This window comes from Algibacter lectus, from assembly GCF_900112395.1.
In the GTDB taxonomy this organism is placed as follows: domain Bacteria; phylum Bacteroidota; class Bacteroidia; order Flavobacteriales; family Flavobacteriaceae; genus Algibacter; species Algibacter lectus.
This window is the reverse complement of sequence record NZ_FOLN01000006.1, coordinates 173014-230684: the sequence shown is the minus strand read 5'-3', so window position 1 is coordinate 230684 and position 57671 is coordinate 173014. Positions and strand designations below refer to the sequence as shown.

At 32.9% G+C, this 57671-nt stretch carries 53 protein-coding genes and 2 riboswitches (2 of these 55 only partly in view); of the genes, 39 read left to right on the top strand and 14 right to left on the bottom strand.

The window, feature by feature from the left end; all coding sequences use genetic code 11:
• The 3 genes in view from BM246_RS12370 to BM246_RS12360 are tightly spaced (at most 54 nt apart) and all read left to right on the top strand, a layout consistent with a single transcriptional unit that may run on beyond the window.
• Positions 1-184: the final stretch of a hypothetical protein gene (locus BM246_RS12370; RefSeq protein ID WP_074938245.1), read on the top strand. Its footprint begins 1415 nt before the window's first position; the window shows 184 of its 1599 coding nt (coding positions 1416-1599); its start codon lies off the left edge, out of view; it ends in the stop codon at positions 182-184.
• Between the two features lie 5 nt (positions 185-189).
• Positions 190-1200, top strand: a complete 1011-nt coding sequence (locus tag BM246_RS12365) for a glycosyltransferase family 4 protein (RefSeq protein WP_074938243.1) — start codon at positions 190-192, stop codon at positions 1198-1200.
• A gap of 54 nt (positions 1201-1254) precedes the next feature.
• Positions 1255-2646, top strand: coding sequence for a sugar transferase (locus tag BM246_RS12360; RefSeq protein ID WP_042503211.1), 1392 nt, complete (start codon positions 1255-1257; stop codon positions 2644-2646).
• 88 nt (positions 2647-2734) lie between these two features.
• Here the strand turns inward: BM246_RS12360 and BM246_RS12355 are convergent, their stop codons facing one another.
• On the bottom strand, positions 2735-3907 hold the full coding sequence (locus BM246_RS12355) for a lipoprotein N-acyltransferase Lnb domain-containing protein (protein ID WP_074938241.1): 1173 nt from the start codon (positions 3905-3907) through the stop codon (positions 2735-2737).
• Between the two features lie 12 nt (positions 3908-3919).
• Entirely contained in the window at positions 3920-4990 is a 1071-nt protein-coding gene (locus BM246_RS12350; RefSeq protein ID WP_042497165.1) for a putative type IX sorting system protein PorV2, read from the bottom strand.
• Between the two features lie 177 nt (positions 4991-5167).
• Here BM246_RS12350 and BM246_RS12345 point away from each other — a divergent pair, with 177 nt between their 5' ends.
• Genes BM246_RS12345 through BM246_RS12335 form a run of 3 tightly spaced genes read left to right on the top strand, consistent with a single transcriptional unit; the run spans position 5168 to position 7343 of the window.
• The gene (locus tag BM246_RS12345; protein ID WP_074938239.1) at positions 5168-5920 is read left to right on the top strand and encodes a CDP-alcohol phosphatidyltransferase family protein; all 753 of its coding nucleotides are present in this window, start codon (positions 5168-5170) and stop codon (positions 5918-5920) included.
• Positions 5921-5927: 7 nt separating this feature from the next.
• On the top strand, positions 5928-6737 hold the full coding sequence (locus BM246_RS12340; protein WP_074938237.1) for a TerC family protein: 810 nt from the start codon (positions 5928-5930) through the stop codon (positions 6735-6737).
• A gap of 9 nt (positions 6738-6746) precedes the next feature.
• Positions 6747-7343, top strand: a complete 597-nt coding sequence (locus BM246_RS12335; protein WP_162857662.1) for an LURP-one-related family protein — start codon at positions 6747-6749, stop codon at positions 7341-7343.
• 138 nt (positions 7344-7481) lie between these two features.
• Here the strand turns inward: BM246_RS12335 and lptB are convergent, their stop codons facing one another.
• The 4 genes from lptB to BM246_RS12315 all read right to left on the bottom strand — a co-directional run bounded on the left by lptB (position 7482) and on the right by BM246_RS12315 (position 10432).
• The gene (lptB, locus tag BM246_RS12330; RefSeq protein WP_042503199.1) at positions 7482-8222 is read right to left on the bottom strand and encodes an LPS export ABC transporter ATP-binding protein; all 741 of its coding nucleotides are present in this window, start codon (positions 8220-8222) and stop codon (positions 7482-7484) included.
• Between the two features lie 71 nt (positions 8223-8293).
• The gene (locus BM246_RS12325) at positions 8294-8650 is read right to left on the bottom strand and encodes a carboxymuconolactone decarboxylase family protein (RefSeq protein WP_074938235.1); all 357 of its coding nucleotides are present in this window, start codon (positions 8648-8650) and stop codon (positions 8294-8296) included.
• Positions 8634-9467 carry a twin-arginine translocase subunit TatC gene (tatC, locus tag BM246_RS12320; protein ID WP_042503198.1) on the bottom strand — a complete coding sequence of 278 codons (834 nt, stop codon included), beginning with the start codon at positions 9465-9467 and terminating at the stop codon, positions 8634-8636. The genes BM246_RS12325 and tatC overlap by 17 nt, the downstream gene beginning before the upstream one ends.
• Complete coding sequence (locus BM246_RS12315) at positions 9467-10432, bottom strand: KpsF/GutQ family sugar-phosphate isomerase (protein ID WP_174564433.1); 966 nt, start codon at positions 10430-10432, stop codon at positions 9467-9469. The genes tatC and BM246_RS12315 overlap by 1 nt, the downstream gene beginning before the upstream one ends.
• 206 nt (positions 10433-10638) lie before the next feature.
• On the opposite strand from BM246_RS12315, the gene BM246_RS12310 reads away from it, so the two are divergent.
• A complete protein-coding gene (locus tag BM246_RS12310) occupies positions 10639-12843 on the top strand; it encodes an ATP-dependent DNA helicase RecQ (protein WP_074938233.1) in 2205 nt (734 codons plus the stop codon).
• A gap of 174 nt (positions 12844-13017) precedes the next feature.
• Here the strand turns inward: BM246_RS12310 and BM246_RS12305 are convergent, their stop codons facing one another.
• Both BM246_RS12305 and BM246_RS12300 read right to left on the bottom strand, forming a co-directional pair.
• A complete protein-coding gene (locus BM246_RS12305) occupies positions 13018-13554 on the bottom strand; it encodes a hypothetical protein (RefSeq protein ID WP_074938231.1) in 537 nt (178 codons plus the stop codon).
• A 48-nt stretch (positions 13555-13602) separates the two neighbouring features.
• The gene (locus BM246_RS12300; protein WP_074938229.1) at positions 13603-15447 is read right to left on the bottom strand and encodes a helix-turn-helix domain-containing protein; all 1845 of its coding nucleotides are present in this window, start codon (positions 15445-15447) and stop codon (positions 13603-13605) included.
• Positions 15448-15724: 277 nt separating this feature from the next.
• Positions 15725-15849, top strand: a riboswitch (SAM riboswitch).
• Between the two features lie 130 nt (positions 15850-15979).
• On the opposite strand from BM246_RS12300, the gene BM246_RS12295 reads away from it, so the two are divergent.
• The 4 genes from BM246_RS12295 to BM246_RS12280 all read left to right on the top strand — a co-directional run bounded on the left by BM246_RS12295 (position 15980) and on the right by BM246_RS12280 (position 23471).
• Positions 15980-17254, top strand: coding sequence for an O-acetylhomoserine aminocarboxypropyltransferase/cysteine synthase family protein (locus tag BM246_RS12295; RefSeq protein ID WP_074938433.1), 1275 nt, complete (start codon positions 15980-15982; stop codon positions 17252-17254).
• A 123-nt stretch (positions 17255-17377) separates the two neighbouring features.
• Positions 17378-20776 (top strand): bifunctional aspartate kinase/homoserine dehydrogenase I, encoded by a 3399-nt coding sequence (thrA, locus tag BM246_RS12290; RefSeq protein ID WP_074938227.1) that lies wholly within the window; start codon positions 17378-17380, stop codon positions 20774-20776.
• A gap of 232 nt (positions 20777-21008) precedes the next feature.
• Positions 21009-22181: a trans-sulfuration enzyme family protein gene (locus tag BM246_RS12285; protein WP_074938225.1), complete on the top strand. Its 1173-nt coding sequence runs from the start codon at positions 21009-21011 to the stop codon at positions 22179-22181.
• A gap of 84 nt (positions 22182-22265) precedes the next feature.
• Positions 22266-23471: a polysaccharide lyase family 7 protein gene (locus tag BM246_RS12280; RefSeq protein WP_074938224.1), complete on the top strand. Its 1206-nt coding sequence runs from the start codon at positions 22266-22268 to the stop codon at positions 23469-23471.
• Here BM246_RS12280 and BM246_RS12275 read toward each other — a convergent pair.
• The 3 genes from BM246_RS12275 to BM246_RS12265 are packed head-to-tail and all read right to left on the bottom strand — an operon-like array spanning position 23468 to position 27989.
• Entirely contained in the window at positions 23468-26590 is a 3123-nt protein-coding gene (locus tag BM246_RS12275) for a CHAT domain-containing protein (RefSeq protein ID WP_074938222.1), read from the bottom strand. The two genes, BM246_RS12280 and BM246_RS12275, sit on opposite strands and share 4 nt — an antisense overlap.
• Before the next feature lie 53 nt (positions 26591-26643).
• Positions 26644-27384, bottom strand: coding sequence for a tetratricopeptide repeat protein (locus tag BM246_RS12270; RefSeq protein ID WP_074938220.1), 741 nt, complete (start codon positions 27382-27384; stop codon positions 26644-26646).
• Positions 27385-27386: 2 nt separating this feature from the next.
• Positions 27387-27989: an RNA polymerase sigma factor gene (locus BM246_RS12265; protein ID WP_042503176.1), complete on the bottom strand. Its 603-nt coding sequence runs from the start codon at positions 27987-27989 to the stop codon at positions 27387-27389.
• Positions 27990-28227: 238 nt separating this feature from the next.
• Here BM246_RS12265 and BM246_RS12260 point away from each other — a divergent pair, with 238 nt between their 5' ends.
• The 28 genes from BM246_RS12260 (at position 28228) to BM246_RS12130 (ending at position 53740) form a co-directional block, all read left to right on the top strand.
• Entirely contained in the window at positions 28228-28443 is a 216-nt protein-coding gene (locus BM246_RS12260) for a hypothetical protein (RefSeq protein WP_042503174.1), read from the top strand.
• Positions 28444-28519: 76 nt separating this feature from the next.
• Positions 28520-28669 carry a hypothetical protein gene (locus tag BM246_RS19990; RefSeq protein WP_159140068.1) on the top strand — a complete coding sequence of 50 codons (150 nt, stop codon included), beginning with the start codon at positions 28520-28522 and terminating at the stop codon, positions 28667-28669.
• Positions 28670-28736: 67 nt separating this feature from the next.
• Positions 28737-28955: a hypothetical protein gene (locus tag BM246_RS12255; protein ID WP_042503172.1), complete on the top strand. Its 219-nt coding sequence runs from the start codon at positions 28737-28739 to the stop codon at positions 28953-28955.
• Between the two features lie 116 nt (positions 28956-29071).
• On the top strand, positions 29072-29257 hold the full coding sequence (locus BM246_RS12250; protein WP_042503169.1) for a hypothetical protein: 186 nt from the start codon (positions 29072-29074) through the stop codon (positions 29255-29257).
• Positions 29258-29314: 57 nt separating this feature from the next.
• Positions 29315-30229: an ATP-grasp domain-containing protein gene (locus tag BM246_RS12245; protein ID WP_042503168.1), complete on the top strand. Its 915-nt coding sequence runs from the start codon at positions 29315-29317 to the stop codon at positions 30227-30229.
• Positions 30213-30422, top strand: a complete 210-nt coding sequence (locus tag BM246_RS12240; protein ID WP_042503166.1) for a hypothetical protein — start codon at positions 30213-30215, stop codon at positions 30420-30422. Before BM246_RS12245 ends, BM246_RS12240 begins: the two co-directional genes overlap by 17 nt.
• Positions 30419-31477 (top strand): grasp-with-spasm system SPASM domain peptide maturase, encoded by a 1059-nt coding sequence (gene gwsS, locus BM246_RS12235; RefSeq protein WP_042503164.1) that lies wholly within the window; start codon positions 30419-30421, stop codon positions 31475-31477. Before BM246_RS12240 ends, gwsS begins: the two co-directional genes overlap by 4 nt.
• 447 nt (positions 31478-31924) lie before the next feature.
• The gene (locus BM246_RS12230) at positions 31925-32110 is read left to right on the top strand and encodes a hypothetical protein (protein WP_042497197.1); all 186 of its coding nucleotides are present in this window, start codon (positions 31925-31927) and stop codon (positions 32108-32110) included.
• A gap of 242 nt (positions 32111-32352) precedes the next feature.
• A complete protein-coding gene (locus BM246_RS12225) occupies positions 32353-34548 on the top strand; it encodes a peptidase domain-containing ABC transporter (protein WP_074938431.1) in 2196 nt (731 codons plus the stop codon).
• 1 nt (position 34549) lies between these two features.
• A complete protein-coding gene (locus tag BM246_RS12220) occupies positions 34550-35842 on the top strand; it encodes an HlyD family secretion protein (protein ID WP_042503161.1) in 1293 nt (430 codons plus the stop codon).
• Between the two features lie 140 nt (positions 35843-35982).
• Entirely contained in the window at positions 35983-36402 is a 420-nt protein-coding gene (locus BM246_RS12215; protein ID WP_042503159.1) for an RrF2 family transcriptional regulator, read from the top strand.
• Between the two features lie 173 nt (positions 36403-36575).
• On the top strand, positions 36576-36821 hold the full coding sequence (locus tag BM246_RS12210; protein ID WP_394363849.1) for a DUF2061 domain-containing protein: 246 nt from the start codon (positions 36576-36578) through the stop codon (positions 36819-36821).
• On the top strand, positions 36821-37441 hold the full coding sequence (locus BM246_RS12205; RefSeq protein WP_074938428.1) for a phosphoadenosine phosphosulfate reductase domain-containing protein: 621 nt from the start codon (positions 36821-36823) through the stop codon (positions 37439-37441). Before BM246_RS12210 ends, BM246_RS12205 begins: the two co-directional genes overlap by 1 nt.
• Before the next feature lie 63 nt (positions 37442-37504).
• Positions 37505-38410, top strand: a complete 906-nt coding sequence (cysD, locus tag BM246_RS12200; RefSeq protein WP_042497201.1) for a sulfate adenylyltransferase subunit CysD — start codon at positions 37505-37507, stop codon at positions 38408-38410.
• An 83-nt stretch (positions 38411-38493) separates the two neighbouring features.
• Positions 38494-39741, top strand: a complete 1248-nt coding sequence (locus BM246_RS12195; RefSeq protein WP_074938218.1) for a sulfate adenylyltransferase subunit 1 — start codon at positions 38494-38496, stop codon at positions 39739-39741.
• Between the two features lie 47 nt (positions 39742-39788).
• Positions 39789-41879 (top strand): HEPN domain-containing protein, encoded by a 2091-nt coding sequence (locus BM246_RS12190; protein WP_074938216.1) that lies wholly within the window; start codon positions 39789-39791, stop codon positions 41877-41879.
• Positions 41880-41897: 18 nt separating this feature from the next.
• Positions 41898-42662: a uroporphyrinogen-III C-methyltransferase gene (gene cobA, locus BM246_RS12185; protein ID WP_074938214.1), complete on the top strand. Its 765-nt coding sequence runs from the start codon at positions 41898-41900 to the stop codon at positions 42660-42662.
• 1 nt (position 42663) lies between these two features.
• Positions 42664-43290: a precorrin-2 dehydrogenase/sirohydrochlorin ferrochelatase family protein gene (locus BM246_RS12180; RefSeq protein WP_074938212.1), complete on the top strand. Its 627-nt coding sequence runs from the start codon at positions 42664-42666 to the stop codon at positions 43288-43290.
• A gap of 21 nt (positions 43291-43311) precedes the next feature.
• The gene (locus BM246_RS12175; RefSeq protein WP_074938210.1) at positions 43312-44367 is read left to right on the top strand and encodes an NAD(P)/FAD-dependent oxidoreductase; all 1056 of its coding nucleotides are present in this window, start codon (positions 43312-43314) and stop codon (positions 44365-44367) included.
• Positions 44368-44560: 193 nt separating this feature from the next.
• Entirely contained in the window at positions 44561-45301 is a 741-nt protein-coding gene (epsC, locus tag BM246_RS12170) for a serine O-acetyltransferase EpsC (RefSeq protein WP_042497213.1), read from the top strand.
• Positions 45288-46178 (top strand): cysteine synthase CysM, encoded by an 891-nt coding sequence (gene cysM, locus BM246_RS12165; protein WP_074938208.1) that lies wholly within the window; start codon positions 45288-45290, stop codon positions 46176-46178. Before epsC ends, cysM begins: the two co-directional genes overlap by 14 nt.
• 98 nt (positions 46179-46276) lie before the next feature.
• Positions 46277-46412: riboswitch (SAM riboswitch) on the top strand.
• Positions 46413-46541: 129 nt separating this feature from the next.
• Positions 46542-47543, top strand: coding sequence for a homocysteine S-methyltransferase family protein (locus tag BM246_RS12160; RefSeq protein WP_074938205.1), 1002 nt, complete (start codon positions 46542-46544; stop codon positions 47541-47543).
• An 18-nt stretch (positions 47544-47561) separates the two neighbouring features.
• The gene (locus BM246_RS12155) at positions 47562-47843 is read left to right on the top strand and encodes an antibiotic biosynthesis monooxygenase family protein (protein WP_042497219.1); all 282 of its coding nucleotides are present in this window, start codon (positions 47562-47564) and stop codon (positions 47841-47843) included.
• The gene (metH, locus tag BM246_RS12150; protein ID WP_074938203.1) at positions 47843-50518 is read left to right on the top strand and encodes a methionine synthase; all 2676 of its coding nucleotides are present in this window, start codon (positions 47843-47845) and stop codon (positions 50516-50518) included. The genes BM246_RS12155 and metH overlap by 1 nt, the downstream gene beginning before the upstream one ends.
• Before the next feature lies 1 nt (position 50519).
• Positions 50520-50720, top strand: a complete 201-nt coding sequence (locus BM246_RS12145; protein ID WP_042497221.1) for a hypothetical protein — start codon at positions 50520-50522, stop codon at positions 50718-50720.
• Between the two features lie 140 nt (positions 50721-50860).
• Positions 50861-51817 carry a methylenetetrahydrofolate reductase [NAD(P)H] gene (gene metF, locus BM246_RS12140; protein ID WP_042497224.1) on the top strand — a complete coding sequence of 319 codons (957 nt, stop codon included), beginning with the start codon at positions 50861-50863 and terminating at the stop codon, positions 51815-51817.
• 76 nt (positions 51818-51893) lie between these two features.
• On the top strand, positions 51894-52997 hold the full coding sequence (locus BM246_RS12135) for an acyloxyacyl hydrolase (RefSeq protein ID WP_074938200.1): 1104 nt from the start codon (positions 51894-51896) through the stop codon (positions 52995-52997).
• A complete protein-coding gene (locus tag BM246_RS12130) occupies positions 52994-53740 on the top strand; it encodes a head GIN domain-containing protein (RefSeq protein ID WP_042497226.1) in 747 nt (248 codons plus the stop codon). Before BM246_RS12135 ends, BM246_RS12130 begins: the two co-directional genes overlap by 4 nt.
• On the opposite strand, the gene BM246_RS12125 is transcribed toward BM246_RS12130, so the two are convergent.
• From BM246_RS12125 to gldA, 3 genes are all read right to left on the bottom strand, one after another.
• Complete coding sequence (locus BM246_RS12125; protein WP_074938198.1) at positions 53726-54913, bottom strand: acetate/propionate family kinase; 1188 nt, start codon at positions 54911-54913, stop codon at positions 53726-53728. The two genes, BM246_RS12130 and BM246_RS12125, sit on opposite strands and share 15 nt — an antisense overlap.
• A 3-nt stretch (positions 54914-54916) precedes the next feature.
• The gene (gene pta, locus BM246_RS12120; RefSeq protein ID WP_074938196.1) at positions 54917-57013 is read right to left on the bottom strand and encodes a phosphate acetyltransferase; all 2097 of its coding nucleotides are present in this window, start codon (positions 57011-57013) and stop codon (positions 54917-54919) included.
• A 129-nt stretch (positions 57014-57142) separates the two neighbouring features.
• On the bottom strand, positions 57143-57671 hold the 3' portion of the coding sequence (gldA, locus tag BM246_RS12115; protein ID WP_074938194.1) for a gliding motility-associated ABC transporter ATP-binding subunit GldA. 365 nt of this gene lie beyond the right edge of the window; only the last 529 of its 894 coding nucleotides appear in the window; its start codon lies off the right edge, out of view; its stop codon occupies positions 57143-57145.

Here is a 57671-nt window from a genome sequence, read left to right as displayed (position 1 = left end):
GGGGAATCCTGAGCAGTTTATTACTTGGCATAATAGACAGCAAACTATTAATGAGTTCGAAACAATGCAAGAAGTTGTTACTTATTTAAAAAAGTTTAATGTTGATTACTTTGTGACTAGAAATAAAGGAGTGCCAGGTGAGCTAATTCATACTGAAGGTTCTATTAATTTATATAAACTGTAAGTGGTTTGAAAAAAATCCTCTACATAGGAAACAAGTTATCGAAAAAAGGTAAAACAGAATCTACAATTGATACCTTAGAGACTGGTCTAAAAAGTTTGGGATTTCAGGTTAATTCTGTTTCAAGCTATAAGTCAATAATATTTCGTTTTCTAGATATGCTTTGGACTGTTTTTAAACATAGGAAAACAGTCGATTATGTATTAATCGATACTTATAGTACCTTAAATTTTTATTATGCCTACTTTGTTAGTCAGCTTTGCAGATTTTTTAAACTAAATTATATTCCCATATTGCACGGAGGCGAATTGCCTAAACGATTATTGAAATCACCTAAATTATCGAAAGCAGTATTTAAACATGCATTTAAAAATGTGGCGCCATCATTATACTTAAAATCTCATTTTGAGGCCAATAATTTCAATAATATAGTTTACATCCCGAACTCAATAAAAATAGAAGATTATAAATTTCAAAAGAAAACCTATGAATCAATAAAATTATTGTGGGTACGTTCTTTTTCAGAAATATATAATCCGTGGTTAGCAATTCATATTTTAAAAGCTCTAAAAAATGAAAATATAGACACTGAGTTGTGCATGATTGGTCCTGAGAAAGATGGAAGTTTAGAATCGACTAAATCATTAGCAAAAAGTTTGAATGTAGAAGTTGAGTTTACAGGCTTATTGTCTAAAAATGATTGGCATAAAAAAGCTGATGGTTTTAATGTTTTTATAAACACAACCACCATTGATAATACACCGGTAAGTGTTATCGAAGCTATGGCTTTGGGCTTGCCTGTAGTTTCTACAAACGTAGGAGGAATGCCATTTTTAATAGAGAATAATAAAGACGGAGTGCTTGTGGCATCTAATGATATTGAGGCTTTTGTATCTGCTATAAAAGTATTAATTTCCGACGTTAACAAAACGCAAGAAATGGCAAACCGAGCAAGACAAAAAGTAGAAGGTTATGCTTGGAATAAAGTTAAACAGCAATGGTATAATCTCTTAAGTTAAATAAGGGCAGTCTAGTTAACTTTTATATCTTTACAACTCTCTAACTAGTGCAAAATGTTTAAAAGTAGCATTCATTTTAATATTTCAGAACGTAAAGTTTTATTACGGATTATAGACGTTTTTGCGGTGCTTACCATTTTATACGCGGTTAGTAATTTTTTCGATTTTAATTATTTTATCATCAATAAAGAAAATTGGAAATGGGTATTTGTGCTTGTGTTATACATGTCTATATTCGGAACAATTTTCGAACTCTACGATTTACAAAAGTCTAGCAAGCTAGATAAAACATTCGCTAATATTGTTTTTACGGCATCGACCACCGTGTTATTTTATTTTCTAACACCACTTTTTACACCCGTTTTACCAGATAATAGGTTACAGATTTTATATTTTTATTTTTCTATTGTGTCGGCCTTGTTTGTTTGGAGGTGGTTTTATGTTACTTTTATAACATCGCCTAGGTTTCATAAAAAAGCTTTAATTGTTGGCGAAATCTCAAGTATTCAATCTATAGTTGAAGCTTTTAAAAATTCCGATCCTAATTACAAAATCGTTGGTTTTATTAATTGTGAAACAAAACAAGTTGATAATATAAAATTTACAGGAGCAAGGGAATTTAGTCCAACTGAAATTCATCAGGTTATTAAGGATGAAAATATATCGGAAATTGTAATTGCAAGTTATGATTCAGATTCTATAACCCCTGAGATCTATCGTGATTTAATTACCTTGTTAGAAAGTGGTTTTCCTATAAAGGAATATACACAAGCTTACGAGGAAATGACTCAGCGTGTTCCAGTTCAATTTGTAGGTAAGGATTTTTATAAGTATTTCCCTTTTAGCCGAAGCAATCATAACAAGTTGTATTTGTTTTTTAGAAGAATTTTTGATGTTTCAATTTCAGTAATTGGTTTGGTGGTTAGTTTGGTTTTTCTGCCTTTAATTTTTATTGGGAATTTAATAGGAAACAGAGGTTCACTTTTTTACACACAAGAACGTATTGGGAAAAATGGAGTACCTTTTCAGATTATAAAATACAGAAGTATGGTAGAAGATGCTGAAAAGAATGGTGCAGTTTGGGCTCAAAAAAACGACACCAGAATAACACCGTTTGGTAAATTTCTAAGGCATTCTAGATTAGACGAAATCCCTCAGTTTATCAATATTTTAAAAGGAGACATGAGTTTAATTGGGCCTAGGCCCGAACGACCACGTTTTGTGTCTGAGCTGTCTAGCGTATTGCCGTTTTATGAAACTCGACATATTGTTAAACCCGGACTTACAGGTTGGGCACAAGTGAAAACGAGATATGGGAGTTCGGTAGACGATAGTTTGCTTAAACTTCAATACGATCTTTATTATATCAAGCACCGTAGTTTTTTCTTAGATATAAATATACTAGTAAAAACAATAAGCACTATGATATTCTTTAGAGGGCAATAAGCTGATTTTAACTCGATATTCTGAACAACCTAACATTCCTTAATCAATCTTAGAACGAAGCTTTTAATTCAGCTCAAAACACCGGTCTTTACTTTCTGTTAAAGTGTTGTATTAGGTATAGGTAGCGAATAAATAAGGCTACTAATAGCGGGATTAATCCAATAGCAAATACTTGTACGCCAATACACCAATGTAAGGTGAGTAGGCACAGCATAATCATTAAGAATTTTAAATATTTTGAAAACCAAGCGCTTGGTGTTTTTCTAAAAAGTTGTCCGATTACAAAAATGTTTAAAACAAATGCCCAAAGTAGGTTGTAGTTTTGATGTGTTCCTGTGTGGTCGGTCGCAAACCAAAGTAGTAAAATAACGATACCAATAATACCTGTGATAGAAAATAAATTAACATCTAACCAATTACTTCGTTTTCCTTTTTTATAATCTTTATAAGTGATAAAAATTATAAAACATCCAATAAGGCTAATTATAAATAACGGACTCGTTAAAAATGAAGTCGATAGATATTTTTCCTTCTTATTAAATAGAATATGGTTTTGAGATACTAAAGGTTTGTTTCCATCTCCAATAGTTGCAACTTCAAAAAAGCGATAGATGTTTTCTGGTAAAAACATGTGTTCTTCAGGAGTGGCTTGTCTATCAATTACAGAACCTAAGGCTAAATCTATACCAAAACTTCCCCATGAATTTTTCTTGACATTTTGGTAAATTAATGTTCTAAAAGTAGCATCTTCAAAATCTTTTGGCTTATTAAAAATTATGCTATTGTTTACTGAGGTATTAGTGACTTCTTTTATTTTGGTAGCACAATTATCAAAGAAGAACTCATAGAGATATCTACGGTTTTCTGGTTTGTAGTTATTAATTAGAAAATCGTAAAGTTTTTGCTTTTCAACTTGAGATAAATTTAAAACCTGTGCTTTTATACTTCTGTTAAAATAAATATAGTATTGATAAAATTTATTGAATTCCGATTTGTTTATCAGGTAATCCAATTTTCCCTGAGCAAATTTTAAATAAAAATTAGGTGAGTCAAAATCGTATTGACCATAACCATAAACCACATCTAAGCCGCGAGAAGTATCTTTTATTCTAAAAGCACTATGTCCAAAAGCATCATTTAATTCGTTTCCTGGGCCAACGGTAAGTACGCTTATTTCTGCGTTTTCAGATAGTAAATGGTCTTGTGCTTGTATAGCTTCAAACGAAAATAAAAGTATAAGTAGAAAATATATTTTTTTCATAAATAGTAGAAATTATCTAAAAACGCTTAAGTCAATTTTTAACGAAAACACATTAGAGTAGAGCGCAACACTTTGGTCGCCAATATCGGTAAAAGCATAATCTACCTGAATGCCGTTGTATTTAAAACCAACACCAAAACTTGGTTGAAAACTAAGTTGCTCTGTATTATCGAGCTGTAATTCATTCTGAAAATTCCCCATTCCGGCACGTAAATAAACCATATCGATATAGCCAAATTCAAAACCTAAGGCAGGATTGATACTGGCTACGGAAGACGAAATAATATCATTATTTTCTTCAAATCTCACATTCAGGTTTACAGCTGTTAATAAGGTATAATCATAATTAAAATCTACAAGTTTAGAAATTCCTATTTGTAATTTAGGAATAGTAATTTCGGTAGTTTCAGGTAACTCTTGGTTTTGTCCTTCAACAGCATCTTGCACGGTTGCAAATTCTTCTTCATCAATGGCCCAAGCATTAAAAGTTGTGGTAATATCTCGAGCCATAACACCAAATTTCCAATCGTTTTCGGTTTCAAACTGAACACCTAAATCGAAACCAAACCCCCATGAAGATGCAAAATCACCAATAACACGGCGGATCACTTTAGCATTTATACCATAATTTAAGCCTTGTACAGGCAATGCTCTTGCATAAGAAAAGGTTAATCCATAATCTGCTGTAGAAAATAGGCTAATTCTGTCGTAGTTAATATTGCCTTGATCGTCAATTAATTGTGTGGTGTTCAAAATATCGTCAACAGCAAATCGTATTAACGAGATTCCAATGGCACTTCTATCGTCTAAAGGCATGGCATAAGCCGCATAATCATAATTCGCAATATTTGCAAAGTAGCTCGAGTGCATCAATGAAAGCTGATTGTCTTCTAATTTTAAAAGCCCTGCCGGATTCCAATAACCAGAATTAACATCGGCAGAATGCGAAGTTACGGCGTTACTCATACCTAATGCCGCCGCATCTACACCAATATTCATAAATTCGTTCGAGTATTTTCTAACCGTTTGGCTAAATACCGAAATAGATAATATAAAGAATAAGGTGGTCAGGTTAAGTTTCAATCGTAAATTTTTTACAAAGATGCACATAATACCTATTTAATCATAAAATTTCAAATTGAAACTTCAACTTATTTGCTGTCTAATGGCGTAATATTTAAGTCTATAAACTTGAATTTACGATAGATATTGTTTTAGACGAAATTTGTTTGCTATTTTTACAAACTTAAAAGACTAAATATGAAGAAACACATACCTAATGCCATTACGCTTTTAAATTTGTTAAGCGGATGTATTGCTGTTATTTTAGCGGTAAATGATGATTTTGTTGCAGCAGCATTATTTGTGTTTTTAGGCATATTTTTCGATTTCTTTGATGGTCTTGCAGCAAGAAAACTAAATGTATCTAGCCCATTGGGATTACAGTTAGATTCTCTGGCAGATATGGTAACCAGTGGTTTGGTTCCTGGAATTATAATGTATAAACTATTAATGTTAGCTACGGGTGGTTTTGTAGATTATTCTGAAGCTTCGCATTGGCAAGAGCATTCTAGTTGGATTGGTGCTGAATTGCAAATTTTGCCATTAATGGGATTGTTGGTCACTTTAGGATCGGCATATCGATTAGCAAAATTTAATATTGATGAAGATCAACAAACCTACTTTAAAGGCTTGCCAACACCTGCAAATGCACTTTTAATACTATCGTTACCTCTTATTCTAGAATTTCAAAATAGTGACCTTATAAACTCTATTATTTTGAATAAGTGGTTTTTAATAGGCCTTACGTTACTTAGTTGCTACATATTAAATGCCAATATAAAATTATTCGCCTTAAAATTTAAAAATTATGGTTTTAAGGATAATGTAATGCGCTATATTTTTCTAATTTTGTGCGTTGTACTTTTAATTGTTTTACAGTTTGCAGCCATACCTTTAATAATAATTCTTTATATATTTTTATCTGTTATAGATAATCTAAACTCCAAATAATTTACCAATGTTAGAAAACATTTTCACGCTATTAATGCTAGTTCTTTTACAAGCTGTTTTAGGATTCGATAACTTATTATACATTTCATTAGAAAGTAAAAAAGCTCCGGAAAGCGAGCAAAAACGCGTACGTAAGGTTGGTATTTTAATCGCCATTGTTTTAAGAATAGTACTTCTATTTGTTTTAGTTTCCATTATTGGGTTTTTTAAAGAACCGTTTTCATTCTTAACAGGTGGTATTGGTGATATTCTTCATTTTGCTTTCAATGGGCATAGTATTATTGTGTTAGTTGGTGGCGGATTTATAATTTACACAGCTATTAAGGAAATTTGGCACATGATTTCTAATCATGATTTAGAGCATAATGTAGAAGGTGGTGATGGCAAGCGTTTAAAGTCTGCTAATGCTGTAATTACGAGTATTGTAATTATGAATTTAGTATTCTCTTTCGATTCTATTCTGGCCGCAATTGGACTTACTAGTCATTTAGAAAATACAACTGCAGCGTTTATAATTATGGCCATTGCTATTGTTGCAAGTGGATTATTAATGTTGGTATTAGCCGATAAAATTTCTTCATTCTTAGCAAAAAATAGAATGTACGAAGTGCTTGGTTTATTCATTCTTTTTATAGTTGGTATTATGTTAGTTACCGAAGGTGGTCACTTAGCGCATATCAATATATTTGGTGAAAATATTGTGCCAATGAGTAAAACAACGTTCTATTTTGTATTAGCGGTTTTAGTTATTGTAGATGTGGTGCAAGGGCGTTACCAAAAGAAATTATTAAAAGAACAAGCTGCTAAAAATAAATAGTTTATCGATATGCAAAATATTTCATTTCCATTAAATTTTAAGTTTAACATTTCGACTTTTGCTAACGATTTTGTTGCAACCGATGCTTCTGGAGCTACCGTTGCATATGTTAGGCAAAAAATGTTTAAGCTTAAAGAAGATATTCTTATCTATAATAATGAAAACAAGACTGAAGTAAATTATAGAATACAAGCAGATAGATGGATCGATTTTTCTGCGGCCTACAGTTTTAAAGATAAAGAAGGTAATGAGCTTGGTAAAATTGCAAGAAAAGGGTGGAGATCCATTTGGAAAGCGCAATATGAACTTATTGATCAAAATCAAAAATTACAATATCATATTCGTGAAGATAATGCTTGGGTAAAAGTATTCGACTCCATGTTTGGTGAAATACCAATTTTAGGGATGTTTACAGGATATTTTTTCAATCCGAGTTATAGTGTAATCGATTTGAATAATAAAGCTGTGGTTAAGCTTAAAAAAGAGGGATCTTTTTTTGGAAGAAAGTTTAGTGTTTCTAAATTACAAGAAATTGATAATGACGATGAATACCGTATTCTTTTGGGTTTAATGATGATGGTATTGTTAGAAAGAAGAAAAGGATAATTAATTTACTATGTTGTTTTTAATTTTGGAGAGGTGTTTGGCTTTTCGATTCCTTTAAGAATAACTAGAAATAATAAAAGCCGTTAGTAATAAGTTTATTACTAACGGCTTTTTTATAGTATTGTGTGAGGTAATGTTCTATTCTCTAATCTTTTTTCTACGCAATTCAAAGTTCTGACCTAAATATACTTTACGTACCATTTCATCACTAGCAAGTTCTTCTGGTTCACCAGCTTTTAAAATACTACCTTCAAACATTAAGTATGTTCTATCGGTAATGGCTAGTGTTTCTTGCACGTTATGATCGGTAATTAAGATACCAATATTCTTTTTAGTAAGTTGTGCCACAATACGCTGAATATCTTCTACAGCCACAGGATCTACACCTGCAAAAGGTTCATCGAGTAGAATAAAACTAGGGTCGGTTGCAAGGGCGCGAGCAATTTCTGTTCTACGACGCTCACCACCAGACAATAAATCGCCACGAGATTTTCTAATATGTCCTAAACCAAACTCATCAATAAGAGATTCCATTTTATGGACTTGTTCTTTCTTGCTTAATTTGGTAAGTTGTAATACACTTAAAATATTATCTTCAATACTTAGTTTTCTAAATACCGAAGCTTCTTGAGCTAAGTAACCAATACCGTTTTGTGCACGCTTGTACATTGGGTAGTTGGTAATCTCTTTATTATCAAGAAAGATATGTCCACCGTTAGGTTTTACTAAACCAACAATCATGTAAAAAGATGTTGTTTTTCCGGCACCATTAGGGCCTAAAAGTCCAACAATTTCGCCTTGGTTAACTTCAAGAGAAATATCTTTTACAACTTTTCGTCCGCTATAGGACTTCATTAAATTTTCGGCTTTTAAAATCATATCTTTATAATGAACGTTAAAAATAGTGAAATCATATACACTTCTTTAACAGTTGTTGGTTTTTTATGTTTTTATTGGGTTTTGCTATCTTCTTCCAAGGCATCCCAAAACTCATAAGCACGACGTAAATGTGGAATTACAATAGTTCCGCCTACTAGGGTTGCAATACCTAAAGCTTCTACAACTTCTTCTTTTTTTAGTCCAATTTTATAACTGGTTTCTAAGTGGTATTTTACACAATCGTCGCAGCGTAAAACAGTAGAAGCTACCAAACCAAGTAACTCTTTAGTTTTTACATCTAGAGCTCCTTCCGCGAAAGCGTTAGTGTCTAAATTAAAAATACGTTTTATAATTTTATTGTTATCACCTAAAATTTTATCGTTCATTTTAGAACGGTAATCGTTGAATTCTTTAACTGACTCTGACATTTTTTTTCTCTTTTCGTTTTTGATTTCTAATCACTATTTTAGAAATAGTGATACTTACTTGGTACAAAATTATAATAGGAATTGCCACAATAACCTGACTGGCAATATCTGGAGGCGTAATAATTGCAGATAAAATTAATACAATTACCATAGCGTATTTTCGATAAGTTTTTAAGAACTCTGGCGTAACCAAACCTATTTTTGTTAGAAAATAAATAATGATTGGTAACTCGAAAATTAATCCCGAAGCTAATGCTGAAGCACGAACTAAGGCAATATAAGAGCTAATATCTATTTGGTTATCTACCATAGACGATATGCTATAGTTTGCCAAGAAATTAATAGATAGCGGTGTGATGATATAGTAACCAAAAAGGACACCTATAAAGAATAGGAGTGAGCAAATAATAATAAAACCACGCGAATGCTTACGTTCTTCTTTATGTAAACCCGGACTAATAAAACTCCATAATTGGTAAATTACGTAAGGAAATGAGATAATGAAACCGCCCAAAATAGCTGTCCAAATATCGGCAGAAAATTGCCCTGCCATGGTTCGGTTTTGTAAAATTAACGGAATTTTGTCGGCACAAAACGTGGTGGTAACATCAAGAAATTGAGCCGCTTTACATAGGAAATCGTACGTTGGGAAATCCATATGTAGTGGCGCAAAAATAATTTCGTCGAAAATAAAACGACTAAAAATATATGCTAACGTGGCCACAATCATTACAGCCGAGCAAATTCTAATTAGGTGCCAGCGTAAATCTTCGAGATGGTCTAAAAAAGACATCTCATTAATATCCTTTTTTGCCATTATATAATACCTTCTTTTATTAAATCGTGTAAGTGTACAACACCTGCATATTTACCTTCATGCTCAACTAAAAGTTGCGAAATATCGTTGGCTTCCATGATTTCTAAAGCCTCAATAGCCATTGCGTTTGCTTGAATACGTTTAGGGTTGGCACCCATAATATCTTTAGCGGTAAGGTTAGAAAAATCGTCTACTTTGGTAAGCATTCTACGTAAATCACCATCGGTAATTATGCCTATAATTTCGTTGTTATCTACAACAGCAGTAACACCTAGCATTTTAGCCGTAATTTCAACAATAACTTCTTTAATACTCGCGTCACCATTAACTGCAGGTTTTTCGTTGGTAGAAGAGATATCTTCAACCCTTAAATATAGTTTTTTACCTAATGCGCCACCAGGATGGTATTTAGCAAAATCTGTACTCGAAAAACCACGTAAATTTAACAAACAAACGGCAAGAGCATCACCAATTACTAGTTGTGCCGTTGTGCTTGTTGTTGGTGCTAAATTGTTTGGGCAAGCCTCTTTTTCTACGTAAGCATTTAAAACATAATCAGCATGTTGCGCTAAAAATGAATTTGTATTTCCGGTAATAGCAATCATTTTATTGTTTGCGCGTTTTATCAACGGAATTATAACTTTTATTTCTGGCGTGTTACCACTTTTCGATAAACAGATTACCACATCATCGTTTAAAATTAAACCCAAATCACCATGTATGGCATCGGCTGCATGCATAAAAATGGCAGGCGTTCCGGTAGAGTTTAAAGTGGCTACTATTTTATTACCAATAATGGCGCTTTTGCCAATACCTGTAATAATAACGCGACCTTTGGAGTTATATATAAGATTTACAGCAGCTGCAAAATCTTCTGTTACTAAGCTAGATAAGTTTAAAATGGCTTTACTTTCCATTTCAATTGTTTGCTTAGCAGTTTCAATAATAGAATTTTCTGTACTCAAAATTTATTATTTTTTATAGTTGAAGCATTAAAGATTTTATTATCTTTAAACTTGATAACCAAATTAATTTTATTTTAACTTGTTTTTTTCGTTGCAAAACTAACGAAAAAAAGATTGAGACTCTCTAAATACGCAATGAAATTGAAAGCAATTAATAGGCTTTTGTGTGTTTACAATTTGCAAGTAAGAAATAATTTATACAATTCATGTTGACAGTTAAAAAAGAAATACACAGTGCCTTAAAAAAATATTTTGGATTCAATCAATTCAAAGGACTGCAAGAAGATGTAGTAACAAGTATTATTTCGGGCAATCACACATTCGTGATCATGCCTACAGGTGGTGGTAAATCGCTATGTTACCAACTACCTGCGTTAATGCAAGAAGGTACAGCAATTGTGGTATCGCCACTAATTGCTTTAATGAAAAATCAAGTTGATGCTATTCGAGGGATTTCGAATGAAGAAGGCGTTGCGCATGTATTAAATTCATCTCTAAACAAAACCGAAGTTAAGCGGGTAAAGGAAGATATTGTAAATGGGGTAACCAAATTACTTTATGTGGCTCCGGAGTCGTTAACAAAAGAGGAAAATGTTGAGTTTTTACGTACTGTAAAAATATCATTCATGGCCGTCGATGAGGCGCACTGTATTAGTGAATGGGGACACGATTTTAGACCAGAATATAGAAATTTAAGACATATTATCGGACGTATAGGCGATAATATTCCAATTATTGGTTTAACCGCAACGGCAACACCTAAAGTACAAGAAGATATTATTAAAAACTTAGGTATTTCGGGAGCTACAACTTTTAAGGCTTCTTTTAATAGACCCAATTTATATTACGAAGTACGCTCAAAAACTAAAAATGTAGATGCCGATATTATTCGCTTTGTAAAGCAAAACGATGGTAAATCGGGTATTATCTATTGTTTAAGTCGTAAGCGGGTAGAAGAGTTGGCGCAAGTTTTACAAGTAAACGGTATAAACGCACTACCTTACCATGCCGGTTTAGATGCAAAAACAAGATCGAGCCACCAAGATAAATTCTTAATGGAAGATTGCGATGTTATTGTAGCAACCATAGCCTTTGGTATGGGAATCGATAAACCCGATGTACGCTTTGTAATCCATCACGATATTCCAAAAAGTATAGAAAGTTATTACCAAGAAACCGGTCGTGCAGGTCGCGATGGCGGTGAGGGGCATTGCTTAGCTTATTATGCGTATAAAGACATAGAGAAATTAGAAAAATTCATGTCTGGTAAGCCTGTGGCCGAGCAAGAAATTGGGCACGCCTTACTACAAGAAGTTGTTGCTTTCGCAGAAACTTCTATTTCGCGACGTAAATTTATTCTTCATTATTTTGGTGAGGAATTTGATACCGAAACTGGAGAAGGTGGCGATATGGACGACAACGTTAGGCATCCTAAAAAGAAAGTGGAAGCCAAAGACGAAGTTAAAATTCTACTGGAAACCATTTCTAAAACAAATGAAAAGTACAAATCTAAAGATTTGGTAAACGTTATTATAGGTAAAGAAAACGCACTCATAAATTCTCATAAAACCAACGAGCAAGACTTTTTTGGAAAAGGAAAAGTTAGAGATAATAAATACTGGATGGCACTTTTGCGCCAAGTATTAGTATCCGGGTTTCTTAAAAAAGATATTGAAACCTATGGTGTTATAAAATTAAAAGACGCCGGTCGTGATTTTATAGCAAATCCAGAATCTTTCATGATGACGGAAGATCATATTTTTGATGGTGCACAAGAAGATGGCTCTGTAGTTACAGCAGCAAAAGGAGCAAATGCCGTTGCCGATGCTACTTTAATGCGTATGCTAAAAGATTTACGTAAAAAGAATGCTAAAAAATTAGGCGTACCACCATTTGTGGTTTTTCAAGATCCATCTTTAGAAGATATGGCGCTTAAATACCCTGTAACCATTGTTGAACTTGGTAATGTACACGGTGTAGGAGACGGAAAAGCTAAGAAGTACGGTAAAGATTTCGTGGCACTTATAGCGCAATATGTAGAAGATAATGATATTACGCGTCCTGACGATTTAGTTGTAAAATCTACCGGAAGCAACTCAGCAAACAAGCTATACATTATTCAAAACGTAGACCGTAAACTTCCTCTAGACGATATTGCATCGTCGAAAGGAATGTCTATGAGCGATTTTATAAAAGAAATGGAAGCCATTGTGTATTCTGGTACTAAATTAAATATTACGTACTGGGTAGACGATATTCTCGATGAAGATCAACAAGAAGAAATTCACGATTATTTCATGGAGTCTAGCACTGATAGTATCTCTGATGCTATTGAAGAATTTGATGGTGATTACGACGATGAAGAACTTCGATTATACCGTATAAAATTTATTAGCGAAGTAGCCAACTAAAATATGGGCGTTACCCGAAAAAGGTCGGGCTTTCACTACTCAATCTGTTTGTTTTTTTTAAGGAAAAACAAACAGGATTTCAAACATGCCGTTCAATCCCTAACGCGAGCTATTGCTTGGTTTAAGGGGGTTCGTTTATGGTTAGTTTTTTAAGTAGGGTAGTAATCGCGTTTTTTAGATTTGAAATTTTTTATTATACCACTTTTTATATTTTCTATTCTTTATCTGTTTTGGATTAGGGAAGCTTGTAAACGCTTTGCAAGAACCCAAATTTGGGTTAGTTTCTCCATAGATATTGTAAGGAATAATTGTGTATATAGGTGCAGCCTTTTTCTTTTGTTCGTTATATGCCCATGTATAATTCATAGTTATTACTAGCGCTTCTTTCGATTTGTATCGGTGAGCATAATTAATGTCGGGTCCTTCTTTTATATATGGAATTTCAGCTAAAACATCAACATCTGCTCTTACGCTATAGTATTCCGAATTCCAGTCGCAACTAATAATTTCTGTAGATTTTACTTTCATTAAGTAGATTTTTGTAGCGTATTCACCTTCATAGTCACAACAATCGCAATAATCCAAAATATATGGATCTGTATTTAAAAATTCACAGACTTGTTCAGCTTGTTGCAAGGTTAAATTATCCCAGGCATCAGCCCATGAAAATATTGGAAATAAAAGTAAAAGTGTAATTATAGTGTTTTTCATTTTATGCTATTGGGCAAAGGATTTATTGTTGTTAGCTATTAGTTTTTCTTATTTACTTAAGGCTTTAAGTATTCTTTCCTCGTTTATAACAATATCTCTAAATAATACATGAGGAAATTCGGTGTATTTAGACGATTTAAATGCATCATAAATATTAGATAGGGTAGAAGATGTTATAAGGGATAAATTCATTTCAGTATCCATTTCGCAATCTGTTACAAAATCATCACTAAATTCCGGTGCCACAAGCAATATTTTTACAATTCTTAAATTGTTTTTTAGAGCTAAGTTTTGGTAAGATTTTAATTGCCTTGAAACAGAGCTAAACTTATTATAACCTCTTTCCTTACTTGTTTTACATTCTACAATAATAATTTCTTGATTACCTAAGTTTAAAAGAATATCCATCATATCCTTCTTTGTGTTTAGTTGACTTTTTAATACATCATCTACGTTAAAACCTATTCCTTTTAAAATGATACCTGTAAGTTCTTCAAATTTTAAACCGAGTTCGCTTTCTTTTATAATAATACCATTTTCTTTAAGTAAGTTTAAATTTCTATATCCTACGTTTTCATAGTTTTCGAGATATAGGTTTTCTACATCCTTGTAGTGTTCAAGGATATTTAAAATATCATCTCCTCTTTGCTTTATAGAATTGTCTTTAATAAACTTAGTTCTATCCTCCTTAGTTATTAAGTCTAATATATCTCTAGGTTTAATATTATAATCAAGTAGGAAATCTGCCTTTAAAACAAATTCATCTTGAAGTTCAAATTGAACTCTTATCTGTTTGTTTAAGTCGGGAAGAGAGAGGTTTAATTCGGTTAAGAGCTTATCAAATCCATCAAGGGAGATGCCTACTTTTTCATCTCGTTCAATATTTTCAAAATATTCAATTAGACTACTAATTTTATCATCTAGCGTACTTCCTTTTAAGTTACTAATATTAAGTCCTTTTTCACAAAGTTCATTTAACGTTTTCTTTTTGTCTGTTAGTGTACTTCCTGGCTTATATATATCCGATAGTAATAAATCAGTAAACGAAACGCCTTCTTTTATTATTTCCTCTATTTTCTGTGAATATGATAGTTTTCTATCGATATTATGGTCTTTTGAAATCTGATTAATTATTGGTTCTCGTAAAAGCTTTAAAGTTCTTCGATAGAATTTTTCGGCTATTTCTTTTTCGCGAATTTTGCGTAAAAGTCGAACCATTTCATCTGCAATATAAATTGTGTTTTCTTTGTTTGAATAAAATATTACACCGATGTTTTTAAGGCTTTTTATAACGTCTTGAATGTCTAGCTTTATGACGGGTAATATAGAATAATTTATGAGCTTAATTTCTTCTTGAGAAAGACCAAGTTGTTTTGAAAGTGTAAGCATTATTGATAGTTCATCCGAAGATATTTTTGCTTCACGATTATTATCTTGGTCGTTATAATATGCTGTGTGCAAGCAAGATTTATATATTTTGTAATCTCTTTTTCGAGATTCACTTAAATCTGATTTATCGTTTTCAAAATTGGCGTTTAATGTTTTTATTTTATTTTTTATCTGCTTTATTTCAATTTCGTATAACCTTGAAAACCAATCTTGTTTCATTATACAGTTACCGTCACGAATTATAATATCAATTAAAATATCAAGTTGCGAAGTGATTTCTTGAAATTCACATTTTACGTTTTGTTGAAATTCGTTAGAAGTTAAGGCGAAAACTTTAGAGATATTTTGATTGTCAACAGATTTTAATCCTTTGTTAGATGAGCTTAAAATCGTGTTTATTTCTTTAATGTTTTTGGGGTTTTTCGAAATGATATTATCAATAGCTTTTATAAATGAGTTTTTTTCTAGGGAGCCAAGTTTATCTAATATCTTTTCTAATTTCATAATCTATCTTAATTTGTTGGGTTTGTTGCTTGAATGAGGTTTGAGCAGTTGATTATCAGACCTAAAAACGAAGTTATTCTTTTTTACGAAATACCAAGTAAGTTTTAATGTAAAAATCCCACAAATCTCATAATATTCAATATTTCAAAGAAGCTAGGCCTTAAAACAACAAAACATTGCGATATTGGTAAATCTTTAAAAATTTCTGTTAAAAATTTGGATATTAGCGTTTATTAATTGAATATTTGCATTCACAAAGTTCAATAAACTTACTGAAATGTTATCAAGAAAGGTGGAGGGATAGACCCGCTGAAGCCTTAGCAACCCTTTACACTTAGTAATGAAGGTGCTAAATTCTACTTAAATTACCAATTCATTTATTGGTGTTTGGATAGATAACTAACAAGAATTGCTTTCTGCAATTTTAATTTTTCTTATAACATTTTTCTATTAAGTACACTTTTTTAAAGTGAATTTGACTTTTTATTTAATAGCAAAAAGCGGCAACCAATTAACTAAAAAAATAAGAAAAATGAGCGATCACAAATTATCAACAAACGCATTACACGCCGGACACGACGTTAAAGCAAACGGAGGAACGCAAGCCGTGCCAATTTACCAAACATCATCGTATGTTTTTAACGATTCAGATCATGCGGCAAACCTTTTTTCATTAAAAGAACTAGGTTTTATTTATACACGTTTAAACAACCCAACCAATCAAATTTTACAAGATCGTTTAGCGGCTGTAGAAGGTGGTGTTGGTGCTGTTGTTTTCGCATCGGGAACTGCGGCTATTTCTACAGGGTTATTAACGCTTTTAAAAGCTGGCGACCATATTGTAGCGTCTAGTAGTTTATATGGTGGTACTTACAATTTGTTGAGTGTAACTTTACCTCGTTTTGGTATTACAACTACGTTTGTAGATGCTTCTAACCCAGAGAATTTTAAAGCAGCAGTGCAAGATAATACAAGAGCATTTTTTGTAGAATCTTTAGGGAACCCGAAATTAGATGTTTTAGATTTAGAAGCTATTTCAGTACAGTCTAAAGCGGCAGGAGTTCCTTTTATTGTAGATAATACAGTGGCTACGCCGGTATTATTAAATCCGCTAAAACACGGTGCAGATATCGTGATCCATTCTTTAACAAAATATATTGGAGGACAAGGAACATCTTTAGGTGGTGCTATTGTAGACGGTGGAACGTTTAATTGGGCTAACGGAAAATTCCCTGAATTTACGGAGCCTTCTGCAGGTTACCACGGATTAAAATACTACGAAACTTTAGGTGCGGCTTCTTATGTTTTTAAATTAATATTAGAAGGTTTACGTGATTTTGGTGGTGCTTTAAGTCCATTTAACGCCTTCCAGATTATTCAAGGTTTAGAGACTTTACCAGTAAGAATAAAACAACACAGTGCAAATGCATTAGAGATTGCTAAATGGTTAGAGGCTCAAGAAGAGATTGCATGGGTAAACTATCCTGGTTTAGAAAGTAGTAAATACAAAACTTTAGCAGATAAATATTTACCTAAGGGACAAAGTGGTTTAGTGACTTTTGGACATAAAGGTGGTTTTGAAGCGGCTAAGAAAATTGCAGATAATACCAAGTTGTTTTCTTTACTTGCTAATATTGGAGATACAAAATCTTTAATTATTCACCCAGCGAGTACAACGCATCAACAATTAGATGAAACAGCGCAAGAAGCTGCAGGAGTGTCTAGCGATTTAGTGCGTTTATCTATTGGTCTTGAAGATATTGAAGATTTAAAAGCAGATTTAACAGCGGCTTTTGCAACGATATAATTAGTAAAATAATACAACATCCTGTAAGGTTTTGCGATCTTGCAGGAAACAAAATAAACCGACACGATTTTAAAAATGGTGTCGGTTAAATAAAAACTTAGTCGGTTTTAAAAACATAAAGAATTGAAGCACCCATTGCAACATATTACCATTAAAAATTATCGCACGGAAAGCGATGTGCTTAATGCTGAACTTAATTTAAGTTATCAAGTGTTTGGAAAACCACTGGGTAGCGCACCTATTGTTTTAATAAATCATGCCTTAACCGGAAATAGTGATGTTGCTGGCGAAAATGGCTGGTGGTTAGATTTAGTTGGCGATGATAAAGTAATCGACACAAAACTATACAGCGTTTTAGCATTCAATATCCCTGGAAATAGTTATGACGGCTTTGTTGTTGAAAATTACAAGGATTTTATTGCACGCGATGTCGCAAAAATATTTTTACTAGGTTTAAAAGAATTAAAAACAGGAAAACTGTTTGCAGCCGTTGGAGGTTCTTTAGGTGGCGGAATTGCTTGGGAAATGGCGGTTTTACAACCCGATTTTACCGAAAATTTGGTGGTTATCGCAACCGATTGGAAATCTACAGATTGGCTTATAGCAAACTGCCAGATTCAAGAACAGTTTTTAATAAATTCAAAAAATCCGGTGCACGATGCGCGAATGCACGCCATGCTGTGTTACCGAACTCCAGAATCTTTTAAAGAACGTTTTCATCGTTCTAAAAATGTAGATTTAGAGATTTTTAATGTAGAAAGTTGGTTGTTGCATCACGGTAAGAAGTTGCAAGAACGTTTTCAGCTTTCAGCTTATAAGTTAATGAATCAGTTGCTTAGAACGATTGATGTTACCAAAAATAGACCAGAAGACTTTAATGTCTTAGAAAATATAGAAGCGAATATCCATATTGTAGGTGTCGATTCCGATTTGTTTTTCACAGCAGAAGAGAATAGAGAAACGCACAAACAATTAGCATTAACGAACCCGAATGTTACGTACAACGAAATTCACTCGGTACACGGTCACGATGCGTTTTTAATGGAATATGAGCAGTTAGAAAAAATTATAGAAGGCATTTTTGTGCCAGATTCAAAAAAGAAAAGAATGAAAGTATTAAAGTTTGGAGGCAAATCTTTAGGCAATGGCGAAGGATTGAATAATGTAATTACCATTATTGAAAATAAAGTTAATAATGGCGATAAAATCTCGATTGTAGTATCGGCACGTGGTAATGCTACCGACGAACTAGAATTTGTTTTAAATCTTGCGGCAAAAGGCGAAGAGTATAAGTCGCAATTAGAAGCTTTTAAAAGTTATCAAAAAGAACCTTTAAAAACTATTGATTTTACTGAAGAGTTTACACTGCTTGATAAATTATTTGAAGGTGTTAGTCTGCTTGGTGATTACAGCGGAAAGATTAAGGATACTATTTTAGCACAAGGCGAATTGTTGGCTATTAAAATGGTTTCAGAATTACTTAACCAGAAGCAAATAAAAGCCAATGCGGTAGATTCTAGAATGCTAATAAAAACAGATGAGAACTTCGGAAATGCAATTCCTATTGCTAAATTATCTAAAGATAATGTCACTGCTTTTTTCAAAGCACATAAAGATGCTGTAAATGTAATTACAGGTTTTATTGCGTCTAACTTAAAAGATGAAACCACGACTTTAGGTAGAAATGGAAGTAATTATACCGCAGCCTTAATTGCAAATTATTTAGATGCTGAAGAGTTACAAAATTATACACACGTAAACGGTATATATACAGCAAACCCAGATTTGGTTGCCGATGCTCAAAAAATTAGAGAATTATCGTTTAGTGAAGCAAATGAGTTGGCGAACTTTGGAACTACTATTTTACATGCAAAAACTATAATTCCTTTAGTTGAAAAAAACATCAACTTACGTATTTTAAATACCTTTAATCCAGAGGATGAAGGAACTTTAATTACAGCAAAACCAAGTGCTAAAGAAGTGACATCGCTTTCTGTTTTAGATAACGTGGCGCTTTTAAATCTTGAAGGTCGTGGTTTGTTAGGAAAAAGTGGAGTAGATGCTCGAATTTTTAGAGCGTTAAGTATTCATGATATTAGTGTTAGTATTATTTCGCAAGGCTCGTCAGAGCGTGGTATTGGTTTAATTATTAATGCAAGCGAAGCCACACAAGCGGTTATTGCTTTAGAGCGTGAGTTTGAAAATGATTTCTATTCTCAGGATGTAAATAAAATTGATGTTGTGGATGATGTGTCTGTAATCTCAATTATTGGTATCGAGTTAAGTTCGTTCCACAAACCATTTAATGCGCTTATAAAAAACCAAATTACGCCGTTGTTATTTAACAATACCGTTACCGGAAGAAATATAAGTTTAGTGCTTAAAAAATCGCAATTACATAAAGCTATGAACGTGATTCATGGTGAGATTTTTGGGATTTCTAAAAAGATAAACATTGCCATTTTCGGACACGGAGGTGTTGGAGGCGCATTGATTAATCAGATTTTGAAATCTAGAAGCGATATTGAAAAACGTAAAGCCATTAACTTAAATGTATTTGCTATTGCGAATTCTAAAAAGCAACTTTTAAGTAAAAATGGTGTTGATGCTAATTGGGAAGATGCTATTAAAACGGTAGACACAGCAAGTTCTATTGAAGATATTATTGCTTTTGCAAAAGAAAACCATTTAGAAAATTTAATTGCTGTGGATAATACGGCAAGTCCTAATTTTTATGAAAACTACATCCCTTTAATAGAGGCTGGTTTCGATTTGGTATCTTCTAATAAAATAGCAAACACCATTTCGCACGAGTTTTATAAAGATTTACGTGTTCAGTTAAAAGAGAATAAGAAACAATATTTATATGAAACTACGGTTGGCGCAGGTTTACCGTTAATTGATACTATTAAACTGTTACACGAATCGGGAGAGAATATTACTAGAATCCGTGGAGTATTCTCTGGAACGTTAAGTTATTTATTCAATAATTTTTCTGTTGAAAATAAACCGTTTAGTGAAATTATTCAGGAAACTATCGACAAAGGCTTTACAGAACCTGATCCGAGAGAAGATTTCTCTGGAAATGATGTGGCTAGAAAGTTATTAATTTTAGCTAGAGAATTAGATTTGTATAATGAGTTTGAAGATGTTGAGGTACAGAATTTAATACCGGAAGCGTATCAAAATATATCGGTGGAATCGTTTTTAGAACAGTTGGATGTTTTAAATGAACAATACCAAGCTATAAAAGATAAGCAGGAACCCGGGCATGTATTGCGTTATATTGGTGATTTATCGGGAGATTTATCTCAAGATAAAGGCGTTTTGGAAGTGAAACTCGTATCTATACCAAATGATAGTACGTTAGGACAAATAAAAGGTTCGGATGCTATTTTTGAAATATTTACTGAGAGTTATGGTGAGCAACCTATCGTGATTCAAGGTGCAGGAGCTGGAGCAGAGGTTACAGCGCGTGGTGTATTTGGTGATATTTTACGATTGTCTAAGCATATTAATTAGGTTTGTTTTTTCATTTCCGCGAAGGCGGAAATCTAAAATCTGGCACACAAAAAAAAGCTTTGGTTTAAAACAAACCATAGTAGATAAGTGCATTAGGGATTGATGCGGCATCCTTTTTTGTTTTTCTCAAAAAAGATATAGCGGAAAGCCCGACCCGATAGGGGAATGCCCAAATAAAAATATTAAAAATAAATCTTTGAGGGTTTTACCTTTATTGAATAGTGAAAATAAAATGAGCGAGAATAAAAAAAATTTTGAAACAGAAGCGATACGCACACAGAGTGAAAACACACAATTTTCGGAGCATTCGGTACCTTTGTACTTAACGTCCGGATTTGTGTTTGAAGATTCTGAGGAGATGCGCGCGTCTTTTGCCGAAGAGAAACAACGTGATTTATATAGTAGATATAGCAATCCTAATGTAAACGAATTTGTAGATAAGGTTTGTAAAATGGAAGGTGCAGAGGCTGGTTTTGCTTTTGCAAGTGGTATGGCTGCTGTGTTTTCTACATTTGCAACGTTGTTGGATGCGGGAGACCATGTGGTGTCTTGTAGTTCTGTTTTTGGCGCTACGCATGGTTTGTTTACTAAGTATTTTCCGAAATGGAATATTGAATGTTCGTATTTCAATATTAATGAAGTTGAAACTATAGAAAGTTTAATACAACCAAACACGAAATTTATTTATGCTGAAACGCCTACAAACCCAGGTGTTGATGTGTTGGATTTGGAGTTTTTAAGTGCTATTTGTAAAAAGCATAATTTATTGCTTGTTATTGATAACTGCTTTGCAACGCCGTATTTACAGCAACCTATAAAATTTGGTGCAGATTTGGTAATTCATTCTGCTACTAAATTAATGGATGGCCAAGGGCGTGTGCTAGGTGGCGTAACGGTTGGTAAGAAAGAATTGATTAGAGAAATTTACTTATTTTCGAGATTAACGGGGCCGTCTATGAGTCCGTTTAATGCTTGGGTATTGTCTAAATCTTTAGAAACTCTAGCGATTAGAGTTGAAAGACATTGTGAAAATGCCTTAAAATTGGCTACATTTTTAGAGGCACATCCTAAGGTGACATGGGTAAAATATCCGTTTTTAAAATCGCATCCTAAACATGAGATTGCTAAAAGGCAAATGAAAATGGGAGGAAGCATTGTGGCTTTTGAAGTTGAAGGCGGTATAGCAGGCGGAAAGGCGTTTTTTGATAGTATAAAAATGTGTTCGCTATCGGCCAATTTAGGAGATACCAGAACTATTGTAACCCACCCAGCAAGTACTACACATGCCAAAGTTGAAGCATCGGTAAAAGCAGCTGCTGGTATTACAGATGGTATGGTGCGTTGTTCTTTAGGGTTGGAACATATTGATGATATTATTGCCGATATAGAGCAAGCACTTGCTTAAATTTTACATTTAGTTTACTGAATAGCCATTGTTTTTTAGTTTCTCATGATTTAACATGCTATTTTTATAAAAATTATTTACATCATGAAATTATTAAATATTGTTTGTGCGGTTTTGTTTTTAACTGTTGGGTTTAGCTGTAATTCTAGTGATTCTGGAGAGGAAGAGCAGGTTGATATCTTAGATGTATCTACAGTTTCTGAGTTTTCAGCAAGTGAAGAAACTAAATTAATAACAGTAACGGCTAATTTGTATTGGTACACAGCTAATAATAATGATTGGATTACTTTGTCTCCTACAAATGGAACTAATAATGGTTCTATAAATATCTCTGTAACAGCAAACCCAAACACTACCGTGCGTACAGGTTCTGTAAACGTTATTGGAGGTGATATTTCAAAAAATATAACAATTACACAGGCAGCAAAAGCTGAAAGTACAGGAGTTTTAGACGCTAATTTAGCGCCTTCTAAAAATTTCGATTTATCGACTTGGAATTTAAGTATACCAGAAGATGAGGGTGATGGTACATCTGTTACCGTAACGGTTGCTCAAATAAATGCAGATTATCAAAACAGTAAATATTTTTATACGAATACCGATGGTGGTATGGTTTTTAAATGCCCTGTGGCTGGTTTTAAAACCTCTCTAAATACAAGTTATACTAGAGTTGAATTACGCGAAATGCTGCGTGGTACTAATACAAGTATTAAAACGCAAGGTGTGAATAAAAACAATTGGGTTTTTGGATCGGCACCTACTGCAGATAAAAATGCTGCAGCTGGTTTCGATGGAGAAATGAGTGCTACTTTGGCTGTAAACTATGTAACTACAACTGGAGATGATAGCCAAGTTGGCCGTGTTATTGTTGGACAAATACATGCCAATGATGATGAACCTATTCGCCTTTATTACAGAAAACTGAAAGATAATGCTTTAGGTGGTATTTATTTTGCGCACGAACCTATGGATGGTTTTGGTAGTGAGCAATGGTACGATTTAATTGGTTCTAGAAGTAGTTCTGCTTCTAACCCAGAAGATGGTATTGCTTTAGGTGAAAAGTTTTCGTATAAAATTAAAGTGGTTGGTAATACTTTAACCGTTACTATTTCTAGAGAAGGTAAAGCCGATATTATAAAAACTATTGATATGGTGAACAGTGGTTACGATAAAGGCGGACAATACATGTATTTTAAGGCTGGTGTTTACAACCAGAATAATACTGGTGATGCTGATGATTATGTTCAAGCTACTTTTTATTCACTTGAAAAAAGTCATACAAATAATTAATTTTTAGACTTATATTTTTTTAATAAGTATACTAGAGATAAGATAAAAAGAACTCCAGCAATCCAATAATAGGTGTTATTTGAATTGTTTTTTAAACTTATAGCATCTGTATTCCCTATAATATAAAAACTTCCCCAATAAAATGGGTTGGTGTAAAAGGCTTCTGTATTTGCTAGATATTTTAATTTAGCTTGCTGTAGCGCTTTAGGCTTATTCATGCCTTTTTTTAGGTTTGAATAAAAACATTTCATTAATTCGGGGGTGCTTTTGTCATGTACTTCCCATTTGCTTAATAGTAAGCTTTTGGCTCCTGCATATTGAAAAGCGTTTCCTAAACTCATTATACCTTCCCCGTTAGCAATTTCACCTATACCAGTATTACAAGCACTTAGTACAACAAGATCTGCGGGAATATTTAAAGCAAAAAGTTCATGATTGTATAAAATATCATCCTCTATAGTGTCTTTGCTTTTTGTGAAGAACAATTTTGAGTTTTCTGGATTTTCATTATCAACCTCTCCATGTAAGGCTAAATGTAAAATGTTATATTTTTCTACATTTTGTTTAAAGGTAGATTCTATGGCGTTAACTCCATAATAATATTGACCATCTATAATTTTAGATATCATGTCAATTTCTTTTCTCGCACCTGGTAAATCTTCTTTAATATCATTAGCACGAGAAACGCTGTTTTTATTCGGTTTTTTAGTACTTGGTGCGTTTGAATATGAAAAGGCGAGACACTTTTTTAAGGTTTTAGATTCTGAAGTGTTTTTTATTATAGGATTGAATAATAAATCTGCTGAATTGGAATAAGAAATAGCGTGCTTTTTTAATAAATAGGGAAGTTCTCTACTGTTTTTATTGTTGTTATTTGTGAGTAATAAATCAAAATTTAAATACCATAATATGTCATCTGGAATAATTATTAATTCATCTCCTATCAGTTTTTTATCTAAGGGTTTAATAAGTTCTTGATATAAAACGGATGCTATTTTTTTATAATCATTTAAATTTTCCGAAGTAATTGATGTATTAAAGCGTTCTATTTTTTTATCTAATTCAGAAATTGTTAATTCTTTTATTGAAATATCATTTTTTGAAATTGTAAAGGCGTAGATTTTACTTTCAGTAGAGAAAAACTCTAATACTGTCGTTCTATTATTTATTTTATCTTGAATATCCTTAACAGAAAAGGACTCTGTTTTATGCTTTAATTGATAATATTTGGGATATTCCTTTTTAAGTACTTTTATTAAAGAATCTTTCTTTTGATTAATAGTAAATAATTCGTTTTCAAAGCTTTTAATTTTATCTGTATCTAAAGTGTTTTCAGATTGTTCTGCAACAATTTGTGATTGATAGTAGGCTATGTCTGATTTGATGCTTTTTTCAAAATCTAGGAGTTCACTTGGTAGGTTTGAGAAGTTTTTAGCATTAGTATCATTGAGTAAATCTTTTAAAGTATTAGATCTGCTTTTTTCAGTAAAGTGCCATGCGTTTATTAGATGTTTTTTCTCTGTTGTATTTTTATATTGTAGTAAATGTGTTGTAATAGCATCTGCATAAATTGCTTTAGCTTGTTCTGCTAAAACTAATTTATCTTGATGATTGTTTATAGATTCGCGAATATAATCTATAATATAATCTGCTTGATAATATAGCGTTGCACTTTGTTCTAGCTGCTTATTGTCTTTATTTTGAATAGATTGTAGCTGTAATGTTTGTGCCTTTTTATGTATCGTTTTTAATAATAATTGGTGATCAAAATAATTATTAAGGTTAAGCGCTTTACTTTTATTTGCAGCTGCATTTTTAGAATTGGAAATAATGGCGCTATCTAAATATTTTAAGGCAGTTTTGTAGTTTTCTTTTTTATAATGGGTAATACCCATATTGTAGTGGAGATTTGAAGTTAATAAATGCGTAGCTCCATATATTTTTTGAGTTAATTTTAATCCTTTTTTATTGTAAAATAAGGCTTCATCATAAAACTCATATTTATACTTGAGTTCTCCTAATAGCTTTAGTGAATATGCTGTTTCAAGATGATTACCTAGTTTTTCTTGAATAGTTAATCCTTTTTTAGAATATTTGAGAGCTGTATTGTAATCTCCTTTAGATGAATATAGCGATCCAATATTGTCATATAGTTTTGCTATTTTATCATGGTTTTTATCCAAAATGGTTTTGTAATACTCTAAAGATTTGTTTAAATATATTAGAGCGTCATCATAAGCTCCCAACATGCCGTAAGTATTGCCAATATTCATGTAAATTAATGACAGTAAAGAAACATCTTCTTTAAAGTACTCAAGGGTTATGGCCAAGCTTTTTTGATAGTAATTTAAAGCTTTATTTAATTCTCCTTGAGATTTCAATATGTTTCCTGTGTTGTTGTAAACACCTAAAAGGCCTTTGTTATAGTCGTTTTTAACAAAATAAGGTAAAGATTTTTGGTAATACATCATGGCCTTTTCATCCTGCATAAGATCAAAATAAATAAGCCCGATGTTAATGTAGCTAAAGCCAATATTGATATGGTTTTCTTCTAGCGATTTTATATCAATATTTAAGCTTTTCTCTAGGTATTTTAATGAGGTGTGTAAGTCTCCTAAATTATAATAACAGAGGCCTATATTATTGTACCTATTTCCTATAACTTGATCGGTCTCTTTATGTGCCTTCAATGAAACCTTTAAGGCTTCTTCAAAAAAACTTAAAGCCGTTTTGTAGTTAGATTGAATAAAATTTAAACGTCCTAAACTGGAGAGCGATATCGAGATACTCTCATGGTTTGATGGTAGCTTTTCTTTTTTTAGCTTTAAACTTTTCTCGTAAAATTTTTGTGCTTTATTATAATCTAAAGATTCCTCGTAGCATTTGCCTAATTTATAATAGCAATCTGCTATTTTTTTGAAAGCACTTGTTTTTTCATATACATTAAGGGCTTCATTAAATAAAAGAACAGATGTATTAAAATCTCTTTTTTTTAAAAGTGAATCTGCAGTTTTGTAATTTATTGAAGCAGCTAAAGTGTCAGCTTTTTTTTGAGCATACAAGCTAGGTATAAAAAGAAAACTAACTAAGATCCAAAAGAAAAATAGATGTTTATTCATTATCATGAGTATTGAAAACGTTGAAAGTATTTGTTAATAGATATTATAACATTTCACTCTCTTAGTTTCAATTCTTTAGTTTTATGTTTAGGTAGTTCTATAAATTTTTCGGCAGTTTTTATATCGCCTTGTTCAAGATAAATAAGGCCTTTATACCAATTTGCTACTTTAGATTTTTTACCTGTATGGTATTTAGAAAGCGTGTCTAATGTTTTTAAAGCAGTATCCGAATCCTCTTTTTTATAGAAAGATAAGGCTCTAAGCAGTAAAACATCTTCATAATAAATAGTGTCTGCTTTATAATCACTAAGTAAGTTAATGGTAGATTGGTAATTCATGTCGCTATAAGTGCTGTACGCACTGCTAACGAGGCTTTTTAAAGAATCTTTTTTAGTACTACGAATGGTGTTAAAATCTAAACCAATTTTTTTATTCCAAGAACTAGCAATTAATTTATTTAAGTCTGGTTCTTGAAATGTGGAATTAAGTTGCCAAATAAAAAATGTTATAATAAAACCTGCTGCAATAGCACCAACCCATTTCCACGGCGTTTTTTTTGTAGCTATTGTTGTTTCCTTATCCTTCAATAAGGTCTTCCATTTTTCTGCTCGTACCAGTTTATCTTTATCTGGATAAGTAGTGTTTACTATATCGTTGGCTGCCTTATAAGCTTCGCATCTTTCGCGAAATTTTATGTCGAGTAATATTCTTTTTTCAAATTCCTTTAATTCTTCATAAGAAAGGTCTAAGTCGAAAAAACGTGTAATTAAGTCTAAATCTTTTTCTGGAATCATTATTAAGAATTATTTTTTTTCAAGTTAATTAAAGCTTCAGTAACTTTTTTAACTAGTCTTTTTTTACAATTATATTTTGCTTGTACTAAAGCTTGGTAATTATTATACCCCATTTCTTGCTGTAAATCTTTTAATTTTATATTGTTATCTAGCTCTGCTTCAATAAGTTTTTTGCATTTATCACATAACTCATTAATGGCAATAGATAAAGCTTTGTGCTTTAGTGAAATATCGTTTTCTATATCTGTTTTTTCCTGCTCTGTTATTAAAACATCATTCTTAGCTTTATTAAGACTGTACGCATTATTATCTACTAAAATAACAGAGTTCCATGGCTGTCTTTTTTTATGTAGCCATGCATTTCGGCACATCATATAAATATAGGCTATACTATTAAGAGGCGGTTCTTCTTGTTTAATAACAAAGCGTTCCCAAAATTTATGCATAGATGTTATAAAAACGTCTTGTGCATCGTCCTTTGAGTTCGTGAGAGCGGTTAGTTTGGGTAATAATTTTTTGAAAGTATCTTCAAAAAATCTATTAAAAGGAAATTCATTTCCATTAACGGCGCTATCAATTATTTTTTTGATATTAATTTCTGTCATAGGGAACCACAATGATACTAAAAATAAAGATATCTGCCTTTCTGAATTTCTTTCAGTTCTGAGGGGAAATAAAAAAAACTTGTTATTATTTTTTTAATCTACATCATATACGTGGGAAGCCATGGTAATAGCCTTTTCTTCTTTTTAATAAAAACTTGGAACTATAAAATAGTTTCTCAAAAAAAGCGGTAGCCGAAAAGCTTATACAAATAGAGTAGGTGTTTAAATAAATTTTAAAATGAAAAAATTATCAGATTTTCAAGAAAACAAAGTAGAGTTAAAAAATGTAAAAGGGGGAACAACATTTTCTTCTCGCTTTATAAAGGCTCACCCAGGACCACTATCTGACCCAGGAAACTATATTGCTAGTGCAAGTCATGATGTCAATGGGGTTTGGTCTCACCTTGAAATGGCACCACTTGATTCTTCAATAACACCGAGATATTTAGGGTAGTAAATTGTTACTAGATAATAATATTTTATTCAGGCTTCTTTTAGATGAATAAATAAACTTTAAAACATATTAAAAAATGAAAAATTTAAATGATTACCGTGATTTTCAATTGCAAACTAAAGCAACAAAAACCGTTTTTGGAGGAACTGGAGATAACGGAATAATGAATGGGAATTGTACACCAGATCCTATAGGTGATGAAATAAGAAAGAAATTAGGATTATAATATTTAAAAGCGGTAGCCGAAAAGCTTATACAAATAGAGTAGGTTTAATAATTAAATATCTAAAAACATGAAAAAATTATCAGATTTTAAAGAAAACAAGGTAGAGTTAAATGATGTTAATGGAGGTAGAAGTTTTCCAAGTATGTCTTTATCTGCTATAAATGAATATCCAGGAGGCGCATCTACTCCGGGAAACTACATAGCCACTATTGGTACTGATATAAACGGAAATTGGGTTTGGACTGATTATGGACCAAACGATTTTGCTCCAGCTCCTAGACCATAAACTCGCAAATTGTTTATTAAAAGTATTTTAATAGAATACTTTTTAGAGGTTTTATTAGCACTTGTAAGCCGATAAAAATAAAGTATGTATTTAATAAAATAATAAAATAAGAAATAATGAAAAAATTATCAGATTTTAAAAGCAGCAATATAGATTTAGAAGAAATTCAAGGTGGTTCTTATGGTAATCCTTCTCCAAAAATATCAGGATGGGTAGTTTGGGAGATGCCTGGAGGAGCTTCTACAGCAGGGAATACTCAATCATTGGTTCATGGCGATATTAGTGAGGGGTCATTTTATTAATAATTAGTTAATATTAAAAATGCTCAACCCTTAACAAGGTTGGGCATATTTCTACTTATGGTTTTACTACTAACAAATAGCCAACATGATACCACACCAGAAAGTGTAATGGATTGGTTGTCATATTATAAACAGGACTTTAAAAGGCTTCATGCAGAAAATTATTCTAATTGGGATCTTAAAAATATAAAAAAAGTGAGTACCGTTTGGTTTTGGAGATGGGGTTTCGTTAAAGGGCTTCCTCAAGCCACCGTTGTTGATAATGAAAAAAATATAATTACCTTAAATGATAATATTAGAGATGAAAATAAAATGCTATCTCAATATTTTATGTATTTGCTTAAATCTAAAAATTGGCTATCTCATCCCAGTTCTATTGATGTTAATAAATTAATTGTTTTAGATGAAGCAAAAGCTGTGGGGTTTAATATTCCTGAATATAAAATTATAAATAGTAAAAAGCAACTTCAAAATTTCAAAGAAGAACACGGTAGAGTAATAACAAAAAGCTTGGGGAATACATTTCCTTTATCTAGTAGAGAGTGCTTTACTATGTTTTATACAAAAGAAGTTACTAATATAGAGGCTGTTTCTTCTACATTTCCAAGTTCATTTATTCAAAAATTTATACCCAAAACACTCGAAATTAGAACATTTTATTTCAATAAGGAAATTTTTTCTATGGCTATAATGACGCCCAATTCAGAGGTGGATCATAGAAAATATAGTAAAGATTTACGGAAGGTACCATATCAACTTACAAAGGAAGTTGAAGATAAAATTCACTTTTTAATGGAAACCTTAAATTTAGAAACGGGCTCTCTAGATTTTATGTTAGGGCAAGATAATCTTATCTATTTTCTAGAAGTTAATCCTATTGGTCAATTTTCTATGGTATCAGAACCTTGTAATTACTTTTTAGAGAAAAAGATAGCGTTACACTTAAAAACATTACATGAAAAAAAACATTAAACAAGGGGTAGAAAATTTGCCTTTATTATATCAGCTTTCTGAAGTCGAAGAAATTGGTGGCGGTGAACCTATCCAACCAGTCGTTTCAAGGCGTCCAAACCGAGTGATAAAAATGGAGGTTTACGAATCTGTTAAAACACCTACAGGTGGAGCTCCTAAACCCGTAACTAAAAGCTTTAATTTTTTTAAATGAAATATTTCTTAATTTTTTCGAACTGCACGCTAACTATAGGTGCAACTAGAACCGTGATAAGTGATTTACAAGAAAACAAACTTTTTTTTATACCCAATGAATTATATGATATTCTAATTGAGCTAAAAAACACACCTCTAATTCAGGTTAAAAATAAATTAGATCTAGAGACCCAAGAAACGCTTATGGAATACATAAACTATTTTATAGACGAGGGTATAGGTTTTTATACAAGCTCTCCTGATAGTTTTCCAGATTTTCCTTTAGAATATGATACATCAGAAGTTATTAATAATGCTATAATCGATTTAGATGAAAAATCGGATTATGATATTAAAAAAGTAATTAATAATCTTACAGATGTTCAATGTAAATATTTAGAAGTTCGAGCTTACACTACTTTATGCTTAGAGAAAATGGAGGGTATTTTAGAGTATTGTTCTAAAGGCTACTTTAAAAATGTTGATTTTATAGCTCAGTATTCTAATGAAAAAAATTATGTAGAGCAGGTTAAAACTTTAGTATTAAATTCTCCTTTAATAGGTCGCGTTCTTTTGCATAGTGCTCCAAACGATTATGAAGACGATTTTATAAAACAAACTAAAGCGGTAATTCTAGATAATACCTGTTGTGGTGTAATTAATCAAGGTTATTTTGTGTCTACAATAGCTGTTTTTACAGAAGCTCAAAATCATAATACCTGTCTAAATAAGAAAATTTCGATCGATGTTAATGGGGATATTAAAAACTGCCCAAGTATGTCTAAAAGTTTTGGAAATATAGAAAATACATCTTTTCAACAAGCTTTAAAGGTTAAAGATTTTAAAAAATATTGGAATGTTTCTAAAGACGAAATCGAGGTTTGTAAAGACTGCGAATTCAGATATATCTGTACAGATTGTAGAGCTTATAAAGAAGACCCGGATAACGATTTCTCAAAGCCTTTAAAATGTGGTTATAGTCCTTATACAAACGAGTGGGAAGATTGGAGTACAAACCCATTAAAAGTAAAAGCAATAGAGCATTATGCTATGTCTTATCTTAATATTAAATAAAGAACAACTTTTCTTGCTATTAAATAGTTGTAATTTATTTCTTATTGTAAAAGGAGGAAAGGATGCTACGATTTGAAGTGCGAATTTTTTATAATTACTAAAATTTTAAAGAAAATGTGTTATTATTTTTTTTAAAGGTATCTAAGTATATAGAAAGCCATGTTGTAAAGTAAATTTTGTTTTGACATTAGCTTTTAAAAGCAGAAGTAACCACAAGGTTAATATAATACAAGCAGACATGAATGTTTTAATAAGTTTAATATTTTGAAATGATTACACTAGTTTTTAATTTTTAGTTAAAGTGAAAAATATAGTTAAAGGTTGTATTGAAGATAATAGTGTAACTAATTCGTGGAATACATAAAAAAAGTTAAACTCATAACAAGTAAAAGCGTAAACCGAAAAGCTTATTAATAATAGAGTAGGTATTTTATTAAATTTTAGATTATGAAAAAATTATCGAATTTTAAAGATAATAAGATAGATTTAGAACAAATCCAAGGCGGGAAAGTTTCGCCTTCATCATATTATCTAGTATGGCATGCTCCAGGAGGAGCAAGTACTCCAGGTAATTGGGTAGAAGATGGTCGTTATGATTATCCAAGTTCAATAGAAGTATGTGGATGTCAGTAGTTGGTATTTGCCATGAATAGATAATATACGCTATGGTCATCTAAGAGAAAACTACTGATGGTTATTAATTTCAATAACTTTAAATTAAAGTAATTAAATAACCCAATTCTTGCTAGAATTGGGTTGTTTAATTAAAAAACAGAGAATTTCATACTATACCAGAAAAGTGAGAGTTAGAGCAAAAACTCTGTAAATGCAGAAGTAAAAAAACTATAGAATATTCTATCTTATCAATATAAATGATTAAAAAGTTTCCTTTTTATAAACAGCTCGATTTTAAAGATTGTGGTGCCACCTGTTTAAAAATAATAGCAAAGCACTATAATAAAATAATCCCTTTACAAGAGTTACGTACCTTAAGTGAAACTACGAGATCAGGAAGTAGTTTGGCAGGATTAAGCGATGCGGCAGAAAGTATTGGGTTTAGAACACTTGGTGTAAAAATTACTTCGAAGCAATTAGAAGAAGCACCGCTACCTTGTATTTTGCATTGGAATAAAAACCATTATGTTGTTTTATATGAAATAAAAAATGGCATATATCACATTTCAGATCCAGCTCATGGATTGCTTAAATATAACCTACCCGACCTTTTAGAACATTGGATTGGTAATAACGCGAGCTCAGAAACCGAAGAAGGTATTGTTTTATTATTAGAAACAACACCTAATTTAAAGGAGTATGCTACAACAACTAATGAGGCCGATAAGGATTTTAGTTTTTCGTTTATATCAAAATATGTATTAAAATATAAGCAGTTTTTATGGCAATTAGTTATCGGGCTAATTGCGGCTAGTTTACTTCATCTTGTTTTTCCTTTTCTAACGCAAAGTGTTGTTGATGTTGGTATAAAAAATCAAGATGTACACTTTATATACCTTATTTTATTTGCCCAATTAGCTTTGTTTATTGGGCGCACAGCTATTGAGGTTATTAGAAGCTGGATTCTATTACACTTAAGTGCAAGAATAAATATATCGCTGGTTTCAGATTTTTTTGTAAAACTCATGAATTTGCCAATAGCCTTTTTCGACACGAGAATGACGGGAGATATTCTACAACGTATAAACGACCATAAGCGTATAGAAAGTATTTTAACCACATCGTCGTTAAACGTGCTCTTTTCCATGGTGAATCTTGTTATTTTTAGTATTGTTTTGGCATACTATAGCTTACAGGTTTTTGGTGTGTTTTTTATAGGGAGTTTTCTTTATTTCTTATGGATTATTATTTTCTTAAAAAAGCGTAGAGATTTAGATTACAAGCGTTTTTCTCAAGTAAGTCAGGAGCAAAGTAAAGTTATTGAGCTTATAAATGGGATGCAGGAAATAAAATTACATAATGCTGAAAAACAAAAGCGATGGGGTTGGGAGTTTTTACAAGCTAAACTATTTAAAGTATCCATAGAGGGGTTAGCACTCGAGCAATACCAAACTGTGGGTTCTGGTTTTATAAATGAAGTAAAAAATATTTTAATTACCGTACTCTCTGCTAAATTAGTAATTGATGGTGATATTACCTTAGGGATGATGTTGGCTATTACATATATAGTAGGGCAGTTAAACTCACCAATAGCACAACTTATTGGCTTTATTAGAGAAGTGCAAGATGCTAAAATATCGTTAGAGCGCTTGGCAGAAATTCATAATAAAGAAGATGAAGAGCAGCAAGGTGCTAATAAAATAACAGACCTTTCTCTAGATGCAGATTTAAGCCTCGAAAAGGTTTACTTTAGTTATACAGGGTCAGATCAAATGGTTTTAAAAAATCTCGATTTAACTATTCCTTCAAATAAAATCACGGCTATTGTCGGCACTAGTGGTAGTGGTAAAACCACCTTAATGAAATTGCTCTTAAAATTTTACGAACCTAATGCTGGAACTATAAAACTTGGTAATTACGATTTACAACATGTATCTCAAAAAGCTTGGAGAAACCAATGTGGTGTAGTGATGCAGGAAGGCTATATTTTTAGCGATACCATTGCTAACAATATTGCAGTTGGCGAAGATTATATAGATAAAGATAAATTGGCGCATGCGGTAGATGTTGCTAACATTAAAGACTTTATAGAAGTTTTACCATTATCGTACAACACTAAAATAGGCATGGAAGGTGTGGGTTTAAGTACTGGGCAAAAGCAACGTCTTCTTATTGCAAGAGCGGTTTATAAAAACCCTGATTTCTTGTTTTTTGATGAAGCAACCTCAGCTTTAGATGCAAACAATGAAAAAGTGATTATGGAGAAGCTGAATACTTTTTTTGAAAATAAAACGGTAGTGGTTATTGCGCACAGATTGAGTACTGTAAAAAATGCAGATCAAATTGTTGTCTTAGATCAAGGCAAAATTGTGGAAATTGGGAATCATGAAGCTTTAGTAAAGCAAAAAGGGAATTATTATAATTTGGTTAAAAACCAATTAGAATTAGGGAAATAGTATGCCAGACAAACTAGAAGACATAGATTTAAGGAGCGAAGAGGTGCAAGAAATACTTAGCAAAGTACCACATTGGATGATACGTTGGGGGAATGTATTATTTCTTGTATTAATAATATTGTTGTTGTTTTTGTCTTGGTTAGTAAAATATCCAGATATAATTGCATCAGAAGCTTTAATAACGACTAAAATTCCGCCACAAAAAGAATATGCTAAAATTACAGGTAAGTTAGAAGCGATTTTAATAAAAGACAATCAAGAGGTTAGTGGTGGGCAGCGTTTGGCTATATTAGAAAATACGGCTAATTATAAAGATGTATTTAAGCTTAAATCGATTATAGATACTATAACTTTAAATAGACAATATTTTAAGTTTCCAATAGATAGTTTACCTCTTTTATTTTTAGGGAATATTGAATCTCAATATGCTTTATTTGAAAATAGCTATATACAATATCAATTAAACAAAGAATTAAAACCTTATTCTAATGAGGCTGTGGCAAATAGATATTCCATTTCAGAATTAAATAGAAGATTACGAAGTCTTCAGTCTCAAAAAGAAATTAATAAAACGGAATTAGACTTTAAAAAGAAGGATTTACAACGGCATGTATTATTGTTTGATAAAGGTATTATTTCTGCTCAAGACTTCGAGAATAAACAACTAGAAGCGGCTCAGGCAGAACGTAATTATAAGAATTTCGAATCTTCAATATCTCAAATTAGAGAAGGAATAAGTAATGCAAAGCAAACCTCTAAAGGCACTGAAATTAATAGGGTGAAAGAGGAAATGGTATTGCTTAAAAATGTTATTCAATCTTTTAATCAATTAAAAAAAGCAATTAGAGATTGGGAATATCAGTATGTTTTGCAATCTAATATTAATGGTAAAGTATCATTTTTAAATTTTTGGAATTCTAATCAAACCGTTAATCAAGGCGATTTGGTTTTTACAATTATTCCTAGCGGAAATTCCTCGTTTATAGCTAAGTTAAAAGCACCCGGTCAAAATTCTGGAAAAATTAAAATTGGTCAAAAAGTGAATTTAAAAATAGAAAATTATCCTGATACAGAGTTTGGTGTGCTTAACGGAGTTGTTAAAAACATTTCAATAGTGCCTGATGTAAATGGCTTATATGTTATAGATGTAGAATTGCCTAAAGTACTAGTGACTTCTTACGGGAAAACCATTGATTTTAAACAAGAAATGCGTGGTTCTGCTGAAATTATTACCGAAGATTTACGTTTAATAGAACGTTTTTTCTATCAGTTTAAAGAAGCTTTAAGGCGATAAATAATAAGGATAGTAATTTTTACATATATAATATTGATGCATTTTGTTTTAGCACTTTACAAAAACAAGATGCCACTAATTATAAAACTTCTTCAAAATAATTATATTAGCAAAGTGTTTTAAATAACTATATTTACCACATGCTATCTAAAAAAACTAAATACGGACTAAAAGCACTAACGTTTCTTGCTAGAGCAGAAGGCGATGCGCCAGTGCAAGTTGGTACTATTGCTAAAAGTGAAAATATTCCTCAGAAATTTTTAGAAGGAATTTTGTTAACCTTAAGGAAGTCTGGTATTCTTGGGTCTAAAAAAGGAAAGCATGGTGGTTATTATTTAAGGCAAGATCCTTCGGAAATTAAAATGACCGATGTAATGCGTGTTCTAGAAGGGCCAATTGCCATGGTGCCATGTGTGAGTCTTAACTTTTATGAAAAGTGTGACGATTGCCCAGATGAGCATGCATGTAGTGTGCATAAACTCATGATTATGGTACGCGACAATACACTAAAAGTACTCCGAAACAATACGTTAGCCGATTTATCAAATACTAAATCTTGATAAAATCATGAGAAATTTTCGGTTTTCTATAAATTTTATTCAGTTTAACCCGAAAATATTTCATTATCCTAAAAAATTCATAAAAGCTATTTGTTATGTACAAAAATATATTACATTTGTAATCCCTACTAAAACGGTAGGATTAATATAAGATTAAGAAAATGATAGCGCAAATGTTATTAAAAAATAAAGAAAAGTCTACTTATCAAGAAGATGCAGTTGGAGAAAAACCAATTAGAAGTGTAGCAAAAGCTTTAAGCTGGAGACTTATTGGAACGTTAGATACTTTAATAGTTTCTTATTTTTTAACAGGTGAACTTTCGGTAGCAGCATCTATTGCTTCTGTCGATTTTATCACGAAAATGGTATTGTACTTTTTTCACGAGCGTATTTGGAATTCAGTAAAATGGGGGAAATAATGATAGAACAATCAGAATTAAATACATTAAATGAAGCTTTTAAAAATGCTTCACCATCAGAAATAATAGCTAAAGCTTTCGAGTTAAGTAACGAAGCTGTAGTAACTACAAATTTTAGACCTTATGAGGCTGCTATTTTGCACGCTGTAAATACGGTTAAAGCTAAAACACCTGTAGTTTGGTGTGATACCGGTTATAATACACCACAAACTTATAAGCATGCCGAGCAGGTTATAAAAGACTTAGATTTAAACGTGTTTTTATATGTGCCAAAACAAACATCGTCTCATAGAGATGTGGTTATGGGTATACCAAGTGTAGATGCTCCGGAACATGCTTTGTTTACAGAACAAGTAAAGTTAGAGCCTTTTAAACGCGCTATGGACGAGCATAATCCAAAAGTTTGGTTTACAAACTTACGTCAAGGGCAAACAGCTTTTAGAGATAGTATTGGTATTTTTAGTGTAAGTAAAGCTGGAGTGTTAAAGGTGAGTCCTTTCTATTATTGGAGTGATGAAAAATTAGATAAATATTTGGAAGAAAATAATTTACCAAATGAATTTAAGTATTTCGATCCAACAAAAGCATTAGAGAATAGAGAGTGTGGTTTACACGCTTAAAATAAAATAGAGTAAATGGTTACTGGTGTTTACTTCCAATAACCAATAACAATAATAAAGATTATGAATAAAGACACATCAAATATAAATTCGTTAGAAAACGAGGCTATATACATTATGAGAGAAGTGGCAGCGCAATTTGAAAAACCTGTGTTGTTGTTTTCTGGAGGAAAAGATTCTATTACTTTGGTTAGATTGGCTGTTAAAGCTTTTTATCCAGCAAAAATTCCTTTTCCTTTAATGCATATAGACACGGGACACAATTTCCCTGAAACTATTGAATTTAGAGATCGTTTATGTAAAGAATTAGGTTTAGAGCTAATTGTACGTAACGTTCAAGATTCTATTGATGAAGGTAAAGTGAAAGAAGAGTCTGGTCGTTATGCAAGTAGAAATATGTTGCAAACTACTACGCTTCTTGACGCTATCGAAGAATTTAAGTTTGATGCTTGTATTGGTGGTGCGCGTCGTGATGAAGAAAAAGCAAGAGCTAAAGAACGTATTTTTTCTGTTCGTGACGATTTTGGTCAATGGGATGAGAAAAACCAACGTCCTGAATTATTCGATATGTTGAATGGTGATATTGAGCACGGACAAAACGTACGTGTATTCCCTATTTCTAACTGGACAGAATTGGATGTATGGTCTTATATAGAACAAGAAAATATTGAAATCCCTTCAATATATTTTGCTCACAAACGTAAAGTATTCTTAAGAGATGGCATGATTTGGTCTGCAGAAGACGATGTTGTTTACAGAGATGAAAATGAAGAGGTATTAGAAAAAATGGTTCGTTTTAGAACGGTTGGAGATATGAGTTGTACTGCAGCGGTATATTCAGATGCGGTTTCAATTTCTAAAGTCGTAGAAGAAATTAGAGATTCTACTATTTCTGAGCGTGGTGCTAGAATCGATGATAAACGATCTGAAGGTGCTATGGAAAAACGTAAACAACAAGGGTATTTTTAGAATATCGGTTTTGTTATTTCCGTGAAAACGGAAATCTTTTAAAATGAATACAAATTAGGCTTTTAGCCAACATTATAATAACAATGGAAGTATTAAAAATTGCAACAGCAGGAAGTGTAGATGACGGTAAAAGTACCTTAATCGGTCGCATCCTTTACGATACAAAATCATTAACTTCAGATAAGTTAAAAGCGATTGAAGACAAAAGTGAACAATTAGGATATGATTACCTAGATTTTTCATTAGCGACAGATGGTTTAATGGCCGAGAGAGAACAAGGTATTACTATTGATGTAGCACATATATATTTTTCAACTAAGAAGAAAAGTTACATTATAGCAGATACTCCTGGCCACGTAGAATATACGCGTAACATGGTTACTGGAGCATCAACATCTCAAGCGTCTATTATTTTAATCGATGCACGTAAAGGTGTTATAGAGCAAACTAATCGTCACTTTTTCATCAACAACTTACTTAGAGTTAAAGATGTCGTGGTTGCTATTAACAAAATGGATTTAGTTGATTATTCAGAAGAGACTTATAATAAAATTAAGGCCGATTTTTCTGAATTAATGAGCAAAAGAGATTACCAAGATCAAAAAATAACATTCATTCCTGTAAGTGCATTACAAGGTGATAATGTTGTAAACAAATCTGATAAAATGCCTTGGTATACAGGTGATGCTTTATTACAGCACTTAGAAGATTTGGATAAAAAAGATATCTACAATGTGGGAACACCACGTTTCCCTGTACAGTATGTTATCCGTCCTAAAACTGAAGATTTTCATGATTTTAGAGGGTATGCAGGAAAAGTTTACGGTGGTGAATTAAGCGTTGGAGATGATATTATTGTTTTACCATCTAAAACAAGATCTAAAATTAAAGATATTTATTTCTACGACGAGAAATACGAAACCGCTTCTAGACGTTCTTCTGTAACTATTACTTTAGAAAACGATATTAACGTATCTCGTGGAGACATGATTGTTAAAGAAAACGATTTGCCTACTATCGATAAACAATTTACAGCCAATGTATGTTGGATGGATTCTGAAAACTTAACTGTTGGAGGTAAATACATTGTGCAGCACGGTGTTAATAAAGTATTAGCTAAGGTTGATAGAATTAACCACAAAATTAATCCTGATTATTCAGGAATAGATAAAGAAGCAACATCATTAGGTGTTAATGATATTGCGTCGGTTTCATTTAAATTAAACAAACCTATCTTTTTTGATCAATTCAAAAACCATAGAACAAACGGTTCGTTTATTTTAATTGATCCACAATCAAATAACACGGTTGGAGCTGGTTTTATCCAGTAACAAATAATAAAAAATATTTTTCTAATAAGAAAAAGGTCAGGTATATCATGCAAAGTTTTGAAACAGAAATAGAAAATCCAATAGTACAAAAGGATATCATTGAATTAGCCAATAAAATTGAGCTATTTAACAATGGTAAAATTGATGAAGAAAAATTTAGAAGTCTTCGTTTGGCTCGTGGCGTTTATGGCCAACGTCAAGAAGGGGTTCAAATGATTCGTATCAAGATTCCTTACGGAAAAATGAAAAGTAACCAATTACGTAGAATTGCTGATGTTTCAGATGAATATTCTCGTGGTCGTTTACACATTACAACCCGTCAAGATATCCAAATTCACTATGTGGATTTACAAAGAACGCCAGAACTTTGGGCCGAACTTGAGAAAGATGAGGTTACTGTACGTGAGGCCTGCGGAAACGTAGTAAGAAACGTAACAGCTTCTGAAACTGCAGGAGTAGATGTTAACGAACTTTTCGATGTATCTCCTTATGCCGATGCGATTTTTAAATTCTTTTTACGTAACCCAATTTGTCAAGAAATGGGGCGTAAATTTAAAGTGTCTTTCTCTAATACAGACGAAGATACGGGATTATCGTATTTACATGATATTGGTTTTATTGCTAAAGTAGAAAACGGTGTTCGTGGGTTTAAAGTGATGGTTGCTGGTGGATTAGGTTCTCAACCTCGTCATGCAGAAGAGCTTTACAGCTTTTTACCTGCAGATAAAATTATTCCAGTAATGGAAGGAGTTTTGAGAGTTTTCGATCGTTACGGTGAACGTAAAAGTAGAGCTAAAGCACGTATGAAATTCCTTTTAAAGGATATTGGATTAGAGGCTTTTAAAGGGTTAATTGCTGAAGAACAAAAAGCGATTGAATTTAAAACTGTAGCTATTGATGCTGATGCTTATGTAGCATCACAACCGGTTTCTGTTGAAGCACCACAAGTTGAAATTAAAGATCAAGCGGCTTTCGATTTATGGAAATCGACTAACCTTATCCCTCAAAAACAAGATGGATATGTGGCTATTGGTGTTAAAGTTTTATTGGGCGATTTTTATACTGATAAAGCACGTTTATTAGCCAATTTAATTGATAATTATGCTGCTGGTGAAATACGTTTAACATTACGTCAAAACATTGTAATTCCTTTTGTAAAGGAAGATTTAGTACCGTTTTTCTATCAAGAACTTGAGAAATTAGGTTTTGTAGAAGCGGGATATAATAAAGCCGTAGATATTACAGCTTGTCCTGGTACAGATACCTGTAACTTAGGTATAGCAAGTAGTACTGGTATTTCGGTAGAATTAGAACGAATGATTACGGCAGAGTATCCACAATATTTACAAAATGAAGATCTTGTAATTAAAATTAGTGGTTGTATGAATGCTTGTGGTCAGCACAATATGGCAAACATTGGTTTCCAAGGGATGACAGTTAGAACGCCTGAAAAATTAGTAGCGCCTGCGTTACAAGTTTTATTAGGTGGTGGGAATTTAGGAAATGGAAACGCCCTTTTTGCTGATAAAGTAGTAAAAGTACCAAGTAAAAGAGGTCCGGAAGCATTACGCAGAATTTTAAACGATTTTGAAGCAAATGCTAACGGAAAATCATTCGTAGATTACTATAAAGTAACAGGAGAACGTTATTTTTATGATTTATTAAACGATTTACAAGACGTCACTAACTTAACTCAAGAAGATTTTATCGATTGGGGTGAAGAAGAAAAATACGTTAAAGAAATTGGAATTGGAGAATGTGCTGGTGTTGTTATCGATTTAATTGCAACATTATTCTTTGAAAGTGAAGAGAAAATAGATAATGCTAAAGCTTCTTTTGAAGATGAGGTGTATTCTAGTGCTATATATTACGCTTACCAATCGCTAGTTAATTCCGCGAAAGCGTTATTATTAGCTGAAAATAAAAAGACTAATACGCATGCTGGAATCGTTTCTCAGTTTGATGAGTTTTTTATTGAAGGAGGTAAAATTGATTTAGGAACATCGTTTTCAGAATTAATTTACGAAATCAATAAAAATGCACCAACTAAAGATTTTGCATTAAGTTATATCGCAAATGCCGATAAGTTTTTAGCAGCAGTTAGAGCTTACAGAGAAGCTGAACAAGCTAAAGCATAAGAATACTAAAAAGTAACAATGAGTTTCAAAACCCCAATATTAACGATAGTAGGTGCAGGTCCAGGAGACGTAGATTTAATTACCCTTAAAGCTATTAAGGCTATTGAATCTGCAGATGTTATCCTTTACGATGCGCTTATTAATGAGGCTTTACTAAAATATGCTGCGGCAGATGCCGAACTTATTTTTGTAGGTAAACGTAGAGGGTGTTATGCTTTTCAACAAGATCAAATAAACGATCTTATTGTATCTAAAGCTAAAGAGAAAGGGCATGTGGTACGCTTAAAAGGCGGCGATCCTTTTATTTTTGGTCGAGGCGCAGAAGAGATTGATTATGTGAGGCAATTTGGATTAGAAACTTATGTTGTTCCTGGTATTTCGTCATCTATGGCCGTGCCAGCTTATCAAGGTATTCCGTTAACAAAACGAGGATCTTCAGAGAGTTTTTGGGTTATTACCGGAACTACTAAAAAACATCAGTTATCTGGCGATGTGGCATTGGCTGCAAAATCGTCGGCAACAGTTGTTATTTTAATGGGCATGGGGAAATTGAGTGAAATTGTTCGCATTTTTTCAGAAGAAAATAAACAAGATGTGGCCGTAGCTATTATACAAAATGGCACCAGAGATAATGAAAACGTAGGGATTGGTACTATAAGTTCTATTGAAAGTATAGTGGCAGAAAAACAATTAGCAAACCCTGCTATTATTGTTATTGGCGATGTGGTAAAGGAACGCGCAGTATTATCATCGGTTTTAGAAACGGTTAATAAAAATAAGTAATATGCTAGATGAAGCGGATAAAATAAAGACGTCGAGTTTAGTAGAAAAGGAAAGGAATAATTTATATCCTATTTTTTTAAAAACAAAAAGTTTAAATGTACTTATTGTTGGTGGCGGACATGTTGCTGAAGAAAAATTAACCTTCTTATTAAAATCGAGTCCAGATGCTCATGTTACCGTGGTGTCGCCAATGTTTCGCGAAGGCACTATAAAACTTGCAAAAACAGGTTGTGTAACATTAGTTGAAGATAGTTATAAAAAAAACTATATTATTGGCAAGCATATGGTGGTTGCTACGACAGATATACCAGAAGTAAATGTACAAGTTTGGAAAGACTGTAGAGCAGAATCTAAATTAGTTAACGTTGCCGATAATCCGCCGTATTGCGATTTTTATATGGGTGGTATTGTAACCAAAGGGAATGTGAAAGTGGCGATTTCTACTAACGGAAAATCACCTACCACAGCAAAACGTTTGCGTCAATTTTTTGAGGATGTTATTCCTGAAAACGTAGACGATTTAGTTAAAAATTTAAACGAGTTTAGAAAAACTATTAAAGGTGATTTTGAACAAAAAGTGGAAACGTTAAACGAATTCACAAAAGGACTAATAGAAAAAAAAGAGTAATTATATATAAAGCATAGTAAAATGATTAAAACAGATATACTAATAATTGGCGCGGGGCCAACAGGTTTATTTACAGTATTCGAAGCTGGATTATTAAAGTTAAAATGTCATTTAATTGACGCGTTGCCACAACCTGGTGGACAATGTTCAGAATTGTATCCTAAAAAACCAATTTATGATATCCCTGGATTTCCAGAGATTTTAGCTGGAGATTTAACTAAAAATTTATTAGAACAGGCAAAACAATTTGAACCTGGTTTTACTTTAGGAGAACGCGCCGATACTGTTGAAAAGCAAGAAGACGGTACGTTTATAGTAACTACAAATAAAGGAACAAAACACCAAGCACCAGTGGTTGCTATTGCTAGTGGTTTAGGTAGTTTTGAGCCTAGAAAACCACAACTTGAAAACCTTTCGAAGTTTGAAGATAAAGGTGTTGAGTATATGATTAAAGAACCAGAAGTGTATCGTGATAAAAAAGTAATCATTGCTGGTGGTGGAGATTCTGCATTAGATTGGTCTATATTTTTAGCCGATATAGCAGAAAGTGTTACTTTAATACATAGACGTAATGAATTTAGAGGCCATTTAGATTCAGTTGAAAAAGTTCAAGAACTAAAAGATGCTGGAAAAATAAATCTTATTACACCAGCAGAAGTTACCGATATCTTAGGAGACGGTAAAGTTGAAGCGATAGAAATAACTAAAAAGGACGAAGAGCCTTTTACTTTAGAAACCGATCACTTTATTCCTTTATTTGGGCTTTCTCCTAAATTAGGACCTATTGCAAATTGGGGATTAGAGATTGAAAAAAATGCAATTAAAGTTAATAATGCTTTAGATTATCAAACTAATATCCCAGGTATATTTGCTATTGGTGATGGTAATTTCTATCCTGGTAAATTAAAATTAATACTTTGTGGTTTCCATGAAGCAACTATCATGTGCCAAGCGGCATATCAAATTATACATCCAGGAAAGAAAAATGTTTTAAAATATACTACAGTTTCTGGTGTAGATGGTTTTGATGGTACTCGTAAAGAAGCTCCTAAGGCCGTAGTTCAAGCTATAACCTAGTAAACGATAAATCTTTTTAGTGTTTTCATTAAAAAGGTCTAAACTAAACACAAGGCATGACTATCCTGCAAGGTTTCTAAAATCTTGCAGGATTTAATGTTTAAAAAAGAAGCTTTTTAAAAGGATTAGTTTTATTTTTATAAACTGATTAAATACACCATTTAACACAATGGTATTACACATATAGCAGCAAATGAAAAGTTATAATGTTTGTTTAAAAGACACAGTTAAAGCCTTTACCAAAAAAGTGTTTTATTCTTTGTTCGATTGTGATCACGAAGCAGAACACGCCGAATATTTAGAGAAAACATTCTTGCAAATTCTAGATAAATTAGAAATTGAAAATGGCGAAAAAATTTGGGAAACCTTTAAAGCGGAACTTCCAGAAATTAGAAGGAAACTAGATTTAGATGCTATTGCTTTCGAAAATAACGATCCTGCATCGCATTGTTTAGCCGAAATTTATATGGCTTATCCTGGTTTTCATGCTATTTCAATTTATAGATTAAGTCATGCGCTTTATAAACTAGGTGTTTATATTTTACCTAGAATGATGAGTGAATATATTCACGGTATTACAGGTATCGATATTCATCCAGGTGCTACTATTGGCGAATCGTTTTATATCGATCACGGTACAGGAATTGTAATTGGTGAAACTTCTATAATTGGAGAGCAAGTAAAAATATATCAAGGAGTTACTTTAGGTGGTATTCAAGTTTCAAAAGACTTGGCTTCTACTAAAAGACACCCAACTATAGATGATAATGTTACCATTTACGCCAACGCAACCATTTTAGGAGGCGATATTGTAATTGGTAAAAATAGTATTATTGGAGCTAATGTTTGGATTACCCAATCGGTACCCGAAGATTCATTAGTAACATATCAAACAGAAATTAAAATTAGACCGAAGAAAAATGGCATACGGTAAAACAATATTAGACGAAATAGGAAATACACCTTTAGTTGAAGCAACGCATTTAATTAATAAAGAAGGTGTGCGTTTATTTTTGAAGTTAGAAGGAAATAATCCTGGCGGAAGTGTAAAAGATCGCGCAGCTTTCAATATGATTTCTGAAGCTTTAAAACGTGGCGATATTAAAAAAGGAGGCACTTTAGTTGAAGCAACTAGTGGAAATACAGGAATTGCTTTAGCTTTTATAGCACAAATTTTAGGTTTGAATATGGTATTAATTATGCCTGAAAATTCTACAGTAGAACGTGTTAAAACCATGCGCGCTTATGGTGCTGAGGTTATTTTAACACCGGCAGATATTGGTATTGAAGGTTCTAGAGATGTTGCTTTTAAACTACGTGATGAAAAAGGGTATACCGTTCTAAATCAGTTTGAAAATGATGATAACTGGAAAGCGCATTATAAAACAACAGGTCCGGAAATTTGGAGAGATACAGAAGGAGAAATAACACATTTTGTTGCCACTATGGGAACAACAGGAACTATTATGGGAACCTCTAGCTTTCTTAAAGAAAAGAATCCGGATATCAAAATAGTTGGAGCGCAACCGGCTGATGGTGCAAAAATACCTGGGATCAGAAAATGGTCTCCAGAGTATGTACCTAAGTTTTTTGATCGTTCAAAAGTAGATGTTGTTATAGATGTAACCGAAGAAGATGCCAAAAATATAACACAACGTTTAGCAAAAGAAGAAGGCGTTTTTGCAGGTATGAGTAGTGGTGGTTCTGTTTTCTGTGCTTTGCAAATTGCAGAGTCTTTAGAAAGCGGAGTTGTAGTTGCTATTATTTGCGACCGTGGCGATCGTTATTTGTCGTCTAGTCTATTTGAATAGTCTAATAATTTTCGCAATATCACAAGGATAACAGCAATATAGTTGTTATTTTTGCAGGAGCAAATCCACAATGGTGGTAACAGTTCATAAATGTAATTGTGTTATCAAGAAAGGCAGAGGGAATAGACCCGTTGAAACCTTGGCAACCCTTTAAGAACCGAGATAACTATCAAGGAATTAAAGAAGGTGCTACATTCTACTTAGTAATTTTTAAAATTATTAGACAGATAACGAAAAGTGTTTCTTTAACTTTTCTTGATAAAATTTATAATAGAATACAGCGTTTTAGCTAAGTTTCTCGTTCATCAGTATCTTTAATTACTGTAAACGAAAATAATTTAAAACGTAAAAAGAAAAGAAAACATGTCGAATATCAGAGAAGCATTAAAAGAGCGAATTTTGGTTTTAGATGGTGCCATGGGTACGATGCTACAAGCTTACAAATTTCAAGAAGAAGATTTTAGAGGCGAACGCTTTAAAGATTATCCAACACCTTTACAGGGAAATAACGATTTACTATCGCTTACCCAACCAGAAGCTATAAAAACGATACACGGTAAGTACTTTGCAGTAGGTGCTGATATTGTAGAAACCAATACTTTTTCTGGAACTACAATTGCTATGGCAGATTACCAAATGGAAGATTTGGTTTACGAACTAAATTACGAGTCTGCAAGAATAGCAAAAGAAGTCGCTGATGAGTTTACTGCAAAAGAGCCAAACAAACCTCGTTTTGTAGCGGGTTCAATAGGGCCAACAAACCGTACAGCAAGTATGTCTCCCGATGTTAACGACCCAGGATACAGAGCTGTTACTTTCGATGAGTTACGTATTGCATACAAACAACAAGTAGAAGCGCTTATTGATGGTGGTGTAGATTTACTTCTAGTTGAAACTGTATTTGATACCTTAAACGCCAAAGCTGCTTTATTTGCGATAGAAGAAGTAAAAGACGAGCGTGGTATCGATATGCCAATTATGTTAAGTGGTACTATTACCGATGCTTCAGGACGAACATTATCAGGCCAAACAGCTGAAGCTTTCTTAATTTCAGTATCTCATATTCCATTACTTTCAGTAGGGTTTAACTGTGCTTTAGGAGCCAATTTATTGCAACCTCACCTAGAAGCTATTGCATCTAAAACAGATTTTGCTATATCAGCACACCCAAATGCAGGATTACCAAATGCTTTTGGTGAGTACGACGAAAGTCCTGAAGAAATGGGAGAACAAATAGAAGAATATTTAAAGCGTAATTTAATAAATATTATAGGTGGTTGTTGTGGTACTAGTCCGGAGCATATTCGTGTTATAGCAGATCTTGCAGCCAAGTATAAGCCTAGAACCCATGGTGAATTGGTATAATTTTTAAAATTATAAATTATGATTCTTGAAGTAGCCATATTGAATATTAAGAAAGGATTATCAAGTGATTTTGAAAATACATTTAAAATCGCTCAGAAAATTATTTCTTCAATGAAAGGCTATATCTCACACGATTTAAAAAAGTGTGTTGAACAAGATGATAAATATATATTATTAGTGCATTGGGAAACCATTGAAGATCATGAAATTGGTTTCCGTAAATCACAAGAATATCAAGAATGGAAAACGTTGTTACATTCATTTTACGAACCTTTTCCAACAGTAGAACATTATAGATAATGAAAATAAAGCAAACTAAATACATGAAATTGTCTGGTTTAGAACCTTTAGTTCTAAGCGAAAACACCAATTTTATAAATGTAGGAGAACGTACTAATGTAGCGGGGTCTCGTAAGTTTTTACGATTAATTAATGAAGAGAAGTTCGATGAAGCTTTGGATATTGCACGTCACCAAGTAGATGGTGGAGCGCAAATTATCGACATTAATATGGACGACGGACTTATTGATGGTAAAGCATCGATGGTACGCTTTTTAAACCTTATTGCTGCCGAACCAGATATTTGCCGTGTGCCTATCATGATCGATAGTTCTAAGTGGGAAATTATCAATGCTGGTTTGCAAGTTGTGCAAGGAAAGTGTGTGGTGAATTCTATTTCCTTAAAGGAAGGTGAAGAAAACTTTATTTGGCAAGCCAAGCAAATTAAACGCTACGGTGCTGCAGTTATTGTTATGGCTTTTGATGAAGTTGGACAGGCAGATACCTACCAACGAAGAATAGAAATTGCCGAACGCTCGTATCGTGTTTTAGTTGATAAAGTGGGGTTTCCTTCAGAAGATATTATTTTCGATTTAAATATATTTCCGGTAGCAACTGGAATGGACGAACACCGAAGAAATGCTATCGATTTTATTGAAGCAACGCGTTGGGTTCGTGAGAATTTAGAAAATGTAAGTGTAAGTGGAGGTGTGAGTAACGTATCGTTTTCTTTTAGAGGAAACAACGGTGTTCGCGAAGCTATGCATTCGGTGTTTTTATATTATGCCATCCAGGCGGGTATGAACATGGGGATTGTAAACCCTTCTCTTTTGGAGGTTTATGATGATATTCCAAAGGATTTATTAGAACACGTTGAAGATGTAATTTTAGATAGAAGAGACGATGCTACCGAACGTTTATTAGACTTTGCAGAAACGGTAAAAGGTTCTAAAGTTGAAAAAGGTGTCGATTTATCTTGGCGAGAAAACCCAGTACAAGAGCGTATTACACATGCTTTAGTAAAAGGTATTGATGCTTTTATTATTGAGGATGTTGAGATAGCTAGACAAGAAGCAGCTAAGCCTATTGAAGTCATCGAAGGTCATTTAATGATTGGGATGAATGTGGTTGGAGATTTATTCGGAGCAGGTAAAATGTTTTTACCTCAGGTGGTAAAATCGGCGCGTGTAATGAAAAAAGCCGTTGGTTATTTAAACCCGTTTATTGAAGCAGAAAAAGGGGACAAGCAAGAACCTGTTGGGAAAATATTAATGGCTACCGTAAAAGGTGATGTGCACGATATTGGTAAAAATATTGTAAGTGTTGTTTTGGCTTGTAATAACTACGAAATTGTAGATTTAGGGGTTATGGTACCGCCTGAAAAAATTATAGAAATGGCCATCAGCGAACGTGTTGATGCTATTGGTTTATCAGGGTTAATTACGCCATCATTAGATGAAATGGTGTATTTAGCTAAAGAAATGCAACTTCAAAACTTTGAAGTGCCTTTACTTATTGGTGGTGCAACAACATCTAAAGCACATACAGCTGTAAAAATCGATACACAGTATAAAAACGCAGTGGTGCATGTTAATGATGCATCTCGTGCGGTTACCGTGGTTGGAGATTTATTAAACAAGAAAACCAACAATGCTTACGTAGCGAAGTTAAAAGCCGATTACGACGATTTTAGAAACAAATTTTTAAAGCGTGGTAAAGAGAAATCTTATATTTCTATTGAAGAAGCACGTAAGAGAAAATATAAAATAGACTGGGAAACGTCTAATATTTCTAAACCAAGAGAACTAGGTGTTCAAATTTTAAAACAGTTAAGTTTAAAAGAACTAGAACCGTTTATAGATTGGAGTCCGTTTTTTAGAAGTTGGGATTTACACGGGAAATTCCCTGATATTTTAACCGATGAGGTTGTGGGAGAACAGGCTACTATTATGTATGCTGAAGCTCAGGAGATGATTAAAGAAATTATTGCCAAGCAACTTTTAAAGCCAAAAGCTGTTTTTGGTTTGTTTGAAGCTAATACTATTAACGATGATGATATTTCGGTTCAAAAAAACGGTAAGGAAATCGCGATTTTTAGAACCTTGCGTCAACAATTAAAAAAACGTGAAGGGATTCCAAATCATGCTTTGTCTGATTTTATAGCTCCAAAAGATTCTGGTAGAACAGATTATATGGGGGCATTTTGTGTTGCTATTTTTGGCGCTCAAGAATTAGCCGATAGTTATAGAGCCAAGGACGACGATTATAATGGTATTATGGCACAAGCTATTGCTGATAGATTTGCTGAAGCTTTCGCTGAATATTTACATAAAAAAATAAGATTAACACATTGGGGTTATGCTGCCGATGAAGATTTGAGTAATACCGATTTAATTAAGGAAAGTTATAAAGGTATTCGTCCGGCACCAGGATATCCTGCATGTCCTGATCATTTAGAAAAGGAAACAATTTGGGAATTGCTAGAGGTTGAAAAACTAATTGGTGTAACCTTAACGGAAAGTTTAGCGATGTGGCCAGCTGCTGCAGTTTCGGGGTATTACTTCGGTAATCCAGAAGCGAAGTATTTTGGTTTAGGTAAAATAACTGACGATCAGTTAACTGATTATTCTGAGCGTAAAGGCATCGATAAGAAAACAGCTAGAAAATGGTTGCATCCTAATTTAGCAGAAGAATAGCATGGCATTTATAGAGGTGACTTTAGGAAGCCACATGATTTCTCATGGTTACGATACAGATAACAAAGTGGTTGCCGTATCTCGAATAAAATCGTTGAGTGAAAAATATATTCTTACAGATTATTTGGATGGAAGATGGATTTATTGGGAGTACGCAGAAACTTTTGATGAGGTAAAAAATAAGCTGGTGAACCCGCGTTAGCGATTGCAACGGCATCCTTTTTTTGTTTCCGCCAAAGGCAAAAAAAGATATAGTGTAAAGCGCGACCCTTGTGGTAACGCCAAAATTAAACTAAAATATAGATAAAATTCTCGTTTTGTGAGGATGACAAAAAATAAGTAATGAAAGTAACAGACCATATTAAACAAGCCAACGGAAAAACGTTGTTTTCTTTTGAGGTAATTCCGCCAAAGAAAGGTACAAATATTCAGGATTTATATAATAATATCGATCCTTTAATGGAGTTTAATCCACCATTTATTGATGTAACCACATCTCGTGAGGAGTATGTATATATTGATAAAGGCAATGGTTTGTTGGATAAGCGTATTACGCGTATGCGCCCTGGTACGGTGGGTATTTGTGCATCTATTATGCATAAATATCAGGTAGATGCTATTCCGCACTTGTTGTGTGGTGGCTTTACAAAAGAAGAAACTGAATATGTTTTGGTAGACTGCCACTATTTAGGTCTGGATAACGTAATGGCTTTGCGTGGTGATTCGATGAAAGATGAGCCATATTTTAAACCTGTAGCAGGAGGAAATGCATTTGCAAGCGACTTAGTGCAACAAATTACAAACCTTAATAAAGGGAAGTATTTACACGATGATTTTAAGGTTGAGCATAATTCGGACTTTTGCATAGGTGTGGCTGGTTACCCAGAGAAACACATGGAAGCGCCATCGCTGGTTAACGATTTACGTCGTTTAAAAGAGAAGGTAGATGCAGGTGCCGATTATGTAGTTACCCAGATGTTTTTTGATAATAATAAATATTTTGAGTTTGTAGATAAGGCTCGAGAAGCAGGAATTAATGTGCCTATTATTCCGGGAATTAAACCTATAGCTGTTAAAAGGCATTTACAAATTTTACCTCAGGTTTTTAAAATTGATTTACCTCAAAATTTAATCGATGCTGTTGAAGGTTGTAAGGATAATAAAGCCGTTAGACAAGTAGGTATTGAATTTGCTATACAGCAATCTAAAGAGTTGAAGGCGGCAGGTGTACCTGTATTGCATTATTACTCTATGGGAAAAAGTGATAATGTTAAGGCTATTGCCGAAGCCTTGTTTTAGTAAATCGTGTGGTTTGTACTTAAGTTTTAAGGTTTACGTTGAAATTTAAGTACATTTGCTGCACAGAAACCCGATAATGAAATTACTTTATACCTGCATATTTTGTGTCCTATTTTTTAGTAGCTTTTCACAAGATAAAACACATACATCTTACCTCGATTTAAGTTATTTTAAGGGGAATATTGCGCTTCATAATAACGATATACTTCATTTAATTAAAGGGCATCCGGAAGGTTATCTTTTAAGTTGGAACAAAAAAACATACGGTTTTAACGATTGGGAACAACGTTTTAATTATCCAGATTATGGTGTTACTTATGCTTATCAAAACATGAAAAATGATGTTTTAGGTAATGTAACATCCCTTTATGCGCATTTTAATTTTTACTTTTTTAATAGAAATCTGCAATTTAGAATTGGGCAAGGTTTGGGGTATACCGAAACGCCTTATGATAAGGTTGATAATTATAGAAATATTGCCTACGGTTCTAAATTAATGAGTAGCACCATGGTGATGCTTAATTATAAAAAAGAACGCATTTTTGATCGCTTTGGTTTAACAGCTGGTTTTTCTTTAATACATTATTCTAATGCCAATGTTAAAGCACCTAATGCGAGTACAAATACTTTAGCCCTTAATGTTGGGTTAACCTATAATTTAGATAAAAAAGAGTTAGAATATCAGCATACTTTAGCAGATAATGACAGACAATTTACACAGCCTATAAAGTATAATTTTGTTTTTAGATCGGGTATAAACGAAAGTGATATTGTAGATAGTGGTCAGTATGCGTTTTATGTACTTTCTGCTTATGCAGATAAGCGTATTAACCGTAAAAGTGCGTTGCAATTTGGTGCCGATGTTTTCTTTTCTAATTTTTTAAAGGAACTTATTTATTACCGAAGTGTTGCTTTCCCTGAGCTAGATGTATCTGGTGATGAGGATTATAAACGTGTTGGTGTTTTTGTAGGGCACGAGTTGTTTATTAATAGAACATCGCTACTTACGCAGTTTGGTTATTATGTGTATTATCCATACGATTTTGAAGGCCAAACGTATTTAAGAATTGGTTTAAAACGTTACGTTGGTAAACAGCGAAAATGGTTTGGAGCCATGACTTTGAAGTCTCACGGAGCTAAAGCGGAAGCTGTTGAATTTGGAATTGGTGTTCGATTATGAAAAAGTTAATATATATATTCGTTTTTAGCCTTATTTTTGGTTGTGATAGTGAAAATGCAGGCGATTGTTTTCAGAAAACAGGTGCTATAATACAGCAAGAATTTAGTGTTGATGTTTTTACTAAAATATTAGTAAATCGGGATATTGAATTAATAATCACCGATGGTGAAACTCAAAAGGTGACTATTGAAACGGGTGAGAATTTAATGAATGATGTTGAAGCTATTGTAGTCGATGGTAAATTAACATTAACCGATAATAATACTTGTAATTATGTGCGTGATTATGGTATTACTAAAGTTTATGTAACAGCGCCTAATATTACCGAAATTAGAAGTTCTACGCAATACACCGTTAGCTCTAATGGTGTTTTAAGCTATCCAAGTTTATCAATTTTATCTGAGGATTTTGGAGCAGAAGATTCGTTTACTAGTGGTAACTTTGATTTAGAAATTGATAACACCAGTTTTTCTCTTGTTTTTAATAATCTCTCCAATTGCTTTGTTTCTGGTAAAACCGAAAATTTACGCATTATTTTTGCTGCAGGAACGTCTCGTTTTGAAGGTAGAGATTTAATAGCACAATTCGTTACTGTATCAAATAGAAGTTCTAACGATATGGTTGTAAATCCACAGCAATCCCTTACGGGGAAAATTTCTGGGCCCGGAGATGTTATTTCGGTTAATACTCCAGATATTATTACTGTGGAAGAACTTTATACAGGTCGATTAATTTTCGAATAATTGAACCGATTGTTTCGCTATTTCCAACTCTTCATTGGTTGGAATAACTAATATTTTCACCTTAGATTCAATAGTGTTTATGGCTCTTAAGAGCTTCGATTTTTCTTTGTTTTTCTCTGCATCTATATTAATGCCTAGAAAATCTAAATCTTCACAAACCATTTTACGCATTAATTCTGAGTTTTCTCCTATTCCTGCGGTAAACACAATAGCATCCAATCCGTTTAAAACTGCTGCGTAACTACCAATGTATTTTTTAATGCGGTAGGTGTTCATTTGTAGAGCAAGCAAGCAATCTCTATTGCCTTTGGTAGCTTCTGTTTCTATTTCTCTTAGGTCGCTAAAACCGGTTAAGCCAAGCATACCACTTTTCTTTTGTAATAGAGTATTAATTTCATCTAAAGAGTAATTTAATTTACTTGCCAAATGAAAAATTACAGAAGGATCGATATCACCACTTCGCGTACCCATAATTAAGCCGTCTAAAGGTGTCAAGCCCATAGAGTGGTCTACAGCTTTCCCGTTTTTAATAGCTGTTATACTGCAACCATTACCTAAATGGATTGAAATTATTTTAGATTCTTTCTTACCTAAATAATGAATAGCTTGTTCTGATACGTATTTATGACTGGTACCATGAAATCCATACATTCTAATTTTATGTTCGGTTAAAAGATTATTCGGTATGGCATATCTGTAAGCATGCTCGGGGATAGATTGGTGGAATGCCGTATCGAAAACCGCGACTTGCTTAGCTGAAGGGAAAATAGCTTCGGCCACTTCAATACCTTCAAAATTTGCAGGATTGTGTAAAGGTGCTAAGCTAAAAAGATCTTTTATGTTGTCTTTTGCCCATTGGTTAATTTCGGTGGTTTCTTTAAATCTAGCACCACCTTGTACTACACGGTGCCCAACAATATCAATATCTGAAGCCGATTTAATGATGCCGGTTTCACTATCTAAAAGTTGATGAGATAGTAGCTCTAACCCTTGTTTATGGTTGTAAATAGCAGTGACGTGCTCTATGGTATCTTTTTCAGTTTTGTAAATAAATTTCGCATCGTCCATTCCAATACGTTCAATTAAACCTGAACATAAAATAGTTTCTGCTGGCATTGAAAATAATTGAAATTTTAGAGATGAACTTCCTGAGTTTAAAACGAGTACTTGCATATTTTATAAATCTTGTGCTTGAATGGCTGTAATTATTACTGTACTGTAAATATCGTCGGCAGTACAGCCACGGCTTAAATCGTTTACAGGTTTGTTTAATCCTTGTAGAACAGGACCAATGGCTAATGCTCCGGTTTCTCTTTGAACGGCTTTGTAAGTGTTGTTACCTGTGTTTAAATCGGGGAAGATTAAAACACTAGCGCTACCTGCAACTTCTGAGTCTGGTAATTTGCTTTTACCAATACGCATGTCTACAGCGGCATCATATTGAATTGGACCTTCAATTTTTAAACTTGGGGATAATTTTTTAACTATTTCGGTAGCTTCACGCACTTTTTCTACATCAGCTCCTTTTCCAGAGGCTCCAGAAGAATAAGATAACATGGCTACTTTTGGTTCAATTCCAAAGTTTTTAGCAGTTTCAGCAGATGATATAGCGATTTCGGCTAACTGTTCTGCATTTGGGTTCGGGTTGATGGCGCAATCTCCAAAAACAGAAATGCGATCTTCTAAACACATAAAGAAAACAGAAGACACAATATTAACATCTGGTTTCGTTTTTATAAACTGAAGCGCTGGTCTAAGGGTATGTTGCGTGGTGTGTACAGCTCCAGAAACCATACCATCTGCATGGCCCTTGTAAATCATCATGGTTCCAAAATATGATACATCAGAAATCATATCTCGAGCCATTTCTAAGTTTACATTTTTATGTTTTCTTAGTTCGTACAATGTGTTTACATAATCATCAAAATAAGGCGATTTTGTTGGAGAAACAATATTTATTTTGTTTGTATCTAGGGCAATATCTAAAGTGATAAGGCGCTCTTTTATTAAATCTTCATCGCCAATTAAGGTTAGTTCTACAACCTGAGCATCTATTAGTCTGGCTGCAGCTCTTAATACACGCTCATCATCACCTTCAGGTAAAACAATATGTTTTTTATTGTTTAGTGCGCGTTGCAATAAGTTATACTGAAACATGCGAGGCGTGAATATATCCGATTGAAAAGTGATTAAATCATTAGATAATTTATCGGTATCTACATGTTTTTCGAATGTTGCGATAGACATTTCAATCTTTTCAATATTATCGGCATAAATTTTAGATTTTATTTTTCCGATAGTATTTGTAACAGAAAAAGTGCCAGATTTAACGCTAATAATAGGTACTACGCTAGAAAGACCTTCAATTAATTTTAAAATCGATTCCTCAGGGATTAAGCCTCCTGTTAAAACAATTCCTGATATTTTAGGGTAGTTTTTAGAGATGTGAGCTTGTAAAGCACCAAGAATTATGTCGGCACGATCTCCAGGAGTAATAACTAATGCGTTTTCTTTTAGGTGTGTTAAGTAATTTCTTAACTGCATGGCACCAACACTAAAGTTCTCGGCTTGGTTATTAACCATATCCTTACCGAAAAGTACATTACCATTTAGGTTTTTTACAATTTCTTTAATGGTTGGACTAGCTAAGCTTTTTATTTTCGGAATTACTGTAATATTGGTGTCTGTATCTGTATTGATACGTTTTTGTAGTTTTTCTTTTAAGATAGAAATTTGGTCTACATCTACTTTATTGGTTACTAGAGAAAGCACATCTACTTCACCTTTAAAAGTGTCGTGAGCTAATTGTACGCTATCTACAATAGATTTTAAATCTTTTTTATCTCCTTGAGAAACTATAATAACGGGAAGACTTAGGTTTTTAGAAATTAAGATATTAATGTCTAATTCTAGGCTAGAGTTTTCATGTGAAAAATCGGTGCCTTCAACTAAAACAAAATCGAACCTGGATTCTAAGTATTTGTATTTCTTTATAATTTCGTCAATAACCTTCCCAGATTTGCCTTGGTTGTATAAATCTAAGACTTCGTTTCGGGTAAAAGCGAAAGTGTTTTTATAATTAATGTCTATTTCAAAATGAGAAACTACGGTGTTAATATGGTTGTCCATTTCACCTACTTCGAGGTCTTCAATAATAGGTCTAAAATAACCAACCTTTGCTGTTTTTCCTAAAAGCATACGCATTAGGCCTAACACAATAACCGATTTTCCGCTGTTGGGCTCTATAGTAGCCACATAAATTCCTTTGCTCATCGTAATATATTTGTTACGTTATAAATATAGAGATATTACTTATTTTTAGCTAAGTAATATTGCAAATTTATTAGGTTTGAGTGTGGGTAAAGATGATTTATATCATGCTTTTCTATTTTAAAAACGGGCTTAAGCGGTTAATTCTCTAAAAAGAGATTCTAAACTTGCATTTTTCTGATTAAGTTGAAGAATTTTTAATTGATTATCGTGTGCAAAATCAAAAACATGAGATCGCATATCTTCGGAAGTTTTAAATGTAATTTCGTAAACAAAGCCATAGGTGTTTTTTACACTTTTCACTTTTGGCAACCTAATTAGAAAAGCATCTTCAACCCTAAAATCGAATTCTACAATTACTGTTTGTTCTTTTTCGTCTCGTAGTTCGTTAAGTTTTTTGTCGGCTACAATCTCTCCTTTGTTAATTATAATCACGCGTTCGCACATGGCTTCCACCTCTTGCATAATGTGTGTAGAAAGAAAAACGGTTTTTGTTTCGCCTATATGTTTAATTAAATTTCTAATTTCTACTAATTGGTTAGGGTCTAATCCAGTAGTAGGTTCATCTAAAATTAAAACTTCAGGATCATGGAGTAGGGCATTGGCTAACCCAACACGTTGGCGATACCCTTTAGATAGTTGTCCTATTTTTTTATGCATT

Excerpts from the sequence above, each read along its gene's own strand:
- BM246_RS12360 (WP_042503211.1), top strand. The coding sequence starts at position 1,255 with ATGTTTAAAAGTAGCATTCATTTTAATATTTCAGAACGTAAAGTTTTA.
- BM246_RS12355 (WP_074938241.1), bottom strand. The coding sequence starts at position 3,907 with ATGAAAAAAATATATTTTCTACTTATACTTTTATTTTCGTTTGAAGCT.
- BM246_RS12345 (WP_074938239.1), top strand. The coding sequence starts at position 5,168 with ATGAAGAAACACATACCTAATGCCATTACGCTTTTAAATTTGTTAAGC.
- BM246_RS12340 (WP_074938237.1), top strand. The coding sequence starts at position 5,928 with ATGTTAGAAAACATTTTCACGCTATTAATGCTAGTTCTTTTACAAGCT.
- BM246_RS12335 (WP_162857662.1), top strand. The coding sequence starts at position 6,747 with ATGCAAAATATTTCATTTCCATTAAATTTTAAGTTTAACATTTCGACT.
- lptB (WP_042503199.1), bottom strand. The coding sequence starts at position 8,222 with ATGATTTTAAAAGCCGAAAATTTAATGAAGTCCTATAGCGGACGAAAA.
- BM246_RS12325 (WP_074938235.1), bottom strand. The coding sequence starts at position 8,650 with ATGTCAGAGTCAGTTAAAGAATTCAACGATTACCGTTCTAAAATGAAC.
- tatC (WP_042503198.1), bottom strand. The coding sequence starts at position 9,467 with ATGGCAAAAAAGGATATTAATGAGATGTCTTTTTTAGACCATCTCGAA.
- BM246_RS12310 (WP_074938233.1), top strand. The coding sequence starts at position 10,639 with ATGTTGACAGTTAAAAAAGAAATACACAGTGCCTTAAAAAAATATTTT.
- BM246_RS12305 (WP_074938231.1), bottom strand. The coding sequence starts at position 13,554 with ATGAAAAACACTATAATTACACTTTTACTTTTATTTCCAATATTTTCA.
- BM246_RS12300 (WP_074938229.1), bottom strand. The coding sequence starts at position 15,447 with ATGAAATTAGAAAAGATATTAGATAAACTTGGCTCCCTAGAAAAAAAC.
- BM246_RS12295 (WP_074938433.1), top strand. The coding sequence starts at position 15,980 with ATGAGCGATCACAAATTATCAACAAACGCATTACACGCCGGACACGAC.
- BM246_RS12285 (WP_074938225.1), top strand. The coding sequence starts at position 21,009 with ATGAGCGAGAATAAAAAAAATTTTGAAACAGAAGCGATACGCACACAG.
- BM246_RS12280 (WP_074938224.1), top strand. The coding sequence starts at position 22,266 with ATGAAATTATTAAATATTGTTTGTGCGGTTTTGTTTTTAACTGTTGGG.
- BM246_RS12275 (WP_074938222.1), bottom strand. The coding sequence starts at position 26,590 with ATGAATAAACATCTATTTTTCTTTTGGATCTTAGTTAGTTTTCTTTTT.
- BM246_RS12270 (WP_074938220.1), bottom strand. The coding sequence starts at position 27,384 with ATGATTCCAGAAAAAGATTTAGACTTAATTACACGTTTTTTCGACTTA.
- BM246_RS12265 (WP_042503176.1), bottom strand. The coding sequence starts at position 27,989 with ATGACAGAAATTAATATCAAAAAAATAATTGATAGCGCCGTTAATGGA.
- BM246_RS12260 (WP_042503174.1), top strand. The coding sequence starts at position 28,228 with ATGAAAAAATTATCAGATTTTCAAGAAAACAAAGTAGAGTTAAAAAAT.
- BM246_RS19990 (WP_159140068.1), top strand. The coding sequence starts at position 28,520 with ATGAAAAATTTAAATGATTACCGTGATTTTCAATTGCAAACTAAAGCA.
- BM246_RS12255 (WP_042503172.1), top strand. The coding sequence starts at position 28,737 with ATGAAAAAATTATCAGATTTTAAAGAAAACAAGGTAGAGTTAAATGAT.
- BM246_RS12250 (WP_042503169.1), top strand. The coding sequence starts at position 29,072 with ATGAAAAAATTATCAGATTTTAAAAGCAGCAATATAGATTTAGAAGAA.
- BM246_RS12245 (WP_042503168.1), top strand. The coding sequence starts at position 29,315 with ATGGTTTTACTACTAACAAATAGCCAACATGATACCACACCAGAAAGT.
- BM246_RS12240 (WP_042503166.1), top strand. The coding sequence starts at position 30,213 with ATGAAAAAAAACATTAAACAAGGGGTAGAAAATTTGCCTTTATTATAT.
- gwsS (WP_042503164.1), top strand. The coding sequence starts at position 30,419 with ATGAAATATTTCTTAATTTTTTCGAACTGCACGCTAACTATAGGTGCA.
- BM246_RS12230 (WP_042497197.1), top strand. The coding sequence starts at position 31,925 with ATGAAAAAATTATCGAATTTTAAAGATAATAAGATAGATTTAGAACAA.
- BM246_RS12220 (WP_042503161.1), top strand. The coding sequence starts at position 34,550 with ATGCCAGACAAACTAGAAGACATAGATTTAAGGAGCGAAGAGGTGCAA.
- BM246_RS12215 (WP_042503159.1), top strand. The coding sequence starts at position 35,983 with ATGCTATCTAAAAAAACTAAATACGGACTAAAAGCACTAACGTTTCTT.
- BM246_RS12210 (WP_394363849.1), top strand. The coding sequence starts at position 36,576 with ATGTTATTAAAAAATAAAGAAAAGTCTACTTATCAAGAAGATGCAGTT.
- BM246_RS12205 (WP_074938428.1), top strand. The coding sequence starts at position 36,821 with ATGATAGAACAATCAGAATTAAATACATTAAATGAAGCTTTTAAAAAT.
- cysD (WP_042497201.1), top strand. The coding sequence starts at position 37,505 with ATGAATAAAGACACATCAAATATAAATTCGTTAGAAAACGAGGCTATA.
- BM246_RS12195 (WP_074938218.1), top strand. The coding sequence starts at position 38,494 with ATGGAAGTATTAAAAATTGCAACAGCAGGAAGTGTAGATGACGGTAAA.
- BM246_RS12190 (WP_074938216.1), top strand. The coding sequence starts at position 39,789 with ATGCAAAGTTTTGAAACAGAAATAGAAAATCCAATAGTACAAAAGGAT.
- cobA (WP_074938214.1), top strand. The coding sequence starts at position 41,898 with ATGAGTTTCAAAACCCCAATATTAACGATAGTAGGTGCAGGTCCAGGA.
- BM246_RS12180 (WP_074938212.1), top strand. The coding sequence starts at position 42,664 with ATGCTAGATGAAGCGGATAAAATAAAGACGTCGAGTTTAGTAGAAAAG.
- BM246_RS12175 (WP_074938210.1), top strand. The coding sequence starts at position 43,312 with ATGATTAAAACAGATATACTAATAATTGGCGCGGGGCCAACAGGTTTA.
- epsC (WP_042497213.1), top strand. The coding sequence starts at position 44,561 with ATGAAAAGTTATAATGTTTGTTTAAAAGACACAGTTAAAGCCTTTACC.
- cysM (WP_074938208.1), top strand. The coding sequence starts at position 45,288 with ATGGCATACGGTAAAACAATATTAGACGAAATAGGAAATACACCTTTA.
- BM246_RS12160 (WP_074938205.1), top strand. The coding sequence starts at position 46,542 with ATGTCGAATATCAGAGAAGCATTAAAAGAGCGAATTTTGGTTTTAGAT.
- BM246_RS12155 (WP_042497219.1), top strand. The coding sequence starts at position 47,562 with ATGATTCTTGAAGTAGCCATATTGAATATTAAGAAAGGATTATCAAGT.
- metH (WP_074938203.1), top strand. The coding sequence starts at position 47,843 with ATGAAAATAAAGCAAACTAAATACATGAAATTGTCTGGTTTAGAACCT.
- BM246_RS12145 (WP_042497221.1), top strand. The coding sequence starts at position 50,520 with ATGGCATTTATAGAGGTGACTTTAGGAAGCCACATGATTTCTCATGGT.
- metF (WP_042497224.1), top strand. The coding sequence starts at position 50,861 with ATGAAAGTAACAGACCATATTAAACAAGCCAACGGAAAAACGTTGTTT.
- BM246_RS12135 (WP_074938200.1), top strand. The coding sequence starts at position 51,894 with ATGAAATTACTTTATACCTGCATATTTTGTGTCCTATTTTTTAGTAGC.
- BM246_RS12130 (WP_042497226.1), top strand. The coding sequence starts at position 52,994 with ATGAAAAAGTTAATATATATATTCGTTTTTAGCCTTATTTTTGGTTGT.
- BM246_RS12125 (WP_074938198.1), bottom strand. The coding sequence starts at position 54,913 with ATGCAAGTACTCGTTTTAAACTCAGGAAGTTCATCTCTAAAATTTCAA.
- pta (WP_074938196.1), bottom strand. The coding sequence starts at position 57,013 with ATGAGCAAAGGAATTTATGTGGCTACTATAGAGCCCAACAGCGGAAAA.